Source organism: Gordonia alkaliphila (assembly GCF_023017165.1).
Taxonomy (GTDB): domain Bacteria; phylum Actinomycetota; class Actinomycetes; order Mycobacteriales; family Mycobacteriaceae; genus Gordonia; species Gordonia alkaliphila.
In genome coordinates this window covers 113,615-169,920 of record NZ_JALKBW010000001.1, presented here as the reverse complement: position 1 = coordinate 169,920, position 56,306 = coordinate 113,615, and the positions used below count along the sequence as shown (strand labels likewise).

Genomic DNA, 56,306 nt, shown 5'->3' with positions numbered 1-56,306 from the left:
GCCCGCAGCACGCGATGGCATTCGGCGACGAAGGCGGGCTGGTCCCAGAGGTGTTCGATCACCTGGAAGTTCACCACCAGATCCACCGAGCCGTCGGGCAGCGGCAGATCGATCAGATTCCCTTGGTGCACAGTCACTTCCGGGTAGCGGCGGCGCGTGTGCTCCACGGCCTGCGCGTCGTAGTCGACGCAGGTGACCGACGCGGCTCGACGCGCCAGCTGCGCGGCGCCGTAGCCCTCACCGGAACCGGCCTCGAGGACGTCCTTGCCGGCGCTGCGCGCCTCGATGTAGTCGTAGGCCACCTCGTGCCGACGGAACCAGTAGTTCTCCGCGGGGATGCCGGGCACGGTGCGCTCGCCGGTCAAGGCGAGGTGCTGCTCCACGTCGAGGACGGGCTCGGAGGAGGCCGGGGAATCGCTCATCTGCACGACACTAGGGCATACCGACGGGCTCGCCCCGCCTCGCCCTGCGCGGGCGCGGACGCGCCCGGCGCTCGCGAGTGTGAGTAACCCGACGCAAATTCCTCGCGGGCGGTGTATTGCCCGAGTGAACGAACGGTTAGAGTTAGCGATGACCCATGGCCTTACCGGCCGGTAAGTTGCCGAAACCTACGCAGGAGGTCGACGAAGACCCATGACGAACGTTGTTGTGCTCATCAAGCACGTGCCGGACTACACGGCCGAGTGGACGCTCTCCGCCGACGATTACACCCTCGACCGCGCTGCTGTCGACGGCATCATCGACGAGATCAACGAGCGGGCCGTCGAAGCCGCGCTGCAGATCAAGGAAGCCAACGGCGGTGAGGTCACGGTGCTGTGCGCCGGCCCCGCACAGGCGGCCGACGCGATCCGCAAGGCGCTCTCGATGGGCGCCGACAAGGCAATTCACATTCAGGACGACGCCGTGCACGGCAGCGACGCGGTGCAGACCGCCTACCTGCTCGCCACCGCCCTGGGCACCGTCGAGGGCGTCGAGCTGGTCATCGCCGGCAACGAGTCCTCGGACGGCCGCGCCGGTGCGGTCCCGGCGATGATCGCCGAGTACCTGGACCTGCCGCACCTGACCCACCTGCGCAAGCTGGAGGTCGACGGCGAGGCACTGCGCGGCGAGCGTGAGACCGACGACGGCATCTTCAACGTCGAGGCCTCCCTGCCGGCGATCGTCTCGGTGAACGAGAAGATCAACGACCCGCGCTTCCCGTCGTTCAAGGGCATCATGGCCGCCAAGAAGAAGACCCCCGAGGTCCTCACCGCTGCCGAGCTCGGCATCGAAGACGGCGTCATGGGCGTGGCCAACGCGGGCAGCAGCGTCACCGGTGTGACCCCGAAGCCCCCGCGTGCTGCGGGCGAGCGCATCACCGACGAGGGCGACGGCGGCACCAAGGTCGCCGAGTACCTGGTCGGCCAGAAGATCATCTGATCGCCCCCACCCCGACAAGCAAAGACATTCAGGAGAGAGAACATGGCTGAAGTACTCGTGCTCGTTGAGCAGGATCCCGAGGGTGGGCTGAAGAAGGTCACCAACGAACTTCTCACCGCTGCCCGCGCACTGGGCGAGCCCGCCGCCGTCGTCATCGACGCCCCGGGCAAGGCCGACGGCGTCCTGGGCGCCCTGGCCGAGGCCGGCGCCGAGAAGGTCTACGTCGCCGAGTCCGACGACGTCGCCAACTACCTGGTGAGCCCCAAGGTCGACGTCCTCGCGGCGCTCGCCGAGGAGAACACCCCCGCCGCGGTGCTGATCGCTGCCAACGCCGAGGGCAAGGAGGTGGCCGGACGTCTGGCCGTGCGCCTGGGCTCCGGTCTGCTGGTCGACGTCATCGAGGTCGGCGCGGGCGGCACCGGTGTGCTGTCCGTGCGCGGCGGTGCGTTCACCGTCGACGCCGCCGCCGGTGGCGACACCGCGGTGATCAGCGTCCGTCCGGGCGCCATCGAGGCCGCTCCGGCGGCCGGCGCGGGCACCCGCGTCGACGTGGCCGTGCCCGAGCAGGCCGAGAACGCCGTCAAGGTGACCGGCTTCGCGCCGAACGTGGGCGGCGACCGCCCCGAGCTGACCGAGGCCTCGGTCGTCGTGTCCGGTGGCCGCGGCGTCGGCTCGGCGGAGAAGTTCTCCGTGGTCGAGGAGCTCGCGGACGCGCTCGGCGCTGCCGTGGGCGCTTCGCGTGCGGCTGTCGACTCCGGTTACTACCCGGGCCAGTTCCAGGTGGGTCAGACCGGCAAGACCGTCTCGCCGCAGCTGTACATCGCGCTGGGCATCTCCGGCGCCATCCAGCACCGCGCCGGCATGCAGACCTCGAAGACCATCGTGGCCGTCAACAAGGACGAAGAGGCCCCGATCTTCGAGATCAGCGACTTCGGTGTGGTCGGCGACCTGTTCGACGTCGCCCCGCAGCTGACCGAGGCGATCAACGCTCGTAAGTGATGCGGTGACGCCGACGCTCGCGTGAGTGTCGGCGTCTCCCGCGTCGACAGCCACTGCCCCGCAGCTCCGTGTGAGCTGCGGGGCAGTGGCTTTTTCGCTTCTGCGGCCGGGCCGACGGATCGATGGCAGGCCGGCCGGGCAGGCCTGGCACAACGCTCAGCGGACGCGATTTCCCTTGTGCGCGACCGTGATTGCCGTCGTTCACCGAGTGGCCGGGTGGGCGTCGCCGGACGGCTGCCGAGTCGTCGATCCGGGTTGTTTCACTGCGAGGCATGACGGTTCTTCCGATCCACAGCCCACTGTCCGAATCGGCCGTACGCCGGACGCTGTTCGTCGCCGGCGAGTACGACGTCGTCGTGACCGGACACCCCGCTGACATCCGCGCCGCGCAGCGCCTGCGGTACGCGACCTTCCGCGCCGAGCCCGGCTACTCCGATGCGATTGGCGACGTCGCCACCGCCCTGGACGCCGACCGGTTCGACGACTTCTGTGATCACCTGCTGATCCGGCACCTGCCGACCGGCCAGGTGGCCGGCTGCGCGCGGGTCCTGCCGCCGGCGCGGGCGATCGCCGCCGGCGGGTGGTACTCCGCGGGGGAGTTCGACCTGAGTGAACTCGCCTCGATCGCGCCGGAGACGGTGGAGATGGGGCGCGCGGTGGTGCACCCGGCGCACCGCAGCGGCGCGGTGACCGGACTGCTGTGGACCGCGGTGCTGGGTTACCTCGAGGACGGCGGCTACCGCTATCTGATGGGGTGCGTCTCGGTGCCGGTCGACGCCGAGGCCGGGCGCGGGCGGGACCTGCGCGGCATTCGCGACGTGGTGCGCGATCGCTACAGCGCGCGGTGGCAGGCGTTTCCGTACCGGCACGTGGAGGTCGACGGCGCGCGCCTGGACGACCTGCCCGCAGTGGCCAAGCCGGTGCTCCCGCCGCTGCTGCGGGGCTACCTCCGACTCGGTGCGCGGGTCTGCGGCGAGCCCGCCTTCGACGAGGTCTTCGACGTCGGCGATTTCCTCACGGTGATCGACCGGGAGGAGGGCGACGACCGCTACCTCACGCGTATGCGCGGTGCGCTCGCTCGGCTGTCCGGACCCGCCGCGGCCGCGGACGGGCAGCGCTGACGGTGGCCGCGGCCCCGGTGGCCCAAGCGGCGCAGACGACGGATCCGTGGGTTCCGGTCAGCGGGTGCGGGCCCCAGTGCGTCCCGCCCGAGCGGGATCGGGTGGGCGCGGTGCGGGTGGCGGGCCGCGTGTTGGCACTGGTGCTGGCCGGACTGATACTGCTGCCCGTCGGGCTGCTCACCGCTGCGTTGCCGCGGCGCGTCCGAAGCGGCTACTGGCGCCGCGCCGCGCGCTGGTGCCTGCGGGCAGTGGGGCTGCGACTGACGGTGACTGACCTGCGGCCGCGCGGTGCGCGCACGGTGCGCGGGGCGCTGGTGGTGGCCAACCACATCTCGTTCCTCGACGTCTTCGCGGTCGCCGCGGTGGCGCCCGCCCGTTTCGTGGCCAAACGCGAGGTGCTGGCGATGGGTGCCCTCACCCCGCTGCTGCGCTGCTTCGGCGTGCTGCCGCACCGGCGAGGTCTGCTGCGCGAACTGCGGTCCGATGTGCGTCGCGTGGCCCGCATCCTCGACCGGGGTCGCCCCGTGGTGGTCTTTCCGGAGGGCACCACCCGCTGCGGCATCGCCGCGGGCGCGTTCCGGTCGGCCTTCTTTCAGAGCGCGATCGACGCGGGCGTGCCGGTGCTGCCGATCGCCCTCCGCTATCACCGGGCGGGCACGACCGCTGTGGCGCCCGGATATCTGGGGGAGGACTCGGTGGTCGACACGTTGCGCCGAGTACTGAGCGCCCGCGGCCTCGTCGTCGCGGTGACGGTGCACCCGCTGCAACTGCCGGCCGGGGATCGTCGAGCCCTGGCGACGCGCTGCGGCGACCTGATCCGTCCGGAGCGAGCACCACGGGCGTGGGCAGTGCCGCTGCGCCGGAGTGACCTGGTCGTCGGCATTGGGCCGGGAAGGCCACCCGCGGCTATTCTGGACGGCGATCATGTCCGTGTATCTCGACAACGCCGCCTCCACCGCGCTGGTGCCCCAAGCACTCGCGGCGATGAGCGATGCCTGGAGTCGACCGGGTAACCCGATGTCACTCCACGACGCCGGTCGTCGGGCCCGACGCCTCCTGGAGGAGTCCCGAGAGACGATCGCCCGCTGCATCGGCGCGCGCCCGTCCGAGGTGATCTTCACCGCGGGCGGTACCGAGTCGGACAACCTCGCCGTGAAGGGCATCTATCGAGCCCGTCGTGCGCAGGACGAGCGACGACGCCGCCTGGTGATCTCCGCCGTGGAACACCACGCGGTGCTCGACCCGGCCCAGTGGCTGGCCGACCACGAGGACGCCGAACTGGTGATCCTGCCGGTCGACGCGCACGGCCGGGTGGATCCGGAGGACCTGCGCGCCGAACTCGCCGAGCACGCCGACGAGGTCGCGCTGATCTCGGTGATGTGGGCCAACAACGAGGTGGGCTGCCTGCAGCCGATCGCCGAACTCGCGGCGGCGGCGCGTGAACACGGGGTGCCGATGCATTCGGATGCGGTGGCCGCAGTGGGCCACGTGCCCGTCGATTTCGCCGCGAGCGGGCTGTCCGCGCTGAGCCTGGCCGCCCACAAGTTCGGCGGCCCGCAGGGCGGCGGTGCGCTGGTGCTGGGCCGCGACGTCGCCGCGCAGCCACTGCAGCACGGCGGCGGTCACGAACGCGACCTGCGGTCGGGGACCCAGGACGTGGCCGGCGCGGCAGGCATGGCCGCGGCCCTGCAGCGCGCCGTCGACCACCGCGACGAGGACGCCGCCGCGGTGACCGCGGTGCGCGATCGACTGCTCGCCGTGCTCGACACCCTCGACGGGGTGGCGGTGAACTCCGGACCCGAGGGGCTGCCCGGGGTGGTCCACGCCAGCTTCGACTCCTGCGAGGGCGACTCGCTGCTCATGCTCCTGGACGCCAAGGGCGTCCAGTGTTCCACCGGCTCGGCGTGCACGGCGGGCGTCGCCTCGGCCAGTCACGTGCTGCTCGCGATGGGTCTGGACCGCGCCGCGGCGCGCGGCTCGCTGCGGTTCTCGATCGGACCGGACAACACCGTCGCCGACATCGACCACGTCGCCGCCGTCCTGCCCGAGGCCGTGGGCCGCGCTCGCGCGGCCGGATTGATGGGAGTGCGCTGATGGCGGAACTCGAACCGAACACCGAATCGACCCCTGAGCCCCGTCGAAGGGTGCTCGTCGCGATGAGCGGCGGTGTCGACTCGTCGGTCGCCGCGGCCCGCGCCGTGGAGGCCGGCCACGACGTGGTGGGCGTGCACCTGGCGCTGTCGACCGCGCCGGGCGCGCTGCGTACCGGCTCGCGCGGCTGCTGCTCGCGCGAGGACGCCGACGATGCGCGCCGCGTGGCCGACATGCTCGGCATCCCGTTCTACGTGTGGGACTTCGCCGACCGCTTCAAAGAGGACGTGATCGACGAGTTCGTCGCCGCCTACGCCGCGGGCGAGACCCCGAATCCGTGCCTGAGCTGCAACGAGAAGGTCAAGTTCGCGGCGCTCGCCGAGCGGGCCGTCGCCCTGGGCTTCGACGCGCTGGCCACCGGTCATTACGCGCGCCTGGACGACGGCGAGCTGCGTCGTGCGGTGGACGCCGACAAGGATCAGTCGTACGTGCTCGCGGTGCTCGATCACGGTCAGCTGGGCCGGGCCATGTTCCCGATCGGGGACACCCCGAAGCCGCAGATCCGCGAGGAAGCCGAGCGGCGCGGCCTGCTCGTGGCGAACAAGCCCGACTCGCACGACATCTGCTTCATCCCGACCGGCGACACCAAGGCCTTCCTCGGTGCGCGCATCGGCGTGCGGCCCGGCGCGGTGGTCGACAAGAAGTCCGGCGAGCAACTCGCCGAGCACGACGGCGTGCACGGTTTCACCATCGGCCAGCGCAAGGGTCTCGGCATCGAGGCACCCGCCGTCGACGGCAGCCCGCGCTACGTGACCGCCATCGATCCGGGCACCGGGACGGTCACCGTCGGCACCGCCGAGGATCTGGAAGTGCACTCGATCAGCGCCACCAAGGCGATCTGGTCGTCCGGCGAGGTGCCCGCGGGGCCCGTCGAGTGCGTGGTGCAGGTGCGCGCCCACGGCGGTCTGGCCGACGCGGTCGCCACCCCCGTCGACGGCCCCGACGGCCCCGGCATCGAGATCGCGCTGCGGCAGCCGCTGCGCGGCGTCGCCCGCGGTCAGGCCGCGGTCCTGTACCTGCCGGACGCGGTCCACGGCGACCTGGTGCTCGGCTCGGGTCGTATCTCCGCGGCCGCCTGAACCCGCCCCGGGTCAGAGTTCGAAGGTCTCGCCGGCGGTCGCGGTCTCGAGTTCGCCCAGCAGACGGTCGCGGGCGGTGATCACCCGCGCGAACTCCTGGACGCGCGGGGTCCACGGCCCCGGCCCGCCGAGCAGCGGAATCTCCAGCTCGAAGAGGCGCTTTCCCAGGGTGCCCAGGGTGCTCTGCACGAACACCAGATCGCGGATGCGGTGCCGCACCGACGGCAGGGTCAGTGCGAACAGCAGCGCATACGGGTCCAGGTCCGGCGCGTCCGGGCTCACCGAGATCACCTGCAGGTGGCTCTGCACCAGGCTCCGGACGTTGCGCTCGGTGATCATGGCGGCGGCGCCGATCCGGTAGCGGCCGTCGACCACGATCAGCACGTCGCCGACCCGCAGGTCGATCGGCCCGCGATGCTCCCGGTACACCGCCTCGCTCACCGATTTGGTGGGATCGGTGGACACCTCGAAATTGTTGAGGTCGGAGGTGCGGATGAACGGGATGTCGCCGGTGCCGTAGGCCGCCGACCCCGGTTCGCGTCCCTTGCGCACGCGGATCAGGCCGGCCTCGCGCAGCTGCCCGAGTGTCACCCACTCGGCGCCGGCCAGGAGGGCCTGCTCGTCGGCGCTGCGCGGGGCGGGGCGCTCGAAGTAGCGCGGCACCAGATAGGTGTGGCCGGTCAGGTCCGCCGCCGACCAGGCCGTGGTGCCGTCGGCGCGGTGCGGATACGCCGCGGCGAGATCGGCGAAGTCGTCCGGATACGGCGCGCCGTCGGCGGTCACCGACTTGCCGCGGCGGTCGTGCCCGCAGTGCAGCGCCGCCGCGATCCACGTCGTCGCCTCGCCCCCGGCGTCGTCGGCGGTGGGGGTCTCCTCGTCGTTCTTGGTGAAGAACAGCACGTTGGTCTTGGTGTCGGTGCCCGGTTGGAAGGTGGTGCGCGGGCAGTCGAGGAGGGCGTCGACGGTGCCGCGGCGCCGCAGCCACGTCCACACGAAGCCGGAGCCCAGGTTGCCGAAGACGCCCTCGGGCAAGACGATGCCCATCCGGCCGCCCGGCCGCAGCAGCCGCACGCACAGTTCCACGAACAAGATCTGCGGATCGCGGCTCTTCTCCACCTGCTCGGTCTGCGTCCACGCTCCGGCGGTGTCCCGGGTCCAGACGTGCCCGAAGTCGTACCGCCGCAGCAGGTCCGGGTCGGTGACGCCGATCCGGGCGCCGAACGGCGGATTGGTGGCGACCACGTCGAACTGCTCGGTGCGCCCGTCGGCGTCGATCCACGCGGCCGGGTCCAGGGAGTTGCGGTGGAAGGCGCGGCCGTCGTCGCCGGCCACCATGGCCAGCAGCGCGGTCATCAGGCGGTAGAGGTCGAAGTCCTTGTCCGCGCCCACCACCTCGACGCGGGCCCCGCGGTCGGCGGCGTGGGCCACGGCCTCGGCGAGGAAGCCGCCGGAACCGGCGGACGGATCCACCACGCGCTCGCCGTCGGCCGGATCGAGCATCGTGACGATGGCCCGCACCAGGGTGCGCGGGGTGAAGAACTGGCCCTTCTCACCGCGGATACGCGGCCCGAGGACGGCCTGGAAGGCGTCGCCGACGATGTGCGCGGGCGCATCGTCGAGGGCGATGTCGGACAGGGCGCGCAGCGCGTCGCGGATCACCGCGTCGTCGTTGTGGAAAGCCTCGTCGGGGGCGATGGCACCGGGGAACTCGTGATGGGCCAGGTCGAGCAGCAGCGCCGGGTCGGCGCCGTCGAGCACCGACTGCCACACCTGCGTGCGGCCGGCGCGTTCGGCCGCCAGCTTCACCAGTAGCGCGAGCGTCATGTCCTCGACGATGCGCTCGGCGCGACTGCTCTGCCCGTTGGAGTAGAGGTGGAAGTAGAGGCTGCGGAAGGCCTCGCCGAGGTGCGAGTTCGAGGGCGAGGGCATGGCCTCATCCTAGGGCGGTGCGGTACGGCCGAGGAGATTAGGCTGGCGTGGTGAGCGAGCGTTCCGTACCGGCGGCCCCCCGGATCCCCGTGGCGACGGCGACCGGGATCGGTTCCATGCCGGGCACCGATCCCCGCGAGGCGGCGGCCGTCGTGACCGGCGAGCTGGGTCTGCCGCATCTGCCGGAACTGCCCGGCCGCGGGGTCGGCGGCGACCTCATCGGGCGCACCGCCGGTCTGCTCGTCGACGTTCCGGTGGACTACGTGCACCGCACCTACCGGTTGGCGGCGGCGCCCACCGTCGAGACCCGGCGGGCCCGCGACTACCTGCGCTGGGACGTCGACGCCGTCGAAGAGTGTTGGGAGACGAGCGGCCTCGGCGGCGAGCATGAGGTGCTGAAGATGCAGGCGTGCGGTCCGTACACCTTCGCCGCGCACGTGGAACTGCGCGGCGGCCACAAGGTGATCCGCGACGGCGGCGCCGTGCGCGACATCGCGGCCTCGCTGGCGGCCGGACTGGACGAGCAGGCGCAGGACCTGGAACGACGACTCGGCGTGCGGACCGTGGTGCAGGTGGACGAGCCGTCCATCGGTGCGGTCATCGACGGCACCGTGACCCCGCTGACCCGACTGGATCCGATCGCGCCGATCCCGGTGCCCGACCTGCAGGCCGGCCTGGAGACCTTCGCCGCACAGGTGCGGCGACCGATGCTGCTGCACAGTTGCGCGCAGCCGCGGTGGGACCTGCTCGCCGGTCTGCCGTCGTACGCGGTGTCGATGGATCTGACCCTCCTGACCGAGCGTGACTACGACGGGCTGGGCGCCCTGCTGGACAGCGGGCGGGTGCTGGCGGCGGGGGTAGTGCCGACCACCGATCCGGGACAGTCGCGCACGGAGTTGGTCGACGACCTGGTGGCCCGGCTGCAGGGGCTCGTCGACCGCATCGGCCTACCGCGCACCGTCTTACGTGATCAACTGCTGGTGACTCCGGTCTGCGGGCTCGCCGGCGCGAGCCCGGACTGGGCCGCGCGGGCGCTGGCCGTGGCCGGCGACGTGGCCGAGGGCGCGGCCACGCTGTGACGACGGCGATCGATCTGGCGAAGGTCCAGAGGCGCACCCTCGCGGTGGTGATCGCCAGCCAGGTGCTCGGTGGCGCCGGTCTGTCGGCGGGTGTGGCGGTGGGCGCTCTGCTGGCCCGCGACATGCTCGGCTCGGACGCCCTGTCGGGGCTGCCCGCCGCCGTGTTCACGCTGGGCTCGGCGGCCGCGGCGTTCGGCGTCGGCCGGATCGCGCAGCGTTCGGGTCGCCGGATCAGCCTGGCGATCGGCTTCGGTGCGGGTGCGCTCGGCGCGGTGGGCATCGTGATCGCGGCTGCGATCGGCAACATCCCGCTGCTCTTCGCCGCGCTGCTCGTGTACGGCTCGGGCACCGCGACCAACCTGCAGGCGCGCTACGCGGGCACCGACCTGGCCGCGCCGGACCGGCGCGGACGCGCGATCAGCGTCTCGCTGGCGGCCACCACGCTGGGCGCGGTGGCCGGCCCGAACCTGCTGACCCCCACCGGGGCATTCGCCGAGGCGATCGGCCTGCCGCGACTGAGTGGACCGTTCCTGCTCGCCGCGGTGGCCTACGGTGCCGCGGGCCTGATCTTCTATCTCCTGCTGCGCCCCGACCCGTTCCTGCTGGCCCGGGACGTGGCGGCACGCGCGGCCGACGACGACGCCGTCGAGGTAGAGGCCGGTGGCGCGTCCGCGCCGCGTTCGGCGTTGTACATCGGCGCCGCGGTGATGGTGACGGCGCAGATCGTGATGACCGGCGTGATGACGATGACACCGGTGCACATGGTCGACCTCGAGTACGGCCTCACCGCCGTCGGGGTGATCATCGGCGCGCACGTGGCTGCCATGTTCCTGCCGTCGCTGGTCACCGGTCCGCTCGTCGACCGAGTGGGGCGCGGGCCGATGGCGCTCGGCTCGGTGGTGCTGCTGGTGCTGGCCGGGCTGCTGGCGGCCTGGGCCCCGATGGATTCGTTGGGGCTGCTGGCGGTCGCGTTGATCCTGCTCGGACTCGGCTGGAACCTCGGACTGATCAGCGGCACCGCCCTTGTGGTGGACGCCACGTCGGCGCCGGAACGTCCCACGGTGCAGGGCTCCATCGACGTGCTGATCGCGCTCGCCGGGGCCGGGGCCGGGGCGTTAGCGGGTGTGGTGATGTCGGTGTTCGGGTTCGACGTGGTCGGCTATGTCGGCGCGGTCATCGCCGTTCTGCTGCTCCCGGTGCTGTGGATGTTGCGGCGCGCCGGGGCGTTCGGCAGGGTGGCGGTGTGACTGACCAGGCCGAACCGACGGAATCGACCGAATCGACCCCACCTCCCGCCTCGTCTGCGCCCCAGCGGCGCCGTCGACGCGACCTGGTGCTCCTCGGGGTGCTGGTACTGGTACTGATCGGGTTGATCGTCGCGCTCGTCGTCCGGAACGCCGGCTCCTCGGATCAGGCGTCGTCGACCACCGCATCCGCGGCACCGGCGACGTTCGGGCCGCTCGGCGACCTGTCCCGTCGCCAGGCCGACGATCCGCGCGCGCTGGGCGAGGTGGACGCGCCGGTCACCATGGTGGTCTTCTCCGACTTCCGCTGCCCGTTCTGCGCCGCCTACGCGCGCGACATCGAACCGCAGCTGATCGAGAAGTACGTCGACACCGGAAAACTGCGAATCGAATGGCGGGATCAACCGATCTTCGGCAAGGAGTCCGAGCTCGCCGCCCGCGCCGGATGGGCGGCCGCGGCGCAGGGCAAGTTCTGGGAGTTCACCACCGACGTCTACGCCGACGCGCCGCAGACCGGACACCCCGACCTGCCCATCGACGTCCTCGTCCAGCACGCCGAGGCCGTCGGGGTGCCCGACCTCGACCGCTTCCGGAGCGAGACGCTGAGCGATCGGTACGCTGCCGACATCGCCGCGGACGCCGCACCCACCGAGGAGTTCGGCATCATCGGCGTGCCCGCCTTCGTGATCGACGGCGAACCGATCGTCGGGGTGCGTCCGATCGAGACCTTCGAGGTGGTCATCGACCAGTACCTGGGCGGGCGCTGACACGTGGGTCAGATCGGTCTGGCCGGAGCGTTTCTCGGCGGGCTGCTCGCACTGCTCAGCCCGTGTGCGGCGCTGCTCCTGCCGTCGTTCTTCGCCTTCACCTACGACGGCGCCAAGTCGCTGATCTCGCGCACCGGGCTGTTCTTCCTCGGCCTGGTCGCCGTGCTGGCCCCGATCGGGGCGGGCGCCGCGGCGCTGGGCTCGCTGTTCACCGTCCACCGCGGCACCGTGACCATGATCGGCGCGATCGCGGTGATCGTCTTCGGCGTGCTGCTGATCGTCGGCAGCGGTTTCGGCTTCGGTCGCCTCTCCGGGCTCGCCGACAGCGTGCGCGTGGTGGGCCCGGCGTCGACGGTCGCCCTCGGCGCGGTCTACGCCTTCGCCGGCTTCTGCTCGGGGCCGCTGCTGGGCGCGGTGCTGACCGTGGGTCTGGTCAGCGGTGAGCCGGTGTACGGCGCCGCGGTGATGGTGGCCTACGCCGCCGGGATGACCGTGCCGCTGCTGCTGTTGGCCGCGTTCTGGACGCGCATCGGGCCCCGGGTGCGCGGGGTACTCCGCGGGCGGGAGATCACGGTGGGCCGCTTCACCCTGCACAGCACCTCGTTGATCTCCGGGCTGGCGCTGATCGCGATCGGCATTCTGCTGTGGGTCACCGAGGGCACCGCCTCACTCGGCGCCCCGGTCGGCGCCGACACCCAGCTGCGGTGGCAGGCGCAGGTGGCCGAGTGGGCCGATGCGTTCAGCAATCTCGCGGTGCTCACCCTGCTGGTCGCGGCGGCCGTGGTGGCGCTCGCGATCAGGGTCGTGGTGCGTCGCCGGAGCTGATCGGCAACTGGGCGACGGCGCGTTTCGGAGCGATCTGCCGGAAGCTCGCGTCGAGGAGTTCGGCCACTTCCGTCCAGTCCGACTCGGCGGACAGTTCCAGGCCGAGCCATCCGTAGGCCCCCACGTACGAGGGCACGAAGAAGCGTTCGTCCTGCGCGAGGGCCTGCTGTTCGCTGGGGTCGGGAATGAACAGCAGTGCGGTGGGCAGCGGCGTCTTCGTCGCACCTTTGCGGGAGCCGCCGTACATCGCGAACATCTTGCCGCAGCGGAAGGTCGGCCGCCCGTGCGCGACCTGCTCGGTGGCCTCCGGCAAGGAGAGGGCGATCTCCCGGACCCGCGCGAGGACGGGGTCGGCGTCGTCGAACATGATCGGATGCGGCATGGTACTCAGCCTACGGCGGGAGCGTGTCGGGCGGGGCGACTAGAATTCTGCTGTGACGAACCCGCAGCAGAAGAATGCGCAGCAGGAGTGGGCCGAGCTGGCCGACGAAATCCGTGACCACCAGTTCCGCTATTACGTCAACGACGCGCCGATCATCGCCGACGCCGAGTTCGATGCGCTGCTGCGACGACTGCAGAAGCTCGAGGACGAGCACCCCGAACTCGCGGTCCCCGACTCGCCGACCAAGCTGGTCGGCGGTGGCTTCTCCACCGCGTTCACCCCCGTCGATCACCTCGAGCGGATGATGTCGCTGGACAACGTCTTCGACGCCGACGAACTGCGCACGTGGATCTCGCGCACCGAGGCCGACGCCGGCGCCGACATCGACTTCCTGTGCGAGCTCAAGATCGACGGCGTGGCTCTCTCGCTGGTCTACGAGGACGGCCGACTGGTGCGCGGCGTGACCCGCGGCGACGGCCGGACCGGTGAGGACGTCACCCTCAACGCGCGCACCATCGTCGGCGTCCCGCACGTGCTGACCTCCACCGACGAGTACCCGGTGCCCGCGCTGCTGGAGGTGCGCGGCGAGGTCTATTTCCGGCTGGAGGACTTCCAGAAGCTCAACGCCTCCCTCGTGGAGGCGGGCAAGGCGCCGTTCGCGAATCCGCGGAACTCGGCGGCCGGGTCGCTGCGGCAGAAGAACCCGCAGATCACCGCGCAACGCAACCTGCACATGATCTGCCACGGCGTGGGCCGGATCGACGGCTGGCGACCGACGTCGCTGCACGAGATCTACCTGGCGCTGACCGCGTGGGGCCTGCCGGTGTCCGCGCACACCACCAAGGCGGTCGGCGCGCAGGCCGTGGCGGACACCGTGGCCTACTGGGGCGAGAACCGGCATTCGGTGGAGCATGAGATCGACGGCCTCGTGGTGAAGGTCGACGACACCGCGCTCCAGCGTCGCCTCGGATCCACGTCCCGGGCCCCGCGCTGGGCGATCGCCTACAAGTACCCGCCGGAGGAGGTCACCACCGAACTGCTCGACATCAAGGTCGGCGTCGGACGCACCGGGCGCGTGACGCCGTGGGCGGACATGACGCCGGTGCTGGTGGCCGGGTCGACGGTGGCGCGGGCCACCCTGCACAACGCCTCGGAGGTCAAGCGCAAGGGCGTGCTGATCGGTGACACCATCACCATCCGCAAAGCCGGCGACGTGATCCCCGAGGTCCTCGGCCCGGTGGTGGATCTGCGCGACGGCACCGAACGCGAATTCGTGATGCCCACGCACTGCCCGGAATGCGGCTCCGAGCTGCGGCCGGAGAAGGAGAGCGACGTCGACATCCGCTGCCCCAACGCGCATCGCTGCCCGGCGCAGCTGCGCGAGCGGCTGTTCCACCTGGCCGGTCGCGGGGCCTTCGACATCGATGCGCTCGGCTACGAAGGCGCCAACGCGCTGCTGACCGGCAAGGTGATCGAGGACGAGGGAGACCTGTTCGCGCTCACCGCCGACGACCTGGCGGCGACGTCGTTCTACACCAACAACTCCGGTGGGCTCTCGGCGAACGGTCAGCGGCTCCTGCAGCACCTGCAGACCGCCAAGGACGTCCCGCTGTGGCGGGTGCTGGTGGCGCTGTCGATCCGGCACGTCGGACCCACCGCCGCTCGCGCACTGGCCACCGGCTTCGGTTCGCTGGAGGCCATCGAGGCGGCGAGTGTCGAGGACCTCGCGCAGGTCGACGGCGTCGGGGAGACCCTGGCCACCAGCATTCGGGACTGGTTCGACGTCGACTGGCGCAGGGAGATCGTCGCCAAGTGGCGTGCGGCCGGCGTCTCGATGGCCGACGAGGTGGACGAGTCGATCGCCCGCACGCTGGAGGGCAAGACCATCGTGGTGACCGGTTCGCTGGTGGACTACACGCGCGACGGCGCCAAGGAGGCGATCATCGCGCGCGGCGGCAAGGCCTCCGGCTCGGTGTCGAAGAAGACCGACTACGTGGTGATCGGCGACGCCCCGGGCAGCAAGGCGGCCAAGGCCGAGCAGCTCGGCGTGCCGATCCTCGACGAGGAGGCCTTCACCCGCCTCCTGGAGACCGGCGCCCCGTAAAGCGCACCGCACGGTGCCTGTTGCCGTCTGCTGCAGTCACCAGGCGACTGCACCAGACGGCAACGCGGTCGGAGCGGGGCTCAGTCCGACTGGATCAGGCCGGAGAGGATACCGGTGAGGTGGCCGAGGCGAGCCACCTCGCTGGGGCGGAACGCCGGCCCGCCGACGCGACCGAGCAGCAGGGCCTTGCCGCTGCGGCCTAGCGGGGCGGCCGCCAGGGTGGTCGCGAGTTCCTGCCACGGTGCGGGCACCCAGTCGGCGTCGGCGTCGAGTTCGCGTGCCTCGCTCAGCGGCAGCCAGTCCGCGCGCGTCAACGGCGTCTCCGGTGCGGCCCCGCTGGCGGCCAGCTGCACCGGCTCGTCGCCGGACTGGGCCACCACCGTCGCCCACGACACGTGCAGGCTGCGGGGAGCGAGATCGACGAGGACCTGCAGCCGGTCGCGGCGTGCGGCGGCCACGGCATCGATCAGTTCCAGTTCCTGGTGCAGGTCGAGCTTGCCGACGAACGGCCGCAGCGAATCCACGGTGACGCCCTCGACCGACTCCGCGGCGGTGATCAGCGTGTCCGGCAGCGAACCGTTGGGCAGCTCCACCACGACGTCGTCGACCGCGAAACCGTCGCCGCGTTCGATCACCTCCAGGGAGCGGATGTCCGCGCCCACCGTGCCGAGCGCCATCGCGAGCAGCCCGAGGCTGCCGGGTCGATCGGTCAAGGTCACGCGCAGAAGGTAAGACACGGCTTCCATTATTCGAACCCTTGTTGCGGCGTCGTTACGCCGCGGTTGCGGGCGCCGCGAGTCGGCGCACGGTGACGCGAGTCATAGGCCCACGCTACCGACGCGAGGGCCGCGGCGCAGGAGTGTGCGGGCGGGCCCTAGGCTGGACACATCGCACGAGTACGAAAGGAGCCTCCGATGCCATCGCAGTCTGAGCCCACCATCAGCAGGACCGAGGTCGCGCACCTGGCGCGTCTGTCGCGTCTGGCCCTGACCGACGACGAACTCGACCAGTACGCCGCGCAACTGGACTCGATCCTGGGCCACGTGGCCCAGGTGTCCGAGGTGGCCGCCGACGATGTTCCGCCGACCGCCCACCCGGCGGACCTGCGCCACGTGGTCCGGGAGGACGTCGTGGTTCCCGGGTTGACCGTGGAGGAGGCCCTGTCCGGGGCGCCGGCCGTCGAGCAGGACCGTTTCGCCGTTCCGCAGATCCTCGGGGAGGAATGACCACCGTGAGCACGCGTACCGCCAATGAGGTCACCGGCCTGTCCGCCGCCGACCTGGCCGCCAAGATCGCCGACCGCGAACTGTCGTCGGTGGAGGTGACCCAGGCCCATCTCGACCGCATCGCCGAGATCGACGGGGAGCTGGGCGCGTTCCTGCACGTCGGGGCCGACGCCGCCCTGGCCGCCGCGCGCGCCGCCGACGAGTCGATCGCCGCGGGCGAGGCCACGTCCTCGCTGACCGGTGTGCCGATCGCCCTCAAGGACGTCTTCACCACCGTCGACGCGCCGACCACCTGCGGCTCCAAGGTGCTCGAGAACTGGACGGCGCCGTACGACGCGACGCTGACCACGCGGCTGCGCGCCGCCGGCATCCCGATCCTCGGCAAGACCAACATGGACGAGTTCGCGATGGGCTCGTCCACCGAGAACTCCGCCTACCAGGTGACCCGCAACCCGTGGGACGTCGAGCGCGTCCCCGGCGGCTCCGGCGGCGGCAGCGCCGCGGCCCTGGCGTCGTATCAGGCGCCGCTCGCGATCGGCACCGACACCGGCGGCTCCATCCGCCAGCCCGCCGCGGTCACCGCGACCGTCGGCGTGAAGCCGACCTACGGCACCGTCTCCCGCTACGGCCTGGTGGCCTGCGCGTCGTCGCTCGATCAGGGCGGACCGTGCGGCCGCACCGTGCTCGACACCGCGCTGCTGCACGAGGTGATCGCCGGATTCGATCCGCGCGACTCGACGTCGATCGACGTCGCCGTGCCCGACGTGGTGGGTGCGGCCCGCGCCGGCGCCACCGGCGATCTGACCGGTGTGCGCGTGGGCGTGGTGAAGCAGCTGCAGGGCGAGGGCTACCAGCCCGGCGTCCTCGAATCGTTCGAGAAGGCGTGCGAGGTGCTGCGTGCGCAGGGCGCGACCATCGTCGAGGTGGACTGCCCGCACTTCGAGTACGCGCTCGGCGCCTACTACCTGATCCTGCCGTCGGAGGTCTCCAGCAATCTCGCCCGCTTCGACGCCATGCGCTACGGCCTGCGCGTCGGCGACGACGGCAAGCACAGCGCCGACGAAGTGATGGCGCTGTCCCGCGAGGCCGGTTTCGGCCCCGAGGTGAAGCGTCGCATCATGATCGGCACCTACGCCCTGAGCTCGGGCTACTACGACGCCTACTACGGCCAGGCACAGAAGGTCCGCACCCTCATCGCGCGGGACTTCGCCAAGGCCTACGAGACCGTCGACGTGCTCGTCTCGCCGACCACCCCGCAGACGGCGTTCAAGCTGGGGGAGAAGGTCGACGATCCGCTGTCGATGTACCTGTTCGACCTGTGCACGCTGCCGGTGAACCTCGCGGGCAACGCCGCCATGTCGGTGCCGTCGGGCCTGTCGTCGGCCGACGGCCTGCCGGTGGGCCTGCAGATCATGGCGCCCGCCCTGGCCGACGACCGGCTGTACCGGGTCGGCGCGGCCTACGAGGCGGCGCGCGGACCGATCGTCGGCTGAGCTCGGAGCGTCCGGTAGCCGGGCTCGCCGGATTCTGGTCGAATGGGAGCATTCGCCGGCGGTCGGCGGCGCGGTGACAGGGAGGTCGGACGTTGGCTCGGTACGGGATTCTCACCTCGGGCGGTGACTGCCCGGGATTGAACGCGGTGATCCGCGGGACGGTTCTGCAGGGCAGCACGGTGCACGGCCAGGAGTTCGTCGGCTTCCGCGACGGCTATCGCGGACTGGTCTACGGCGACATCCGGCCGCTGAATCGGCTTGCGGTGCGCGGCATCTCGCGCAACGGCGGCACGATCCTCGGCACCAGCCGGTTCGGGCCGTACTCCGAACCCGACGGCGGTCCGGAGAACATCAAGAAGGTCCTCGAACGCCTCGACATCGACGGCGTCATCGCCATCGGCGGCGACGGCACCATGGCCGCGGCCAACCGCCTCTACGAGGACGGCATCCCGATGGTCGGCGTGCCCAAGACCATCGACAACGACCTGGAAGCCACCGACTACACCTTCGGCTTCAGCACGGCGGTGGAGATCGCGACCGACGCCGCCGACCGGCTGCGCACCACCGGCGACTCGCACCAGCGGTGCATGGTGCTCGAGGTGATGGGTCGGCACGCAGGCTGGATCGCGATCTACGCCGGCGTCGCCGCCGGCGCGCACGTCACGCTGATCCCGGAGGCGCCCGAGACGCTCGAGCAGATCTGCACGTGGGTCGCCCACGCCGCTGAACGCGGCCGCGGCCCGCTGGTCATGGTGGCCGAGGGCTTCACCCTGCCGGAGATGGACGACCCGCACTCGGTCAAGGGTATGGACGAGTTCGACCGCCCCCGACTCGGTGGCATCGGCGAGGTCCTCGCACCCCTCATCCAGGAGCGCACCGGCATCCAGACGCGCGCCACCACCCTCGGCTACATCCAGCGCGGCGGCGTGCCCACCGCGTTCGACCGCGTGCTCGGCACCCGCTTCGGCCAGGCCATCAGCGATGTCATCGCCGACGGCCAGTGGGGGCAGATGGTGGCGCTGCGCGGCACCCAGATCGAGCGGGTGCCGTTCGAAGCGGCCGTCGGGCACATCAAGTCGGTGCCGTTGGACTTCTACGAGGGCGCCCGCGCGCTCTTCGGCTGACATGACCGATCGGCCCGTGCTGCCGCCGGTCCTCGAGCAGGCCCGACGCCTCGTCGCGCTCGGTGTCGCCGAACGCGCCGGGTTCGACGGCGACGACTTCCTGGCCCGCGCCGCCGCACTGGCCGGTCCCGAGGACGACGAGCGGCTGCTCGTCGTCGATCCGACGCTGGCGCCGCCGTCGGCGCTGGCACCGTTGATGCGCCTGCCCGCGCACGACGTCGACGGGGCCAAGGAGGGCTTCGTGGTGGTCGACATGACCGACGTCGACCGCTTCGCTCCACTGCCCGAGGTGTCGGTGCCGACCGGCCCGCTGTACGTGGTGACCGGCCTCGATCGCGGCGACGACTACGCCAACCGCACACCGAACGAGACGCTGCCGGAACTGCTCGCCGCCGGTCGCACCCCGCTGCTGCTGCACGAAGCGATCACCTGGGCGCTGCAGACACCGCAGGTGGTGGCGCCCAACCGCTGCTACATGGCGATCGGCTCCCGGATCCGCAAAGCCGACGGCACGCTCGACGCACGCACCCCGGCGGTGTGGATCTCCGCAGGCACCGGCCGCGATGGCGCAGCCCGCAAGGGAGCGCCGAAAGTGGGCTGGTGCTGGGCCGGAAACCGACACACGTGGCTGGGCATCGCGTCCGCGCAGGGACGTGCGGGCGGGTCCGCGGCGTCGTCGGCGGGCTGACGCACCTCCAGTGGGCTGGCGGGCCACGCCCCGCATCGGGCCCCAGATACGATGGTGACCATGAGTGTGGCTACCGACGACCTGATGGACTTCGACGAGGCTCTGCAGCGATTCGATCCCGTGATGGGCATGGAGGTGCACGTCGAACTCGGCACCGCGTCGAAGATGTTCTGCGGCTGCCCCACCACCTTCGGCGGTGACCCCAACACGCAGGTGTGCCCGGCGTGCCTCGGCCTGCCCGGCTCGCTGCCGGTGGCCAACAGCAAGGCCATCGAGTCGGCCGTCCGCATCGGGCTGGCCCTGAACTGCTCGATCCGCGAGTCGAGCGTGTTCGCGCGGAAGAACTACTTCTACCCGGACCAGCCGAAGAATTACCAGATCAGCCAGTACGACGAGCCCATCGCCTACGAGGGCTACCTCGACGTGGTGCTCGACGACGGCACCACCTGGCGGGTGGAGGTGGAGCGCGCCCACATGGAGGAGGACACCGGGAAGTCGCTGCACGTCGGCGGCAGCACCGGCCGCATCCACGGCGCCAGCCACTCGCTGCTCGACTACAACCGCGCCGGCGTGCCACTGGTGGAGATCGTCTCCAAGCCGATCACCGGGGCCGGCGAGCGCGCACCGGAGGTGGCCCGCGCCTACGTCACCGCGCTGCGCGACCTGCTCCGCGCCCTTGACGTCTCCGACGTCCGGATGGACCAGGGATCCATGCGCTGCGACGTGAACTTGTCGCTCATGGCCAAGGACGCCACCGAATTCGGCACCCGCACCGAGACCAAGAACGTGAACTCGCTCAAGAGCGTCGAAGCGGCCGTCACCTACGAGATCCGTCGCCAGGGTGCGCTGCTGGCGGCTGGCGGCGAGATCATCCAGGAGACCCGGCACTTCCACGAGGCCGACGGCAGCACCTCCGCCGGTCGCCGCAAGGAGACCGCCGAGGACTACCGCTACTTCCCGGAGCCGGACATGCCGCCGGTGATCTCCGAGCCCGCCTGGGTGGACGAGCTGCGGGGCACGCTGCCCGAGCTGCCGTGGGTGCGTCGCGCCCGCATCCAGGCCGACTGGGGCGTCTCCGACGAGGTGATGCGCGACCTGGTGAACGTCGGCGCCGTGGAACTGATCATGGCGACCGCGGAGGCCGGGGCCAGCCCGGACGCCGCCCGCAGCTGGTGGGTGTCGTTCCTGGCACAGCAGGCCAACACCCGCGACACCGAACTCGACGGTCTCGCCATCACCCCGGCGCAGGTCGCCGAGGTGATCGGCCTCGTCGACGAGGGCAAGCTCACCAACAAGCTCGCCCAGCAGGTGGTCGTCGCCGTGCTCGACGGCGAAGGCGAACCGGCGCAGATCGTCGCCGAGCGCGGCCTCGAAGTGGTGCGCGACGACTCGGCGCTGCAGAAGGCCGTCGACGATGCCCTCGCCGCCAACCCGGACATCGCCGACAAGATCCGCAGCGGCAAGGTGCAGGCCGCGGGCAAGATCGTCGGCGACGTGATGAAGGCGACCCGCGGTCAGGCCGACCCGGCCCGCGTCAAGGAACTGGTCCTGGCCGCCTGCCAGTAGGCACCGCACAGCGAACAACCCGGTACCCGCAGAGTCTGCGGGCACCGGGCCGTCGTGGTTCGCCGGTGCGGCGAAGACCGGTCAGGTGTTGTCGTCGGCTGACGAGCCGCTGCTGGTGTAGATCGCGACGCGGTCGTTGGTACTGGTGGGCGGAGCGCCGGACACCGTCTTGTTGATGGTGGCGATCTGCATCGCCGGGCCGAACGACGTCATCCGGCCCACCGCGCCGTACTGCTCCTTGACGTCGCCCTGCTGCGGAGTGCCCACGGCCGGGTTCGCGTTCGACGGTGCCGACAGCGAATCGATGCGGAACGCCTTGGCCATCGACACCGAGATCACGCCGCCCGCGACGGCGCAGCCGGTGATCCCCGGCCGCTCCGGCCACGACCACAGGGTGCGCACGCCGCCGGCCTCCACCTGCTGCAGCCGGTCGCCCTCCGGGCCGCTGTCGGCGACATACAGACTGCCGCTCTCGAGATCCGGGCACAGTGCCACGTTGGATCCGAAACCGGAGGCGATGATCTTGGGCCGCGGCTCACTGAGATTCGGGTCGATGGTGAACACCTTGCCGGCCAGCGATCCCGGGTTGTTAGCCGCTGCCGCATTGCCCGCGTTGCCGGTCGCCACCCGCAGCTCGGTGGGGGACACGAAGCTGATCGAGCCCATGTTGCCGGTCGCGCCCTTGGGGATGCCGGTCAGAATCGGCTTCACCGAATCGCCCGACGCGATCCGCACCACCCGATTGTCCGAACCGGTGCTGATCAGCGCGTAGATCATCTGATCCTGCAGATAGGTGGGCGACAACTCGAAGTCGATCAGGCCGCCGTCACCGCCGCCGTCGACCGGCACCGTCGCCACCGTCCGCTGCGGCCCGAACCGCTGGGAGATGATGATCTTGCCGGTGGTGCGCTCGGCCACGTAGGTGCTCTTGCCCTCCGGATCGGCCGGGCGCACGCCGCTCGTCGTGCCCAGGCAGGTCGCGATCACCGCCGGATTGGGGTCCACGCACGGCCCGCTCGGCGGGGGCTGATCGTCCTCGGTGGGCGGCGGCGGAGGCGGCGGCTGCTGCGGCCCGCCACCGCCGTCGGGCATCGTCGTGAAGCTCCCGGCGTTGGCCGAGCGTTCCTGATCGCTGAAGTCGGCGCAGCCGGTCGCCGACAACACGGTGATCGCCGCCACCGCGGTGACCGCGAGCGCGCGGCGGGCGGGGAGTCCCGGGATCGGCAAGGGCATGACACAACACTATGCGATCGTTACCAAATCGTCGGGTGGCGATCCCCCTGCAGCCGCGCGAGCGCACCTACCCTCGGATGGGTGAGTAGTTCAGACGACGCCCGACCGGCGCGGCGACCGCAGCCCGACCGGGATTCCTTCTACGACAAGCATGCGCGACCGAAGTCGCGGCCGGCGGCCGACCCCGTCGTCGACGACGACGTCCCCGCGACCACCATCATCAACACCGGCGACGACGACCTGCCCACCGTGCAGATCCAGTCCGCTGCCGACGCGACCGTCCCCGACGCGGGTGACGGCGCATCCGACGCAGGCTCGAGCCACGGCACGGTCGTCGCCGGCTCGAGCCATGGCAAGACCGTCGCCGGCAAGACCTTTGCGAAAGACACCGTCGACGAGGACACCGTCGACGAGGACACCGTTGACGAGGACACCGGCACGACCGAGACCGCCGCGGTGCGGTCCACCCGCACCGACGTGCGCAGCGACTCCGACACCGTGGTGACCGAGCCGTTCGTCGACGTCGAGGACGACGCCAACGACGAAACCGTGGCCGCGCAGAAGCGGCGTGCCGCCGAGCACCTCACCGAGGAGCCACTGCCCTACATCGAGCCGCAGCCCACCACGCCCCTCGACTGGGACGACGTGACCGCGGTGCCGGCCGCCGCGTCCGCCTACGCGGACGAGCCGGTGGCACCGGTCGTCGACGAGCACCGTGAGCTCGACCAGGACGCCGACACCGCACCCGTCGGCCGCGGCACCGCCGACCTCGGTCTGCTGATCCTCCGCGTCGTCGTCGGCATCGTGTTCGTGATGCACGGCCTCCAGAAACTCACCACCTGGACGTGGCTCGACGGCTTCGGCATCGACGGCTTCGCGGCCTTCCTCGCCAACACCGCGCCCGGCGCCGACGCGAACCTCGGCTTCGATCCCGACGTCACCCGTACGCTCGCCCTGCTCGGCGGCCTCACCGAGACCATCGGCGGCGCCTTCCTCATCCTCGGCCTGATCACGCCCATCGCCGGCTCCGCCGTGCTCGGCGTGATCCTGGTGGCCACCGCCTACAAGATGACGCTCGCCGGCGGAGTCTGGTTCTTCACCTCGCAGGGCGGCGGCGGCGTCGAGTACGAGTTCGTGCTCGCCGCGGCAGCGGTCGCGCTCATCCTGTGCGGACCGGGTACCTACTCGTTCGACCGCCAGTGGGGCTGGTCGCGTCGACCCGCCTGGGGCTCGGCGGCGTGGCTGATCATCGCGATCGCCGCGGCGGTGGCGGTGTGGGTTGTGTTCAATGGGTCCAACCCGCTCCTCGTCGGGGCCTGATTCTTCACTGGTCTTCGTGTCCGTGAGTGCGGGCGCGATCGATTCTCACGAGTCCTCGCCGAGGCGGCCCGAGGGTGTGGTCGCAGCTCGTAGGTGTCGGCTGCGCAGGGCCAACGGGCTCGTCGTCGGGTCCGGTTCTGTCGTGTCGGTGAGTGCGGGCGCGATCGATTCTCACTAGTCCTCGCCGAAGCGGCCCGAAGGTGTGGTCGCAGCTCGAAGGTATCGGCTGCGGAGGGTTCGTATCGATCGCGCCCGCACTCACTGCGTGGATGTGCTGGGCCCCGACGACGAAGGGCGCTCGGTCGGCGGCCTGCTTCTGGTGCGGCGCGGACGCGGGGTTGCCACTTGGCGTGTCGCGACCCTGGTGCCGAGTCGAGGTGGGGGCTCCGGGAGCGAGGCGGGATTAGGGTCGCGGCTTCGGCCGGACACGGCTGTGGGCACCGTCGAGGAGACGGTGCCCACAGGCGGTTCTACGGAGGATCAGTCGACGACGCGGACGGCGCCCTTGTCGGCGGAGGAGGCCAGCTTGGCGTAGGCGCGCAGCGCCTGGGTCACCGGGCGCTGGCGGTCCTTCGGCTGCCACGGACGCTCGGAGGCCTCCATCTTGGCGCGACGGTCGGCGAGGGTCTGATCGTCGACCAGCACCTTGAGGGCGCGCGTCTCGACGTCGATCAGGATCTGGTCGCCGTCCTCGATCAGGCCGATGGTGCCGCCGCCGGCGGCCTCGGGGGACACGTGGCCGATCACCAGGCCGGACGAGCCGCCGGAGAAGCGGCCGTCGGTCACCAGACCGCACTTGCGGCCCATGCCGGTGCCCTTCATGAAGGCGGTCGGATGCAGCATCTCCTGCATGCCGGGGCCGCCCGCGGGGCCTTCGTAGCGGATCACCAGGACCTCGCCGGCCTGCAGCTCCTTCGACAGGATCGCGTGGACGGCGTCCTCCTGGCTCTCCACCACGCGGGCCGGGCCCTGGAAGTGGAACAGGTCCTCGTCGATGCCGGCGGTCTTCAGGACGGCGCCGTTCTCGGCCAGGTTGCCCTGCAGCACGCACAGGCCGCCCTCCACCGTGTAGGCGTGGGCCAGATCGCGGACGCAGCCGCCCTCGGCGTCGGTGTCCAGCGAGCTCCAGCGATTCTGCGTGGAGAACGGCTCGGTGGTGCGGACACCGCCGGGCGCGGCGTAGAACAGGTCGACGGCGTCGTCGGTGGCCTTGCCGCCGCGGATGTCCCAGTCGTCCAGGGCCGCACCGAGGGTCGGCGCGTAGACGGTGGGCACCGAGTCGTCGATCAGGCCGGCACGACGCAGCTCACCGAGGATGGCGGGGATGCCGCCGGCCCGGTGCACGTCTTCCATGTGGTAGTCCGAGTTGGGCGAGACCTTCGACAGGCACGGCACCTTCCGGCTGATCGCGTCGATGTCGGCCAGGTCGAAGTCCACCTCGCCTTCCTGTGCGGCGGCCAGGATGTGCAGCACCGTGTTGGTGGAACCGCCCATCGCCACGTCCAGCGCCATCGCGTTGGCGAAGGCGGTTTCGGTCGCGACGCTGCGGGGCAGCACGGAGGCGTCGTCGTCCTGGTACCAGCGCTTGGCGGCCTCCACCACGGTGGTGCCGGCGCGCTGGAACAGGCGACGACGGTACTCGTGGGTGGCCAGCGTGGAACCGTTGCCCGGCAACGACAGGCCGAGGGCCTCGGTGAGGCAGTTCATCGAGTTGGCGGTGAACATTCCCGAGCACGAGCCGCAGGTGGGGCACGCGGACAGCTCCACCTCGGTGAGCCCGGCGTCGTCGACCGCGTCGTTGGCCGACGCCGAGATCGCGGTGATCAGGTCGGTGGGCGCCTGCGCCACGCCGTTCACGACGACGGCCTTGCCGGCCTCCATTGGACCGCCGGAGACGAACACGGTGGGGATGTTCAGCCGCATGGCGGCGTTCAGCATGCCCGGGGTGATCTTGTCGCAGTTCGAGATGCACACGAGGGCATCCGCGGTGTGCGCGTTCACCATGTACTCCACCGAGTCGGCGATGATCTCGCGGCTCGGCAGCGAGTAGAGCATGCCGCCGTGGCCCATCGCGATGCCGTCGTCGACGGCGATGGTGTGGAATTCGCGCGGCACGCCGCCGGCCTCGCGGATCGCCTCGGCCACGATGTCGCCGACGTTCTTCAGGTGCACGTGACCGGGCACGAACTGGGTGTACGAGTTCGCGATCGCGACGATCGGCTTACCGAAGTCGTCATCGGTCATTCCGGTGGCACGCCACAGCGAGCGTGCTCCGGCGGCCTCCCGGCCGACAGTGGTGGTGCGAGACCGCAATGCGGGCATGTTTCCTCGTTCTTAGCAGGATTGACGGGGCTGGAACCGACAGATCGGCGCCACCGGCGAGTTTACGCGCCCCGTCCGCGGGTCAGCTGTCCAGCCCGAACAGGTCGCCTCGGCTCGAATGCCCGAGACGGTCCAAATGCCACAGACGGTTCAAATGCCCCAGCCACTCAAATGCCCAGCCCCTCAAATGCCTAGGACGGTCTTGGCGATCATGAAGTAGATGATCAGACCGGTCGCATCGCAGAAGGTGGAGATGAACGGCGTGGAGAACACGGCCGGGTCGACGCGGACGGTCTTGGCCAGCAGCGGCATCAGGCCGCCGACAGTGGCGGCCATGGTGCACACTGCGAGGATGGTCAGGCCGATCACCGCACCGATGTCCATGCCGTAGACGGCCGTGGCCACCCCGAAGCCGACCAGGCCCAGCGCCGCGCCCATGGTGAAGCCGACGCGGATCTCCTTGCCGGCCACCCGGGCGACGTCGCGGGGACCCACCTCGCCGATGGCCAGGGCGCGGGTGACCGTGGTGGCCGCCTGCGAGCCGGTGTTGCCGCCGATACCGGTGAGCAGTGGAATGAACAGGGCCAGCGCCACGCGCTGCTCCAGCGTGCCCTCGAAGAATTCGAGCACGTTGACGGTCAAGATCGCCGAGACGGCCAGGACGAACAGCCACACCACCCGCGAACGGGTGATCGCGAAGACCGACGCCAACAGGTACGACTCGCGCAGCGGCTCGCGGGCACCGGCCCGGGCCTCGTCCTCGTCGCGGGCGGCGTCGACGATCTCGATCGCGTCGTCGAGTGTCAACACGCCGACCAGGCGTTCCTCGGCGTCGACCACCGGCATCGCAGAGATACCCCGGTCCACGCAGCGATCCGCGGTGGCCTCGGCATCGGCGAGAGCGTGTGCGAAGATGGGCGTCTTGCCGATCGGTCCGACCAGTTCGTCCGGGTCGGCCAGCAGCAGGTCGCGCAGGCTGACCACGCTCAGCAGCCGCCGGGAACGATCCACCACCGGCACGATGTAGATCGACGACACCTGGTGGCCGCGGGCCCGCACCCGGTCGAGTACCTCGGCGGCGGTGTCGTCGGCGAAGGCGTGGATGAACTCGGGGCTCATCCGACGGCCGACGGATTTTCTGGGGAAGCCGAGGACCACCGCGGTGAGCTCGCGCTCCTGCGGGGACAGGGTCCGGACCAGTTCCTTGGCGACCGACGCCGGCAGTTCGTCGAGCAGTTCCGCGCGGTCTTCGGGTTCGAGATTGTCGAAGGCCTGCGCCACCTGCGCGGAGCCGAGCTCGTCGATCACCTCCACCTGCGTCTCGGCGTCGAAGTGGTCGAAGACCTCCACCGCGAGATCCTTGGACAGCAGGCGGAAACCGATGGTCCGTAGGTTCGGTGGCATCTGCTCCAGCAGTGCGGCGACGTCCTGGTGCGCCAGTTGCGACATCTGCGCGGAGGCGTCCGACAGCCGTTCGTCGCGCAGGTTCTGCTCGAGGGTGCGGAGAATCCCGGTGGCCGGCATGGGCTCAGACGGTGTCGTCGTCGGAGTCGGCCGCGAGCTGCGCTTCGAGCTCGGCCCGTTCCGCGGCGGCGTACGGGTCCGGGACGCGGCCGCCGGAGACGGCGGAGATGACGGGCAGATCGGCGAAGGTCACCGCGGGCAGACGGACGGTGGTGCCGTCGGGTCGCACCGCGCGCGTGGTCGTCCACTTGGGGAAGCGGAGACCGGCGATCTCGTCCCAGGAGATCGAGTCGGTGCGGAACAGGTGCATGGCGCGCAGGCCGTTCTCGTCGGCCTCGGTGCGCACGCGGGCGATCCACCAGATCTGCACGATCGGCAGGATCGCCGTCCAGCTCCACCATGCGGGGGAGACGCCGATCATCATCACGATCAGCATCACCGTCACCAGGACGGTGAGATAGGCCAGCCGGAGATTTTGAACGTGGCGGTGGTCGGGGCGGGGCGAGGCGGGAGGCGGCAGAGTCGGACACGCAGCCATTGTGGCACCCCGGAGCGGATTTGACGCGGCCGTGCGCGCTGCCTTACCGTGTCGGGGTGATGAACAGGAATCTTCTCGTAGTAATCGGTCGGCGCGTCCACGCCTGATCGGTCACTTCTGAGACCTTTCGAACTTCATCGACGCGCCCCTCGCACAGCTTCGCTGTCGGGGGTTTTTTCTTGTCAGGACTACCAGGATGAGGATCGTGCAGTGAGCACTCCAACAGCCCGCGGGGCGGCACGGCCGCAGTCGCCGTCCACCGAATCTCTGCGCTCGGGCGTCACCGTCGCCCCCGAACGCGTCACCGGCGCTCAGTCCGTCGTGCGCACTCTCGAAGAGCTCGGCGTCGAGATCGTCTTCGGTATTCCCGGTGGTGCAGTACTCCCGGTCTACGATCCGCTCCTCGATTCGCAGAAGGTGCGCCACGTTCTGGTCCGCCACGAGCAGGGTGCAGGCCACGCCGCGACCGGCTACGCGCAGGTCGCGGGTAAGGCCGGCGTCATGATGGCCACCTCCGGTCCGGGCGCCACCAACCTGGTGACGCCGCTGGCCGACGCCCAGATGGACTCGGTCCCGGTGGTCGCCATCACCGGCCAGGTCGGTCGTGCGCTGATCGGCACCGACGCCTTCCAGGAAGCTGACATCTCCGGCATCACCATGCCGATCACGAAGCACAACTTCCTGGTCAGCGTGGCCGCGGACATCCCGCGGATCATCGCCGAAGCCTTCTACATCGCCGAGAGCGGCCGCCCCGGCGCCGTGCTCGTCGACATCCCCAAGGACATCCTGCAGGCGCAGACCACGTTCTCGTGGCCGCCGCAGTTCGACCTGCCCGGCTACCGTCCGGTGACCAAGCCGCACGGCAAGCAGGTGCGCGAAGCGGCCCGCATGATCGCCGAGGCCAAGCAGCCGGTGCTGTACGTCGGCGGCGGCGCGATCAAGGCCGAGGCCGCACCGGAGCTGCTGGAGCTCGCCGAGCTCACCGGCATCCCGGTGGTCACCACCCTGATGGCACGCGGCGCCTTCCCGGACAGCCACGAGCTGCACATGGGCATGCCCGGCATGCACGGTGCGGTCGGCGCCGTCGCCGCGCTGCAGCGCAGCGACCTGCTGATCACCCTCGGCGCCCGCTTCGACGACCGGGTCACCGGCCAGCTCGATTCGTTCGCGCCCAACGCGAAGGTGATCCACGCCGACATCGATCCGGCCGAGATCGGTAAGAACCGCGAGGTCGACGTCCCGATCGTGGGCGATGTGCGCAACGTGATCATCGATCTGATCGAGGAGCTGCGCAACGACGAGGCCACCGGCGGCAAGCGTGCGGACCTGACCCAGTGGTGGGCGTACCTCAACGACATCCGCGCCACCTACCCGCTCAGCTACGACAAGCAGTCCGACGGTTCGCTGTCGCCGGAGTTCGTGATCTCCGAACTCGGCAAGGCCGCCGGCCCGGACGCCGTCTACTGCGCCGGCGTCGGTCAGCATCAGATGTGGGCCGCTCAGTTCGTCAAGTACGAGAAGCCGCGTACCTGGCTCAACTCCGGCGGACTCGGCACCATGGGCTACTCGGTGCCGGCCGCGATGGGCGCCAAGGCGGCCGCACCGGACACCGAGGTGTGGGCCATCGACGGCGACGGCTGCTTCCAGATGACCAATCAGGAACTGGCCACCTGCGCGATCGAGGGCATCCCCATCAAGGTGGCCCTGATCAACAACGGCAACCTGGGCATGGTCCGCCAGTGGCAGACGCTGTTCTACGACGAGCGCTACTCGAGCACCGACCTGTCGACGCACACCCGGATGATCCCGGACTTCGTCAAGCTCTCCGAGGCTCTCGGCTGCGTCTCGATGCGCGTCGAGCGCGAAGAGGACGTCGCGCCGGCCATCGCCAAGGCGCGCGAGATCAACGACCGCCCGGTCGTGATCGACTTCATCGTCGGTAAGGACGCTCAGGTGTGGCCGATGGTCGCCTCGGGCTGCGGCAACGACGAGATCATGGCGGCCCGGGACATCCGGCCGCTGTTCGACGAAGACGAGTCGGCCGGCGACACCCCGGCCGACATCCACGACACCATGGTGCGTCCGCGCGAGCAGGCACCGGAAGGGGACGACTCGCTGTGAGCACCCATACCCTCAGCGTCCTGGTGGAAGACCGGCCGGGCGTGCTGGCGCGCGTCTCGAGCCTGTTCTCCCGTCGCGGCTTCAACATCGAGTCGCTGGCCGTCGGTCCGACCGAGCTCAAGGGCATCTCGCGGATGACCATCATGGTCTCGGTGGAGGACTTCCCGCTGGAGCAGGTCACCAAGCAGCTCAACAAGCTGGTCAACGTCATCAAGATCGTCGAGCAGGAACCGGAGAACTCGGTCTCTCGCGAACTGATGCTCATCAAGGTCCGCACCGATTCGACCAATCGGTCGGAGATCGTCGACGTGGTGAACCTGTTCCGCGCCAAGGTGATCGACGTGTCCCCGGAGTCGCTGACCGTGGAGGCCACCGGCACCGCGGACAAGCTCGAAGCACTGCTCCGCATGCTCGACCCGTACGGTATTCGGGAGATCGCGCAATCCGGCGGCGTCACGCTGGGACGTGGACCCAAGAGCATGTCGGCCAACCGCTGACGCAACAATCAATACTTAACCGAACAACACCAACGCCCCGCCGGCACCGGTCGGGGCACATCGAAGGGAAATCACTGTGGCTGTCGAGATGTTCTACGACGACGATGCCGACCTGTCGCTGATCCAGGGCCGCAAGGTCGCGGTCATCGGCTACGGCAGCCAGGGCCACGCGCATTCGCTGTCGCTGCGCGACTCGGGCGTGGACGTGGCCATCGGCCTGCGCGAAGGCTCCGCCTCGCGCGCCAAGGCCGAGGAGCAGGGCCTCAAGGTCATGACCGCTGCCGAGGCCTCCGCCTGGGCCGACGTCATCATGCTGCTGGCCCCGGACACCAGCCAGGCCCAGATCTTCACCGAGGACATCGAGCCCAACCTGAAGGACGGCGACGCGCTGTTCTTCGGTCACGGCCTGAACATCCACTTCGGTCTGATCAAGCCCCCGGCCAACGTCACCGTCGGCATGGTCGCGCCGAAGGGCCCGGGCCACCTGGTCCGTCGCCAGTTCGTCGACGGCAAGGGCGTCCCGGCGCTCATCGCCGTCCACCAGGACCCGAAGGGCGAGGGCCAGGCCCTGGCGCTGAGCTACGCCAAGGGCATCGGCGGCACCCGCGCCGGCGTCATCAAGACCGACTTCAAGGAAGAGACCGAGACCGACCTCTTCGGTGAGCAGGCCGTGCTCTGCGGTGGCACCGAAGAACTCGTCAAGGTGGGCTTCGAGGTGCTGGTCGAGGCCGGCTACGCGCCGGAGATGGCCTACTTCGAGTGCCTGCACGAGCTGAAGCTGATCGTCGACCTCATGTACGAGGGCGGCATCGCCCGCATGAACTACTCGGTGTCGGACACCGCGGAGTTCGGCGGCTACCTGTCCGGCCCGCGCGTCATCGACGCCGACACCAAGGAGCGCATGAAGGCGATCCTGGCCGACATCCAGGACGGCACCTTCGTCAAGCGCCTCGTCGCCAACGTCGAGGGCGGCAACAAGGAGCTCGAAGGCCTCCGCAAGGAGAACGCCGAGCACCCGATCGAGGTCACCGGCCAGAAGCTGCGCGACCTGATGAGCTGGGTGGATCGCCCGATCACCGAGACCGCCTGAGTCTCGCCCTGATCGCGGTTCCCCGCGACACCTGCCGCAGAGCCCCGCGTCCGCATCGGACGCGGGGCTCTGCGCATCCGTTCTGTGCATATCCTCGGGGCTTCCATGCCGGGCGGCACAGCAGGGGAGGAGACCGGCTACCATTCGGCCGAGGCCACACCGCGGTCGACGGTTGTCGTCGAACCGCGTGCACCGCAGACGAATTCAGGAGTCGCTCATGGGTCAAGTCCGCCACGAAATAGTCATCGACGGGCCGCGGGAGAAGGTGTTCGCGTACATCGACGACTACCGCAACGTGCCCGAGTTCATGTTCGGCGTGGGCCGCTTCAGCCCGCTCACCGAGCAGACGTCCGGGCTGGGATCGACGTTCGAGACGGCCATCAAGGTGGGGCCGAAAGAACTCACAGCCCAGGTGAAATGCGTCGAGTGGACCGCGAACGAGATCATCCGCATGGAGTCGATCGCCGGTTTCGGCGCCGACACGTGCTGGTCGTTCGCCGACGGCGACGAGCCGGGCACCACGCTGCTGCTGGCCGAGTTCGGCTACACCCTGCCCGGCGGACTGGCCGGGAAGGTACTCGGCGGGCTGATGGGCCCGTTCGTCGACCAGGCGGTCAAGCACACCGAGACCAAAGTCAAAGCAGCCATCGAAGGCTGATCGTCGGGGCTTCGGCACCGACCCGTCACCGCACCAGAAGCTGATTGAAGAGAGTTGAAATGAGCCAGATCGTCAAGGGCGTCATCGCCCGCGCCAAGGGTGCACCCGCGGAGACCGTCGACATCGTCGTACCCGATCCGGGGCCGGGGGAGGCCGTGGTGAAGATCCTGACCTGCGGCGTCTGCCACACCGATCTGCACTACCGCGAGGGCGGCATCAACGACGAGTTCCCGTTCCTGCTCGGCCACGAGGCCGCAGGCATCGTCGAAGCCGTCGGCGACGACGTCACCGAGGTGGCCCCGGGCGACTTCGTGGTGCTCAACTGGCGCGCGGTGTGCGGTGAGTGCCGCGCCTGCAAGCGGGGCGAGCAGCAGTACTGCTTCGCTTCCAAGAACGCGACGCAGAAGATGACGATCGCCGACGGCGAGGACGCGGGCACCGAACTGTCGCCGGCGCTGGGCATCGGCGCGTTCGCGGAGAAGACGCTGGTGGCTGCCGGGCAGTGCACCAAGGTGGATCCGGAGGCTCGTCCTGCGGCGGCCGGTCTGCTCGGCTGCGGTGTGATGGCCGGCCTCGGTGCGGCGATCAACACCGGCGGCGCGGGCCGCGGCAAGTCGCTGGCCGTGATCGGCTGCGGCGGCGTGGGCGTGGCGGCGATCGCCGGCGGCGCGCTGGCCGGCTCGATGCCGATCATCGCCGTCGACATCGACGCCAAGAAGCTGGAAGCCGCCGCCAAGCTGGGTGCCACCCACACCATCGACTCGTCGAAGGTCGATCCGGTGGAGGCGATCGCGGAGATCTGCGACAAGTACTACCCGGGCGCCGAGGGCGCCGACGTGGTGGTCGACGCCGTCGGCATCCCGGCCACCTGGAAGCAGGGCTTCTACGCCCGCGACCTGGCCGGCACGCTGGTGCTGGTGGGTGTGCCGAACCCGGGAATGACCGTGCCGGAGATCCCGCTGGGCGACGTCTTCGGGCGCGGCGGGGCGCTCAAGTCCAGCTGGTACGGCGACTGCCTGCCCAGCCGGGACTTCCCGATGCTCGTCGACCTGTACCGCGACGGACGACTCGATCTGGATGCCTTCGTCACCGAGGAGATCGGTATCGGCGACGTGGAGGCGGCGTTCGAGAAGATGCACCACGGCGACGTGCTGCGCTCGGTGGTGGTGATCTGATGACCGCCCGCATCGACCACGGCGTCACCTCGGGCACGTTCAGCCTGGACGGAGAGACCTTCGACGTGGACAACAACGTCTGGGTGATCGGCGACGACGACGAGTGCATCGTGCTCGACGCTCCGCACTCGGTCGAGGAGATCCTCGAGGTGATCGCCGGCCGCAAGGTCACCGCGATCGTGTGCACCCACGCGCACGACGACCACGTGCGGTACGCCCCGGCGCTGGCGGCCATCACCGGTGCGCCGATCTGGCTGCACCCGGACGACGCGCCGCTGTGGGAGCTCACCCACCCCGGCGTGGCCTGGGACGCGGATCTGACCGACGGCCAGCAGATCGAGGTCGGCGGCACCGTCCTCACCGTGATCCACACGCCCGGTCATGCGCCGGGCGGGGTGTGCCTGTACGCCCCCGAGTTGGGCGTCCTGTTCACCGGCGACACCCTGTTCCACGGCGGGCCGGGCGCCACCGGTCGGTCGTTCTCCAGCCGTGAAGTGCTGGAGGACTCCATCCGCCGCCGCCTGTACGACCTGCCCGACGACACCGTGGTGCACACCGGACACGGCGACAGCACCACCATCGGTGCGGAGAAGGCGGCGCTCGGCTAGCGCTGTCCACGAACGCGAAGGGCGGCCCGGGAGAAATCCCGGGCCGCCCTTCTGCTTGTCGTCGTTCCGCTGCGCCGCAGGCGCGTCAGACCACCTTGAATCCGGAGTAGCCGGTCGCGTTCAGGCGACGGAGGATGGTGTTCATGTTGGTGCCGGTCTCCGGGCCGATGCAGGACACGAAGTAGTAGGCGTTGACCATGCCGACCAGGGTGTCGCCGACGACGACGGGGCTGCCCGAGTCGCCTTCGATCACGCACATCTGCGAGAAGTGCGCGGTCCGGTCCGAGAACCAGGTGACGCCGCACGTGTTGCCGGTGGTGCGGCCTTCCTTGCAGACGATGGTGGGGAAGCTGACCGGGCGGGTGCTGATGCGCTTGATGGTCACACCGCCGACGGTGCGGACGGGGCGCACCTTGGCGGCGTCGAGCTCGATGACGGCCACGTCGATGTCGCTGTAGCTGCGGGTGATGGTGCCGATGACGCCGCGGTTCTGCGCACGCTCGGAGAGGATCTGCTGGCCCGGCTTGCCGCAGTGTCCGGCGGTCAGTGCGATCAGCCGACCCTTGTTCGCGCCGGACGTCGGGTGGCCCACGGCGGTGACGGTGCACGCCGAAGCGGAGTTGCCGCCCTTGAGGACCAGGATCCCCGAGCCGCCGCCGAGTGAAGTCTTCGGTGTGGCGGCCGTACTCGTGCCCAGTCCGATCCCGGTGAGGGACAGGATCGCGGCAATGATGGCCGCGAAGACCAAAGAGGTCTTCTTCATGTAATTACTCCACTCGTCATGTTCTCGACGCCGAGGCGTCGCGGACGTGCCCAGTCTATTCAGGGTCCCCCCGATTCCCGCTAGGTGAGAAGGCGCGGCTACGCAAGCCGTGTCCTAAACGAGACACGCTAAAGGAATCTACCCTGTTTCGAGTGTCGGACACCACATCGGCCGACGGCCGACTGTGCCCGCCGCCGTCGACACGCTTAAAATGGTCGCGATAGATGCATGTGTCCGCTCATGCCGCACCGATCGAATCTGGAGATACCCCTAGTGACCGCATCCAGCCGTCCTGTTGTCCTGATCGCCGACAAGCTCGCTCCGTCCACCGTTGAGGCGCTCGGCAACGACGTCGAGGTTCGCTGGGTCGACGGTCCCGATCGTCCGAAGCTGCTCGAGGCCGTCGTCGACGCTGACGCGCTGCTGGTGCGTTCGGCCACCACCGTCGACGCCGAGGTGCTCGACGCGGGCCCGAACCTGAAGATCATCGCGCGGGCCGGCGTCGGCCTGGACAACGTCGACGTCCCGGCCGCGACCGAGCGCGGCGTGATGGTGGTCAACGCGCCCACCTCCAACATCCACTCGGCCGCTGAGCACGCCGTCGCGCTGCTGATGGCCGCCGCCCGTCAGGTGCCCGCCGCCGACGCCACCCTGAAGGACAAGACCTGGAAGCGGTCGTCGTTCAACGGTGTGGAGCTGTTCGACAAGACCGTCGGCGTGGTGGGCCTGGGCCGCATCGGCCAGCTCGTGGCCGCTCGTCTCGGCGCCTTCGAGACCCACCTGATCGCGTACGACCCGTACGTCTCGGCGGCCCGTGCCGCCCAGCTGGGCATCGAGCTGGTGAGCCTGGACGAGCTGCTCGAGCGCGCCGACTTCATCACCATGCACCTGCCCAAGACCGCGGAGACCGCGGGCCTGATCGACGAAGCCGCCCTCGCGCGCACCAAGCCGGGCGTCATCATCGTCAACGCCGCGCGCGGCGGTCTGATCGACGAGGCCGCACTGGCCGCGGCACTCGAGTCCGGCCACGTCCGGGCCGCCGCCTTCGACGTGTTCGCGACCGAGCCGTGCACCGACTCGCCGCTGTTCGACCTCGAGCAGGTCGTGGTGACCCCGCACCTGGGCGCCTCCACCGCCGAAGCGCAGGATCGCGCGGGCACCGACGTGGCCAAGAGCGTGCAGCTTGCGCTGTCCGGGCAGTTCGTGCCCGACGCCGTGAACATCACCGGCGGCCCCGTCGACGACGAGGTGGCTCCCTGGCTGGACCTGTCCCGCAAGCTCGGCCAGCTGGTCGGCATCCTCGGCGAGGCGCAGCCGACCGCGGTCACCGTGGAGATCCGCGGCGAGCTCGCGGCCCGCGACGTGAAGGTCCTGGGCCTGTCGGCCACCCGCGGCCTGTTCTCGGCCATCGTCGACGAGCCGGTCACCTTCGTGAACGCGCCCAGCGTCGCCGCCGAACGCGGTGTGGACTGGGAGGTCACCACCGCCACCGAGAGCCCCAACCACCGCAGCATGATCGACGTGCGCGCGGTCTTCGGCGACGGCAGCCACGTCAACGTGGCGGGCACGCTCACCGAGCCCCGCGAGGTGGAGAAGATCGTCAACATCAACGGTCGCAACTTCGACCTGCGTGCCGAGGGCAAGAACCTCATCATCAGCTACTCCGATCAGCCCGGCACGCTCGGCAAGATCGGCACCCTGCTCGGTAACGCCGGCGTCGACATCTGCGCCGCCGGTCTGGCCCAGGACCTGGAGGGCCCCGGCGCCACCACGATCCTGCGCCTGGACCGCGCCGTCGACGAGGACACCGTCGCCGCCGTCGCCGACGCCGTGTCGGCGACCCTGATCAAGCAGGTGGACTTCTCGTGAAAATCGCTCTGATCCCCGGTGACGGCATCGGCCCCGAGGTCGTCGACCAGGCCCTGCGGGTGCTCACCAAGCTGCACCCCGAGGTGGAGACCACCGAGTTCGATTTCGGCGCCCGTCGCTACCACGCGACCGGTGAGCTGCTGACCGACGAGGACCTGGCGTCGCTGCGCGAGCACGACGCGATCCTGCTCGGCGCGATCGGCGATCCGTCGGTGCCCTCGGGCATCCTGGAACGCGGCTTTCTGCTGAAGCTGCGGTTCCTGATGGATCATCACGTGAACCTGCGTCCGTCGATCCTGTTCGACGGCGTGGCCTCGCCGCTCGCGAACCCGGGCAAGATCGACTTCGTCGTGGTCCGCGAGGGCACCGAAGGCCCGTACACCGGCAACGGCGGCGCCCTGCGCGTCGGCACGCCGCACGAGGTCGCCACCGAGGTCAGCGTGAACACCCGCTTCGGTATCGAGCGCGTGGTCCGGGACGCCTTCGCGCGCGCCCAGGCCCGCGGCAAGAAGCTGACGCTGGTGCACAAGAACAACGTGCTGACCTTCGCCGGCTCCATGTGGGCGCGGACCGTCGACGAGGTGGGCCGCGAGTTCCCCGAGGTCGCGACCGACTACCTGCACATCGACGCGGCGACCATCTTCATGGTCACCGACCCGGCTCGCTTCGACGTGATCGTCACCGACAACCTGTTCGGCGACATCATCACCGACCTGGCGGCCGCGGTCACCGGCGGCATCGGTCTGGCGGCGTCGGGCAACATCGACGCCGCGGGCGTGAGCCCGTCGATGTTCGAGCCGGTGCACGGCAGCGCCCCGGACATCGCCGGCCAGAACCTCGCCGATCCGACCGCCGCGATCCTGTCGGTCGCGCTGCTGCTGCGTCACCTCGGTGACGTCGACGGCGCGGCCCGCGTGGAGGCCGCCGTGGCCTCCGACGTCGCCTCGCGCGGCGAGACCCGCGGCTCGACCACCGAGGTCGGCGACCGGATCCTCGCGCTGGTCTGATCCACCGCACGTACACGACGATGACTGCGCGGCCCGGGGTTCCGGGCCCGCAGTCATCGTCGTTTGCGGTTCAGTCGAGCACCGGCTCCTCGTTCCGCTCCGGGTCGGCCGGAATCAGCGGCAGCGCCAGCACCGGGGCGGCCGCGACGATCGCGAAGGCCGCCGAGTAGCCGACGCGTTCGATCAGCACGCCCAGCACCGGCGTGGTGACCGCGATGGTGACGAACTGGGCGGTGTTCTGCACTCCGAGTGCCGGCCGCTCCAGAACGGGCCCGCGGTCTCGGCGATCGCGGTGAACGCCAGCCCGTTGTCGGCGACGGTGGCGATCGACGCCAGCACCATCAGCACCGGGGCCAGCGCCGAGTCGAACTGGTCGGTCAGCGCCAGCAGCCCCAGGGTGATCGCGGCGGCCACCGCGATCACCCGGACCGGCAACATGCGGGAGCCCACCACGTCGGACACCCGGCCGGCCACGATGCGTCCGACGGCGCCGAGGATCTGGGTCACCGTCACCAGGACGCCCGCGCTCAGCGGACTCCAGCCCTGCGCCAGGATCAGCCAGGCCGGGACGAAGGTCCACAGCAGGCTCTGCCCGATCACCAGCAGCACGCTGAACGCGTGGATGCGCCACAGGTACGCGCCGGAACGGTACGGGTTCTCGGTCGGCAGGGCGGTCAGCTGCGACGGCGGCAGCTCCGGGTCGACGATCCCGAGGTACACCACGATCAGGCCGAGGGCGGCCACCACCGCGGGCACGGCGAGCGCCGCGGCCACCGATACGCGTCCGGCCAGCACGGGCATGGTCAGTGCCAGCACGGCGATGCCGAGCGGCTGCGCCATCTGCCGGATGCCCATCGCGGTGCCGCGCTGGTCGGCGGGGAAGAAGCCGACGACGATGCGGCCGCTGGCGCCGTTGGCCGCGCCCGACCCGATGCCACCGATCAGCAGCGCCGCACCCAGCGCGAGGTGGCCGGCGTCGGTGGCGACGGCTACGACGGCGCCGAGGGTGCCCAGGGTGGTGATCGACAGCGAGACGAGCAGAATGCGGCGCTCGCCGAAGCGATCCAGCGCCCAGCCCCACGCGATGATGGCGGCGGTGATGCCGACGGTGGGGACGGCGGCCAGCAGGGAGGCTGTGCCCAGGGTCATGCCGGTGGCCTGCAACTGCGGAATCACATAGGCGAAGCCACTGGTGGCGGCAGTGGCGGTGAGCGCGGCGATGAGGGCGCAGACCAGGATGGCCCAGCGTCGTCGGCTCGTCAGCGCGGCTGTCGTCGCGTGCACGGAAGCCCCCTTCGTTGGCAGCGTCTCATTAATTGGGATTGCTGTATCAGAGTATAGAACACCTGCCGAGCCGTCGCGGACGCGACTGCCTGCGCTAATCTGGCGCTATGAAACTGGCTCGAGTCGCGACCCCGGACGGAATGGCCTTTGTGGCCGTGGAAGGCGAGCAGGGCGCGGAGGTGGTGCGCGAGATCGCCGAGCATCCCTTCGGCGATCCCACCTTCACCGGCCGCAGCTGGCCGCTGAGCCAGACCCGTCTGCTCGCGCCGATCCTGGCCAGCAAGATCGTCGCGATCGGCAAGAACTACGCCGAGCACGCCCAGGAGATGGGCGGCGAGGCGCCCGTGGACCCGGTGATCTTCCTCAAGCCCAGCACCTCGATCATCGGCCCGGGCGTGCCGATCGTGCGTCCGCCGTCGTCCGAGCGGGTCGACTACGAGGGCGAGCTCGCCGTGGTGATCGGCCGCCCCTGCAAGGACGTGAAGGCCGCGCAGGCGGCGAGCGTGATCCTCGGCTACACCATCGCCAACGATGTGACCGCCCGCGATCAGCAGAAGTACGACGGCCAGTGGACGCGCGGCAAGGGCTACGACACCTTCTGCCCGCTGGGCCCGTGGATCGAGACTGCGCTGGATCCTGCGGATCTGGCGATCTCCACGTCGCTGGACGGCGAGGTCCGCCAGTCCAGCCGGACCTCGCTGATGCTGCACAGCGTCGGCGACATCATCGAGTGGGTCTCGGCCGTGATGACCCTGATGCCCGGTGATGTGATCCTCACCGGAACCCCCGCAGGCGTGGGCCCGATGGTGGCCGGTCAGCAGGTCTCGGTGACGGTGGAGGGCATCGGTACCCTCTCCAACCCGGTCGTCGACAAGTAGGTCCCGCGGCGAGAAGTCTGTGTCAGCGAGGTCCGGCGTCGTCCGCCTGGCGGTGGCGGTCGGCGAGCGCGGAGAGCAGCGCGGCGCCGGCGTCGGCGTCGTCGACCACCACGGCGAAGCTCCGCCCGCTGCTGCGTCGAACGACGATCGCCGATCCGCCGCGCGGCACCACCGCGGTGGTCTTCCCGCGCCAGCGGATGCCGTAGCCGCCGTAGTCGCCGATCGGACGCACGTCCGGATTGACCGCCACCTCGGCGATGTCGTCGAGCGGCACGTGGAAGCGCGGCAGACCCGCGACCGAGGCCACGCGCAGACCGTCGGCGGAGACTCGCACCCGGTAGGCGACGGTGGTGGCCACGGCCACCGCGACCAGGATCGTGACGACGGCCGAGCCGATCACGTAGCTGTCGCTCTGGCCGTCGGCCCAGCTGAAGATCGTCGCCAGCAGCCCCATGACGAAGGCGGCGGCGGCCAGGCCCACGGTGCCGCGCGAGGCGGTGGTGGTGCGCAGCCAGGCTGCCTGCTCGTCGGGGTCGAGAGTGAGCGGGGTCGCCGGCACGGTGCGTTCGGCGTGCGGCGGAATCGGCAGCGACAGGGCCGCGACCACGCCTGCGGCCAGGGCGAGGGCCGCACTCGTCATCGCGAGGCCCACGATGGGGACGGTGCCGCCATCGGTCTGATACCAGGCGGTGGCGGTGAAGATGACGGCGATCAACGTGCTCAGGCCCAGCGACAGGCCGCCGAGGACCCGGTAGGACGCCCCGGCGTCGCCGGCCGCGAGCGAGCGTCGAGCCGGCACCGTGAGCAGGACGACCATGCTGACGCCGAGGAGTGCGGTCATCAGCGGCAGCGACCACGCCGGGAGATACCGGTCGGGCTGTCCGCCGATGTCCCAGTGCACGGCCACCTCGCTGGGCAGCGAGCCGAGCAGGGAGATCTGCACGGCCGTCGCGATCCCGAGGAGAAGGAGCGGGGCGAGGATGGCGACGGTGGTGAACGCGATCAGCGGGCGCCGGCGCGCCATCTGTTCCGCGGTCATCGGTTGAGGGGTCATCGGCTCGGGAGCGGTGTCCTGCCTCGGGCTCGGATCACGGTTCGGGCGGGGCGGGGTGGGCGCGAGCGGCCTCCTTCACGAGGGCGGACAGGGTTTCGGGGTGGATCGACAAGGCGCCGGATTTCGCGATCAGCGCGGCGATGTCGTCGTTGAGGGACTGCAGGTGTGCGCCCGCGTCGGTGACCACCGCGCCGCGGCCGCGGCGCAGTTCCACCAGGCCTTCGTCGCGGAGATCCTGGTAGGCCCGGAGCACGGTGTGCACGTTGACCTCCAGTGCGTCGGCCACCTCGCGGGCAGCGGGCAGGCGGTCGCCGGGCGCCAACCGGCCCGCGCACAGTTGCGCGCGCACCGCGTCGGCGAGCTGAGTGAACAGCGGATCGTCGCTGTCCGGTCGAAGGCGAAACAACACACCAATAGTTCTAGTTCACCTATAACAAGCGTGCAAATCCTCACTCGGGGGATCCGGGCTCCCGCGTCGCCATCGGCGGTGGCGTTCCACTACGCTGACCTGCATGACTGTCCGCGTTCGCTTCTGTCCTTCACCCACCGGAACCCCGCATGTCGGCCTGGCCCGGACCGCGCTGTTCAACTTCGCGCAGGCCCGCCACGACGGCGGCACCTTCGTCTTCCGCATCGAAGACACCGACGCCGCCCGTGACACCCAGGAGAGCTACGAGGCCATCCTGGATGCACTGCGCTGGCTGGGCCTGAACTGGGACGAGGGTCCCGAAGTGGGCGGCCCGTACGGCCCGTACCGTCAGTCCGAGCGCAAGCAGCTCCACCTCGACGTCGTCGATCGCCTGGTGGAGGCCGGATACGCCTACGAGGCCTACTCCACGCCCGAGGAGGTGGAGGAGCGGCACAAGAGCGCGGGCCGCGATCCCAAGCTCGGCTACGACAACTTCGATCGCGATCTGACCGATGAGCAGCGTGCGCAGCACCGCGCCGACGGTCGTAAGCCGGTGATCCGCCTGCGGATGCCCGACGAGGACATCTCCTGGGACGACCTCGTCCGCGGCACCACCGTCATCAAGGCCGGCACGGTGCCCGACTTCGCGTTGACCCGCGGCTCCGGTGACCCGCTGTACACGCTGGTGAACCCGGTCGACGACGCCATGATGAAGATCACCCACGTGCTGCGCGGCGAGGACCTGCTCTCGTCCACGCCGCGCCAGATCGCGCTCTACCGCGCGCTGGAGGCCATCGGCGTGGCCGACGGTGTCCCGGAGTTCGGGCACCTGCCGTTCGTGATGGGCGAGGGCAACAAGAAGCTGTCCAAGCGCGACCCCGAGTCGAGCCTGTTCCACCACCGCGACCGCGGCTTCCTGCCCGAGGGTCTGATCAACTACCTCGCGCTGCTCGGCTGGGGACTGTCCGGCGACAACGACATCTTTACCCTCGACGAGATGATCGCCGCCTTCGACGTCCGCAACGTCAACTCCAACCCGGCCCGCTTCGACCAGCGCAAGGCCGACGCGATCAACGCCGAGCACATCCGGCGCCTCACCCCGGCCGACTTCGCCGGCCGCCTGCGCCACTTCCTCGTCGAGCACGGCCACCTGGACGAGCCGATCGACGACGCCGTGTTCGCGCCGCTGGCCGACCTGGTGCAGACCCGCATCCAGGTGCTGAGCGAGGCGTGGGACCTGATGAAGTTCGCCTACGTCAGCGACGAGGACTTCGGCTTCGACGAGAAGTCGGCCGCCAAGAACCTCAAGGCCGACGCGGTGCCGGTGCTCGACGCGACCATCGTCGCGTGCGAGGCGGTCGGGGAGTGGACCACCCCGGCCCTCGAGGAGGCCCTCAAGGCCGCGCTGATCGACGGCCTGGAGCTCAAGCCGCGCAAGGCGTACGGTCCGGTGCGCGTCGGCGTCACCGGCGCCGCGATCAGCCCGCCACTCTTCGAGTCGATGGAGATCCTCGGCCGCGAGAAGACGCTGCGCCGCCTGGCGCAGGCCCGCGCCGTCGCCGCGGCCGCCGAGTAGCCGCGAGGCGCAGTTCGACCCGATTCGCCCGCTGTGAAGTTCATCACGGCGGGCGAATCGCATCGGTCCCGCGGTATGTCGGCCGGGCACGGTGAGTGCGCCTCGATGCCGTGCGATCGCCTGCCGCCGATTGTCGTTGAGGCCAGATTTACCCCCTCTGACCACACGATTTGTAGTTTAGGGGTGGTGTGTTGGTAATCTTCTTCTCGGTTCGGAACGACGCAGCGAGTTCGCTGCGGAAGTTCCGGGAAAACCCTTGGGGTATGGTGTAATTGGCAACACAGCGGTTTCTGGTACCGCCATTCTAGGTTCGAGTCCTGGTACCCCAGCGAGATGTACAGGGATACCTGTGCGCCTCACAACCGAATAGCCGGCTCACGTCGGCATGTTCTAGGGCCCCGTCGTCTAGCGGCCTAGGACGCCGCCCTCTCAAGGCGGTAGCGCGGGTTCGAATCCCGTCGGGGCTACAAAGGAGGAAGACCCCCGGATCGCATAGCGATCCGGGGGTCTTCCTCATTTGTATATTCAGCACAGCGATTCGAGGAGGAGCGAAGCGACGGAGTCCCGTCGGGGCTACTCGAAGCGAGTGGGCCCTTTCGTATCGGAGCGACCCCGGCTCCCCGCTCCCTGAGCTTCCCGCCCACTCCCCGAGCCTGTCGAAGGGCGCCTCCCCGAGCCCGTCGTAGGGCGCAGCCCTGAACCTGTCGTAGGGCGCCGTCCCGAGCCTGTCGAGGGTTCAGCTGTAGAACTGGGCGGTGCTGCCGGCGAGCGGGAGCTCGGGGAGGTTCAGCTTGCGGTGGTCCCAGGACCGGACCCGCTGCGGCACCACGCGCACCGCGACGCGCTTGTGCATCATCGCCTCGACGGCGGGGCGCAGTTCGTCGGTGTACGGCCCGTTGTAGCGCTCCCAGACGCTGATACCCGTCTGCAGGCAGGTGTCGGCGTCGTCGAAGATCTCCGCGGTGCCCTCGATGGCGACGCCGCGGAGCGTGTCGTAGGTGAGGCCGTCCTCGATCATCACGGTCAGGCGGGCGTCGCGGGCCAGGTTCACGGCCTTCTGCGACTTGGCCTTGGTCTCGAACCACAGCTCGGGCAGGGGGCCGTCGCCCTCGGCCACGCCGAACCACATGGCGACGAGGTGCGGCTGACCGTCGGCGCCGACGGTGGCGAGGGTGGCGGTGCGGTTGCGGTGGATGAAGTCGGTGATCTCGTCGTCGGACATGACGATCTGAGTCCGCTGCTTGGTTCCCATAGGGCGACGCTAGCGCAGCGGCGGGGCCAGTCGTGCGCCGATGCGGGTGGCGGCGTCGACGAGGTCGCCCGCCCAGCGTTCGCCGGGACGACGACCCATCCGGTCGATCGGCCCGGAGACCGACACCGCGGCGATCACCTCGCCGGTGCTGTCGTGCACCGGCGCCGACACGCTGGCGACGCCGTCGGCGCGTTCCCCGGCGCTGTGCGCCCAGCCGCGCTTGCGCACCTCGGTCAGCGCCCGCTCGGTGAAGCCGGCGTCGACCAGGAGGTCGGTGCGGGCCTCGGGCGGGGCGAAGGCAGCGAGCACCCGGGCCGCCGAGCCTGCGCTCATCGGCAGTCGCGAACCGACGGGCACGGTGTCGCGGAGTCCGGTCGGCGGTTCGACGGCCGCGATGCACACGCGCTCGCGTCCTTCGCGGCGGTAGAGCTGCACCGACTCGCCGGTGGTCTGCTGCAGCCCCGGCAGCAGGGGCAGAGCGGCCTGTAGCAGGATGTCCGGCGCGGCCGCGGCGAGGCTGTGCAGGGCCGGACCGGGCACCCAGCGCCCGGTCGTGTCGCGGGCCAGCAGGTGGTGGGTCTCGAGGCCGACGGCCAGGCGATGCGCGGTAGCGCGGGGGAGGCCGGTGGCCTCGGTGAGTTCGGCGAGATTGCACGGCTGCTGGGCGAGCGTCTGCAGGACCAGCACCGATTTGTCTAGGACGCCGATTCCGCTAGTATTTCTCATACGGCGATATTAGCCGTCCATATATTGAGATTGCCAGTCCGCTCGGGCGACAGCCCCGAAGCCGGTGGACCGGGTAAGACGTGAAAGTCGAGCATGCTCATGACGCAGTCAGCAGCAGCCGGCGTGCCCCGCACGCTGGCCGAGAAGGTCTGGGACGCCCACGTGGTGGTGCCTGGAAAGGTCGACGACAACGGTGAGACCGCGCCGGACCTGATCTACATCGACCTGCACCTGGTGCACGAGGTCACCAGTCCGCAGGCCTTCGACGGCCTCCGCGTGGCCGGCCGCGAGCTGCGTCGCCCCGACCTCACCATCGCGACCGAGGACCACAACGTCCCGACCGTCGACATCTACAGCCCGATCGCCGACCAGGTCTCGGCGCTGCAAGTGGAGACGCTGCGCCGCAACTGCGCCGAGTTCGGGGTCCGCCTGTACCCGATGGGCGACGCCGAGCAGGGCATTGTGCACGTCGTCGGCCCGCAGCTGGGGCTCACCCAGCCCGGCATGACCGTGGTGTGCGGCGACAGCCACACCTCCACCCACGGCGCCTTCGGCGCGATCGCCATGGGCATCGGCACCTCCGAGGTGGAGCACGTGATGGCCACCCAGACGCTGTCGCTGCGTCCGTTCAAGACCATGGCCATCAACGTCGACGGTGAGCTGCCCGACGGCGTCACCGCCAAGGACCTGATCCTGGCGATCATCGCCGAGATCGGCACCGGCGGCGGTCAGGGCCACGTCCTGGAGTACCGCGGCTCGGCCATCGAGAAGCTCTCGATGGAAGCCCGGATGACCATCTGCAACATGTCGATCGAGGCCGGCGCCCGCGCGGGCATGATCGCACCGGACCGGGTGACCTACGACTACCTCGAAGGCCGCCCGCACGCGCCGGCCGGCGAGGAGTGGGATCGCGCCGTCGAGTACTGGGACAGCCTGCGCACCGACGAGGGCGCGGTCTACGACCGCGAAGTCCACATCGACGCGTCGACGCTCACCCCGTTCATCACCTGGGGCACCAACCCGGGCCAGGGGCTGCCGCTGGGCGCCAACGTGCCCGACCCCGCCGACATCGTCGACGAGACCGAAGCGCTGGCCGCCGCCCGCGCGCTGGAGTACATGGACCTGACGGCCGGCATGCCGCTGCGCGAGGTGGCCGTCAACACCGTCTTCGTCGGCTCGTGCACCAACGGGCGCATGGAGGATCTGCGCGCGGTGGCCGAGGTCCTCAAGGGCCGCAAGGTGGCCGACGGCGTGCGCATGCTGATCGTGCCCGGCTCGATGCAGGTGCGCGCCCAGGCCGACGAAGAAGGCCTCGGCGAGGTCTTCGACGCCGCCGGCGCCGAATGGCGGATGGCGGGCTGCTCGATGTGCCTCGGCATGAACCCCGATCAGCTGTCGCCGGGCGACCGTTGCGCGTCGACGTCGAACCGCAATTTCGAAGGGCGACAAGGCAAGGGCGGTCGCACGCACCTCGTCTCGCCTGCGGTCGCCGCCGCCACCGCGGTGCGCGGCACGCTGTCCTCACCCGCCGACCTCGTCTGAAGTTCGAGAAGAGAAAGACGCTCATGGAACCCATCGTCAAGCACACCGGTATCGGAGTTGCGTTGCAGCGCAGCAACGTCGACACCGACCAGATCATCCCGGCGGTCTACCTCAAGCGGGTCACCCGCACCGGTTTCGAGGACGGACTGTTCGCCGCTTGGCGCGGCGACCCGGACTTCATCCTCAACAACGAGCCGTGGAGCAAGGGCTCGGTCCTGGTGGCCGGTCCCGACTTCGGTACCGGCTCCTCGCGCGAGCACGCCGTCTGGGCACTCATGGATTTCGGCTTCCGCGTGGTGATCTCCTCGCGTTTCGCCGACATCTTCCGCGGCAACTCCGGCAAGGCGGGACTCGTTGCGGCACAAGTGAATCAGGACGACGTCGAGCTGCTGTGGAAGCGGCTGGAAGCCGAGCCCGGCCTGGAACTGACCGTGGATCTCGAGACCCGCACCGTGACCGCGGGCGATCTCGTGGTGCCGCTGCAGATCGACGACTACACCCGCTGGCGCCTGATGGAGGGGCTCGACGACATCGGTCTCACCCTGCGCGAAGTGGATGCGATCGGCGAGTTCGAGAAGAAGCGGCCGAGCTTTCTGCCCGTGACGCTGCCCTGATCGCGCGGACGCCCGCGCGTCGTCGGCACTGAACGGACGCTTACCAGAAATCCTCACCGCCCGAACCTGATTCGGGTGGTGAGGATTTCTCTTTATGCGCCCCGACGGTGCGGAGAGGCGTTTACCGTGAGGACCAGCCGGTCCGGCTTGTGAATCCAACACGCGGAGGAACGCATGAACAAGGCCCAACTCATCGAAGAGCTGACCAAGCGCCTCGATGCCGACCGCAAGACCGCCACGGAGGCGGTGGAGACCCTGATCGACACCATCGTCCGTGCGGTGAACAAGGGCGAAAGCGTCACCATCACCGGGTTCGGTGTCTTCGAAAAGCGCCGTCGCGCACCGCGAGTCGCGCGCAACCCACGTACCGGCGAGACGGTGAAGGTGCGGGCCACCAACATTCCGGCCTTCCGCCCGGGTGCCCAGTTCAAGGAGATCATCGCCGGCCGCCGTCGACTGAAGGCGGGCGAACCGGCCGTCAAACGGACCACCGCTGCGGCCGACGGCAAGGCGCCCGCGAAGAATACCGCCGCCAAGAAAGCCACTGCCACGAAGACCGCCGCGAAGAAGACCGCCGCGAAGAAGGCCAGTGCCACGAAGACCGCTGCGACCAAGACCGCTGCGAAGAAGACTACGGCGGCGAAGAAGGCGACGTCCGCCACCAAGACGCCCCCGGCGAAGAAGACGACCACCGCGAAGAAGGCGGCTCCGGCCAAGAAGACCGCGGCCACGAAGACCACGGCGGCGAAGAAGCCCATGGCCACGAAGACCACGGCCGCGAAGAAGACCACAGCGGCGAAGAAGAGCACCGCTGCCAAGAAGAGCACCGCCGCGAAGACCACAGCGGCCAAGAAGACCACAGCGGCCAAGCAGACCACAGCGGCCAAGAAGACCACAGCGGCCAAGAAGACCACAGCGGCCAAGAAGGCCACAGCGGCCAAGAAGACCGCGACGAAGGCGACGCCGGCGAAGTAGGGCGCCACCCGGTTCGCGGGCGGGGGCGCACGACCGGCGGCCCGGTCAGTGTCCGTTCGTGTCGCCCAACGGGCTCGGCAGGTAGTCGGCCTGGACCAGGTCGGCGCCGTTCAGGGTCAGCATCCAGGTGGCGGCTTTACGGGTGCGCGTCGACGGCAGGGTGATCGTGGCGTCGGCGGCCCATCGCTTCAGCAGCGGACGGATCGCCTTGCCCTGGCTGCAGATCACCCGCACCCCGGAGACCGGTGCGGCGAGTTCACGGAGCCGCGCATAGGACGCGGCGAAGTCGGTGGCGCAGGCTTCTTCGGTCAGCGCGGGTTCGACGACGATGTCGGTGCGCAGTTCCTGCGACAGCGGAATCAGTGTCTGAACGCAGCGCAGGCGATCGGCGGCGTGCAGGTGCGCGGCGCCGAAGAGCCCGAGCAACGGTGCCAGGGCGCGGGCCTGCTGTTCGCCGTTGTCGTCGAGCGGTCGGAGGTGATCGTCCTTGGAGTGCGATCGGTGGCCGGCCGTGGCGTGCCGGACGACGACCAGCTGGTGCAGTCGGCCGGCGGGGTGCTCGGCGAAGGACTCCAGGATCGTGCGGTCGGCCGGGTACGACACCGTGCGCGCGGCACCGGCGATCGACAGCCACTGGACGTCGTCGGTCTCGTGGTTGGCGACGAAGCGGCCGCTCGACGCCGCGATCGACCAGTAGGCGACCTTCTTATCGACGCCGGACTTCAACGGGTACTCGACGATGCCGAGGTACCGGCCGACGCGACCGTCGTAGCCGGTCTCCTCCGCGATCTCACGGGCTGCCGTGGTGATCAGCAGTTCACCGTTGTGCGCCTTGCCTTTCGGCAGGGACCAGTCGTCGTACCGCGGGCGATGGACTACGGCCACTTCGATGTCGCCGCGCGGCGTGCTGCGCCACAGGACGCCGCCGGCCGCCCACACGGTCCGCGGCGTCGAACTCATGCGCCGACCCCGGACTCGGAGTAGGCGCGCTTGCGCAGACCCATCCGCCGCTGGTGGTCGAGGACCTCCTCGCCGGCTTCGGGGGACGCGGTCCAGGCGCCGTCGGGCTGCAGTTCCCAGCAGCGCGTGCGCGGGTCGAACGCCGAGTCGAAGATGGCTTGCAGGTCGGCGGTCAGACGTCGATCCCGCACCTGCACCATCACCTCGACGCGGCGGTCCAGGTTGCGGTGCATCATGTCGGCGCTGCCGATCCAGTATTCGGCGGCCGCGCCGAAGACCAGGATGCGCGAATGCTCCAGGAACTGGCCGAGGATCGAGCGGACGGTGATGTTCTCGCTCAGCCCGGGGACGCCGGGGCGCAGCGCGCAGATGCCGCGGACGAAGATGTCCACCGGCACCCCCGCCTGGGAGGCGCGGTACAGCGCGTCGATGACCTGCTCGTCGACCAAAGCGTTGGCTTTGAGCTGAATGCGGGCCGACGTGTTTCCATTGCGTAGCGCCGCCACCTCGCCCTGGATCCGCTCGATGATCCCGGTGCGGATACCGTGCGGGGCCACCAGCAGGTTCCGGTACTCCTTCTTGCGGGAGTAGCCGGTCAGCGTGTTGAACAGGTCGGTGAGGTCGGCGCCGATCTCCGGGGCCGCGGTGAACAGGCCCACGTCCTCGTAGAGGCGCGCGGTCTTCGGGTTGTAGTTGCCGGTGCCGATATGGCAGTAGCGGCGCAGGGTGGAGCCCTCGCGGCGCACCACCAGGCACGTCTTGCAGTGGGTCTTGAGGCCGACGAGGCCGTACACCACGTGGACGCCGGACTGCTCCAGCTTGCGCGCCCACCGGATGTTGGCCTGCTCGTCGAAACGCGCCTTCAGCTCGACGAGGGCCACCACCTGCTTGCCGGCCGCGGCCGCGTCGATCAGCGCGTCGACGATCGGCGAGTCGCCGGAGGTGCGGTACAGCGTCTGCTTGATCGCGAGGACCTGCGGATCGGCCGCCGCCTGCTCGATGAAGCGTTGCACGCTGGTGGAGAAGCTGTCGTAGGGGTGGTGTACCAGCACGTCGCCCTCCTGCAGCGTCGCGAAGATGCTCTTGGGCGTCTCGCGTTCGCCGAAGGCCGGGTGCGTCTTCGGGACGAACGGCCGCTCCTTGAGGGCCGGGCGGTCCACGCCGTACACCTCGAACAGGGCGCTCAGGTCGAGCAGACCGGGCACGCCGATCACGTCGGCCGGATTCACGTCGAGTTCGCGGAGCAGCAGTTCGAGCATGTGCTCGCTCATGTCGTCGCCCACCTCGAGGCGCACCGGCGAACCGAAGCGTCGACGCGCCAGCTCTCGCTCCAGCGCCTGCAGCAGGTCCTCGTCGCGGTCCTCGTCGACCTCGAAATCCGCGTTGCGGGTGACGCGGAAGACGTGATGCTCCACCACGTGCATGCCCGGGAACAGGAATTCGAGGTTGGCGGCGATCAGCTTCTCCAGCGGCAGGAAGATCGCCGGGCGGTGCCCGTCGGGGCCTTCCAGTCCCTCATCGGGGATCAGATGGTCGACGCGGATGAAGCGGTTGATGTTGTTGGGGACCTTGACGCGGGCGAAGTGTTCGCCGCCCTCGTTCCCGTCGCGCACGGTCACGGCGAGGTTCAACGACAGCCCGCTGATGTAGGGGAACGGGTGCGCCGGATCCACGGCGAGCGGCGTGAGGACCGGGAACAGCTCGTTCTGGAAGTACTCGGTGAGGCGCAGCTGCTGCAGGCCGGACAAGTCGTCCCAGTCCGCGATGTGCACGTCGGCCGCGGCGAGGGCGGGCAGCACCGAGTCGAGGAAGACGCGGGCGTGGCGGTCGGCGATCTTCTGGGTGCGGGAGGCGATGCGCTGCAACTGCTCGCGCGGCGACCGGCCGTCGGCCGATCGGACCGACAGTCCGGTCTCGTCGCGCCGCTTGAGGCCCGCGACACGGACCATGAAGAACTCGTCCAGATTGGAGGCGAAGATGGCGAGGAACTTGGCCCGCTCCAGGAGGGGGAGCGACGTGTCTTCGGCGAGCGCGAGGACGCGCGAGTTGAAATCGAGCCAGCTCAGCTCACGGTTGAAGTAGCGCCCCGGGGGGAGATCCGCGGACTCGCCGGGATCGACGGTCTCAGCGGGCAGCGCGGCCGGAAGCGCCGCATTCGCGGCATCCGTGGTCTCATCCGTGGCAGTCACGGGACTATTGTTCCCTATTCGCCGGGTTTGTGCGCGGCGTCCGACTGCGCCACGAGCATCGCCGCATCCGTGCGTCGGCCGACGCCCAGCACGATGGCCGCACGCAGATCATCCGGGGTGTCGACGTCGCATCGCAGGTCGGGCCAACGGGTGCCGGACGGATCCAGCTCGACGGCGCCCGCGGCGCGGTGCGCGGCCGCGGAATCGGACCCGAAGGCCGGGGTGAACGCGGCGCCCGCGGCGACGGTGAGCAACGCGGTGCCGGTGCCGTGGCGGTCGGCGACGAAGGCGGCCGGAAGCCGCCCGGCGGCCGCCACGGCCACGGCGAACGACTCGGCGCGCAGGGCGGGCAGGTCGGCCTGCAGATAGACGACGGTGCCGCCCGCGCCGACGGCGCCGCGGGCGAGGGCCGCGTTGAGGCCGCCCCCGGGATCGTCGACCGCGCGGGCACCGAGGCTGCGAGTCAGTTCGCGCACCTGCGGATCGGGACTCACCACGACGACGTCGTGGCGGCCCGCGGACCGGACGGCGTCGACGGTGTCGGCGAACATCGCGGCGACGAGACGCTCGCGGTCGGCGGCGGGGTGGTACTCGTCGCCCAACCGGCTCTTGGCATGACGCAGCGCCTTGAGTGCGAGCACCACCGTGACCCCGTCGGACATGGAGTCCATGGTGCACGGTCCGCCGTCGCCGCGCCCGCCGGGGCGCACTTGCCCGCGCACCGGGGCGTTTACCGCGATCGGAGATTCCGGACGTGGCGAACTACTAGGGTGGGTGGTCAATCGGTGGTCCAGGCGAGGAGTGATGCAGTGCGAGCGGTGGTCATGGGGTCGGGGTCGTGGGGCACGGCTGTCGCGAAGATTCTGGTCGACGCAGGTAACGAGGTGACGATGTGGGCGCGGCGTCCGGAACTCGCCGAGCAGATCAACACCCGGCACGAGAACGGCGACTACCTGCCGGGGATCGCGTTGCCGTCGGGCCTCACCGCGGTGTCGTCGGTCGAGGAGGCGTTGGCCGGGCGTGAACTGGTGGTGTGCGCGGTGCCGTCGCAGTCGCTGCGGGAGAACCTGACGCAGTGGCGCGAGTTCCTGCCCGCCGACGCCGTCCTGCTGTCGTTGGCCAAGGGTGTCGAGATCAGCACCGGCGACCGCATGAGCCAGGTGATCAAGGAAGTCACCGGTTTCGACGACAGCCAGATCGCCGTGCTGTCCGGTCCCAACCTGGCCCGCGAGATCGCCGAGGAGCAGCCCGCCGCGACCGTGATCGCCTGCAGCGACGAGGCCGTCGCGCAGCGCATCCAGCAGGCGTTCGCGGCGTCGTACTTCCGTCCGTACACCAACACCGACGTGGTCGGAACCGAGATCGGCGGCGCCGCGAAGAACGTGATCGCGCTGGCCTGCGGCATGGCGGCCGGTATGGGATTCGGCGAGAACACGCTCGCCACGCTCATCACCCGCGGGCTCGCCGAGACCATCCGGTTGGGGACCGCGCTCGGCGCGGACATCACCACCCTGGCCGGTCTGGCCGGCATCGGCGACCTCGTCGCCACCTGCTCGTCGCCGCTCTCGCGCAACCGGACCTTCGGCGCACGACTCGGGGAGGGCGCCTCCCTGGAAGAAGCGCAGGCGGCCACCAACGGTCAGGTCGCCGAAGGCGTGAAGTCGTGCCGCTCGGTGCGGAACCTGGCGCGCGAGCACGGCGTCGAGATGCCGCTCACCGAGGCCGTGTACCAGGTGTGTCATGAGGGCCTGGACGTGCAGGACATGGTCGGCATGCTGCTCGGGCGCACCACCAAACCCGAGGTCTACGGCGCCATCGACTGAGTCGGCGTCGGGGCCCGTGCTCGCGGGGATCGACGGCGGGGATCAGGCTTCGCTGAACGACTGCCAGCCCCGCAGGTCGCCGACCGGCCGTCCGTCGACGGTGGCGCCGCCGCCGCGCCGGCCCACCGTCCCGATCACCGTCCAGCCCGCGGGCGTCGTGCCGGGGGCGAAGGCGGCGAGCAGTTCGTGATCCTCGCCGCCGGCGAGCGCCCAGCGGATCGGGTCCACCCCGAGTTCGGCGGCCAGCGCGTCGAGCCCGTTCGGTCGGGGCAACGCCGCCGAGTCCACGTCGACGCCTAACCCGGACGCATCGGCCATCGTGACGATCTCCTCCACGAGGCCGTCGGAGATGTCGGTCATGGCGTCCGCGCCGGCGCGGGCGGCGATCGGCCCCTGGGTGAGGTCCGGCTGTGGCAGCCGGTACCGCTCGACGAGAGTTGAGAAGCGTTGCGCGAGTACGGGATCGGCGCCGTGTTCGACGGCGGACAGGACGGCCAGCCCGGCCGCCGCGCCGCCCAGCCGTCCGCTCACCGCGAGCTCGTCCCCGCTGCGGGCGCCGGACAGCGTCACCGGTGCGACGCCGTCGAGCGTGCCGAGCGAGGTGACCGTCAAGACGACGACCGGTGCGGACACCAGGTCGCCGCCGAGGACCCGCCCGCCGAACCGATGGGTCTGGGCCACCATGCCCTCGTTGAGCGCGAGCACCCGATCGACCGGGGTCTGCGGCGGACATCCGATCGACACCACGAGCCCGCTCAGCGCGCCGCCCATGGCGGCGATGTCGGCCGCGCTCTGGACCACCGCCCGCGCACCGATCTGCTCGGGCGTCGACCAATCGAAGCGAAAGTGCCGACCGGCCACCGCGGTGTCGGTGCTGACCACCACCGGGCCCGCACCTGCCAGTACCGCGGCGTCGTCGCCGGATCCGATCACCACGTCGCCGCCGGTATCGTCGCGTTCCGCCGCTGCCGCGGTGAACAGGGCGATCATCGCCCGCTCACCCACCTCGCCCACCGTCTGCACGGCGCCGACCTTACGCCTCGATAGGCTCGTGGCATGACGGAAGAGGACGCCACGCCCGCCAATGACCAGCGCGACGACGCCGAATCGCCCGCAGACGAGCCCACGCGGCTGAGCCCGGCCCTGATCGCGACGCTGGTCGCGATTCCGGCGATGGTGCTGGCCGGCTTCATCGTCTTCGCGGTGTTCAAGAACAGCGAGCAGGTGATGACGCCGGTCGATTCCTATGCCACCGTCGAACAGGATGCGGCGGCCTGCGGACCGCTGATTGCGAAGTTGCCGGAATCGTTCGGCGACTTCGGCGGCCGCGAGATCGACGGCGACACCGTGCGGTGGACGTCGTCGGTCGACGGCGAGGGCGATCCGCTGGTGTTCAAGTGCGGGGTCGCGCGGCCGGAAGCGCTGGCGCCGAGTAGTGGCCTGCAGGTGATCAATCCGACGCAGTGGTTCATCACCGACACCGATGAGGAGCGGGGCCAGGCCTACGTGCTGGTGGATCGTCGTCCCTACGTCGCGGTGTGGGTGCCGAAGGCGGCGGGCAACGGTCCGCTCACCGACATCTCCGGGCTGATGGCCCAATTGCCCGCCGCCCCCTTGGATTTCGGCAGCAACTGAGTGTTGCCGCGGCGACCGGCGCGGAAGGTCGATGGTTAGATCGACGCATGGCTGTATATGCACTCGGTGAGCGCGAACCTCGACTCGGCAAGGACGCCTACGTCCATCCGGACGCGACCGTGATCGGTGACGTGACGCTCGGCGACGGCGTCTCGGTGTGGCCGGGCGCGGTGCTGCGCGGCGACTACGGCTCGATCACGATCGGGGCCCGCACCAACATCCAGGACGGGACCGTCATTCACTGCACGTTCAAGGACCCGACGGTGATCGGCGCCGGCTGCGTGGTGGGCCACAACGCACACATCGAGGGCGCGGTGATCGGCGACGACTGCCTGATCGCCTCCGGATCGGTGGTCCTCAACGGTTCGACGATCGGGTCGGGGAGCGTGGTCGGGGCCGGCGCGGTGGTGCCCTACAACACCGAGATCCCGCCCCGCGCGATGGCGGTCGGCGTGCCGGCCAAGGTGCGCGAGGGCGTCGAGGTGGCCGAAGGGCACGTCGTCGGCAACGTGGAACTGTACTTCCAGAACGCCCAGTACTACGCCCGGGAACTGCGGAGGCTCGACTGATGGCGCCGCTGAGCGAACTGATCGATCCCGGCTGGGCGCAGGCGCTGGCGCCGGTGGAGGAACTCATCGCCGAGATGGGGCAGTTCCTGCGCGCCGAGAACGCGGCCGGTCGCGGCTACTTCCCGGCCGGCAAGAACGTGCTCCGCGCCTTCCTGCAGCCGTTCGACGACGTCCGCGTCCTCATCGTCGGGCAGGACCCGTACCCGTCGGCCGGACATGCCGTGGGGTTGAGCTTCTCGGTGGAGCCCGAGCTGACGCCGATCCCGCGGTCGCTGGCCAACATCTACAAGGAGTACTGCGACGACCTCGGCTACCCGATGCCGGCCAACGGCGATCTGACGCCGTGGACGCGCGAAGGCGTGCTGCTGCTGAACCGGGTGCTGACGGTGCAGCCCGGTGAGGCCGGGTCGCACCGCGGCAAGGGGTGGGAGACGGTCACCGAGTGCGCGATCCGTGCCCTGGCGGCGCGGGACGAGCCGCTCGCTGCGATCCTCTGGGGCAACGACGCCCGGCAGGCCGAGCAGTGGCTGCCGGACGTTCCGGTGATCACCTCGCCGCATCCGTCGCCGCTGTCGGCATCGCGGGGCTTCTTCGGGTCACGGCCGTTCAGCCGGGTGAACGAGGAGCTCCTCGACCTCGGTGCGGACCCCGTCGACTGGCGCCTGCCCTAGGACTGACGGGCGCTCGGGAAGTCCGGGGCCCGCTTGGCGAGGAAGGCGTTGACGCCTTCCACACCCTCACCGGTGATCGCGAGATCGGCGATGGAATCGGCCTCGGCCACGACGTGCTCGGCCAGCGTGTTGGACGACGCGGTCATCAGCAGCGACCGGATCGCCGCATAGGCGCCGGTCGGTCCGTTCGCGAGATCGGCGGCGATCGCGCGGGCCCGCGGGTAGACCTGGCCTGACTCGACCAGTTCGCTGAGCAGCGTGAGGTCCAGGGCCGTCTGTGCGTCGAGG

52 protein-coding genes, 2 tRNA genes and 1 pseudogene (2 of these 55 running past the window's edge) are annotated in these 56,306 nt (G+C 70.1%); 36 read left to right on the top strand and 19 right to left on the bottom strand.

The features are described 5' to 3' along the window. Positions 1–422, bottom strand: partial view of a class I SAM-dependent methyltransferase gene (locus MUG78_RS00820; protein ID WP_246991321.1) — the 5' portion only. 379 nt of this gene lie to the left of the window's left edge; 422 of the gene's 801 nt are visible here — the first part of the coding sequence; the start codon lies at positions 420–422; the stop codon falls past the left edge of the window. A gap of 211 nt (positions 423–633) precedes the next feature. Between MUG78_RS00820 and MUG78_RS00815 the strand changes: the two genes are divergently transcribed. The 6 genes from MUG78_RS00815 to mnmA all read left to right on the top strand — a co-directional run bounded on the left by MUG78_RS00815 (position 634) and on the right by mnmA (position 6,769). Beyond that, on the top strand, positions 634–1,419 hold the full coding sequence (locus MUG78_RS00815) for an electron transfer flavoprotein subunit beta/FixA family protein (RefSeq protein WP_246991319.1): 786 nt from the start codon (positions 634–636) through the stop codon (positions 1,417–1,419). A 42-nt stretch (positions 1,420–1,461) separates the two neighbouring features. Further along, positions 1,462–2,418: an electron transfer flavoprotein subunit alpha/FixB family protein gene (locus tag MUG78_RS00810; RefSeq protein ID WP_246991318.1), complete on the top strand. Its 957-nt coding sequence runs from the start codon at positions 1,462–1,464 to the stop codon at positions 2,416–2,418. Between the two features lie 272 nt (positions 2,419–2,690). Further along, positions 2,691–3,539 carry a GNAT family N-acetyltransferase gene (locus MUG78_RS00805; RefSeq protein ID WP_246991317.1) on the top strand — a complete coding sequence of 283 codons (849 nt, stop codon included), beginning with the start codon at positions 2,691–2,693 and terminating at the stop codon, positions 3,537–3,539. A 2-nt stretch (positions 3,540–3,541) separates the two neighbouring features. After that, positions 3,542–4,552 (top strand): lysophospholipid acyltransferase family protein, encoded by a 1,011-nt coding sequence (locus MUG78_RS00800; RefSeq protein WP_246991316.1) that lies wholly within the window; start codon positions 3,542–3,544, stop codon positions 4,550–4,552. Next, positions 4,464–5,633, top strand: coding sequence for a cysteine desulfurase family protein (locus MUG78_RS00795; protein WP_246991315.1), 1,170 nt, complete (start codon positions 4,464–4,466; stop codon positions 5,631–5,633). Before MUG78_RS00800 ends, MUG78_RS00795 begins: the two co-directional genes overlap by 89 nt. Next, the gene (gene mnmA / locus MUG78_RS00790) at positions 5,633–6,769 is read left to right on the top strand and encodes a tRNA 2-thiouridine(34) synthase MnmA (protein ID WP_281499758.1); all 1,137 of its coding nucleotides are present in this window, start codon (positions 5,633–5,635) and stop codon (positions 6,767–6,769) included. Before MUG78_RS00795 ends, mnmA begins: the two co-directional genes overlap by 1 nt. 12 nt (positions 6,770–6,781) lie before the next feature. Here the strand turns inward: mnmA and MUG78_RS00785 are convergent, their stop codons facing one another. Further along, entirely contained in the window at positions 6,782–8,698 is a 1,917-nt protein-coding gene (locus MUG78_RS00785; protein WP_246991313.1) for an N-6 DNA methylase, read from the bottom strand. Positions 8,699–8,748: 50 nt separating this feature from the next. On the opposite strand from MUG78_RS00785, the gene MUG78_RS00780 reads away from it, so the two are divergent. The 4 genes from MUG78_RS00780 to MUG78_RS00765 are packed head-to-tail and all read left to right on the top strand — an operon-like array spanning position 8,749 to position 12,613. Next, positions 8,749–9,777, top strand: coding sequence for a uroporphyrinogen decarboxylase/cobalamine-independent methonine synthase family protein (locus MUG78_RS00780; RefSeq protein WP_308221315.1), 1,029 nt, complete (start codon positions 8,749–8,751; stop codon positions 9,775–9,777). Continuing rightward, a complete protein-coding gene (locus tag MUG78_RS00775; protein WP_246991311.1) occupies positions 9,774–11,024 on the top strand; it encodes an MFS transporter in 1,251 nt (416 codons plus the stop codon). Before MUG78_RS00780 ends, MUG78_RS00775 begins: the two co-directional genes overlap by 4 nt. Then, the gene (locus tag MUG78_RS00770; protein WP_246991310.1) at positions 11,021–11,788 is read left to right on the top strand and encodes a DsbA family protein; all 768 of its coding nucleotides are present in this window, start codon (positions 11,021–11,023) and stop codon (positions 11,786–11,788) included. The genes MUG78_RS00775 and MUG78_RS00770 overlap by 4 nt, the downstream gene beginning before the upstream one ends. 3 nt (positions 11,789–11,791) lie before the next feature. Beyond that, positions 11,792–12,613 carry a cytochrome c biogenesis CcdA family protein gene (locus MUG78_RS00765; protein ID WP_246991308.1) on the top strand — a complete coding sequence of 274 codons (822 nt, stop codon included), beginning with the start codon at positions 11,792–11,794 and terminating at the stop codon, positions 12,611–12,613. Here MUG78_RS00765 and MUG78_RS00760 read toward each other — a convergent pair. After that, the gene (locus tag MUG78_RS00760; RefSeq protein WP_246991306.1) at positions 12,585–12,995 is read right to left on the bottom strand and encodes an MmcQ/YjbR family DNA-binding protein; all 411 of its coding nucleotides are present in this window, start codon (positions 12,993–12,995) and stop codon (positions 12,585–12,587) included. The two genes, MUG78_RS00765 and MUG78_RS00760, sit on opposite strands and share 29 nt — an antisense overlap. Before the next feature lie 52 nt (positions 12,996–13,047). Between MUG78_RS00760 and ligA the strand changes: the two genes are divergently transcribed. After that, positions 13,048–15,099 (top strand): NAD-dependent DNA ligase LigA, encoded by a 2,052-nt coding sequence (ligA, locus tag MUG78_RS00755; protein WP_246991304.1) that lies wholly within the window; start codon positions 13,048–13,050, stop codon positions 15,097–15,099. A gap of 80 nt (positions 15,100–15,179) precedes the next feature. Here ligA and MUG78_RS00750 read toward each other — a convergent pair whose 3' ends face one another. Then, complete coding sequence (locus MUG78_RS00750) at positions 15,180–15,845, bottom strand: ACT domain-containing protein (RefSeq protein WP_246991302.1); 666 nt, start codon at positions 15,843–15,845, stop codon at positions 15,180–15,182. 168 nt (positions 15,846–16,013) lie between these two features. Between MUG78_RS00750 and gatC the strand changes: the two genes are divergently transcribed. From gatC to gatB, 5 genes are all read left to right on the top strand, one after another. After that, positions 16,014–16,325, top strand: a complete 312-nt coding sequence (gene gatC / locus MUG78_RS00745) for an Asp-tRNA(Asn)/Glu-tRNA(Gln) amidotransferase subunit GatC (protein ID WP_246991300.1) — start codon at positions 16,014–16,016, stop codon at positions 16,323–16,325. Next, complete coding sequence (gene gatA, locus MUG78_RS00740) at positions 16,322–17,818, top strand: Asp-tRNA(Asn)/Glu-tRNA(Gln) amidotransferase subunit GatA (RefSeq protein WP_246991298.1); 1,497 nt, start codon at positions 16,322–16,324, stop codon at positions 17,816–17,818. The genes gatC and gatA overlap by 4 nt, the downstream gene beginning before the upstream one ends. A gap of 92 nt (positions 17,819–17,910) precedes the next feature. Beyond that, positions 17,911–18,942 (top strand): ATP-dependent 6-phosphofructokinase, encoded by a 1,032-nt coding sequence (locus tag MUG78_RS00735; protein ID WP_246991296.1) that lies wholly within the window; start codon positions 17,911–17,913, stop codon positions 18,940–18,942. Between the two features lies 1 nt (position 18,943). Next, positions 18,944–19,630, top strand: coding sequence for a DUF5701 family protein (locus tag MUG78_RS00730; protein ID WP_246991294.1), 687 nt, complete (start codon positions 18,944–18,946; stop codon positions 19,628–19,630). Between the two features lie 60 nt (positions 19,631–19,690). Beyond that, complete coding sequence (gene gatB / locus MUG78_RS00725) at positions 19,691–21,196, top strand: Asp-tRNA(Asn)/Glu-tRNA(Gln) amidotransferase subunit GatB (RefSeq protein ID WP_246991292.1); 1,506 nt, start codon at positions 19,691–19,693, stop codon at positions 21,194–21,196. Between the two features lie 81 nt (positions 21,197–21,277). On the opposite strand, the gene MUG78_RS00720 is transcribed toward gatB, so the two are convergent. Further along, a complete protein-coding gene (locus tag MUG78_RS00720) occupies positions 21,278–22,429 on the bottom strand; it encodes a PQQ-dependent sugar dehydrogenase (protein ID WP_246991290.1) in 1,152 nt (383 codons plus the stop codon). A gap of 81 nt (positions 22,430–22,510) precedes the next feature. On the opposite strand from MUG78_RS00720, the gene MUG78_RS18215 reads away from it, so the two are divergent. Then, positions 22,511–23,749 (top strand): DoxX family protein, encoded by a 1,239-nt coding sequence (locus MUG78_RS18215; protein WP_246991288.1) that lies wholly within the window; start codon positions 22,511–22,513, stop codon positions 23,747–23,749. Between the two features lie 480 nt (positions 23,750–24,229). Here MUG78_RS18215 and ilvD read toward each other — a convergent pair whose 3' ends face one another. The 3 genes from ilvD to MUG78_RS00700 all read right to left on the bottom strand — a co-directional run bounded on the left by ilvD (position 24,230) and on the right by MUG78_RS00700 (position 28,073). Next, positions 24,230–26,071: a dihydroxy-acid dehydratase gene (gene ilvD, locus MUG78_RS00710; RefSeq protein ID WP_246991286.1), complete on the bottom strand. Its 1,842-nt coding sequence runs from the start codon at positions 26,069–26,071 to the stop codon at positions 24,230–24,232. 183 nt (positions 26,072–26,254) lie between these two features. Further along, a complete protein-coding gene (gene mgtE, locus MUG78_RS00705; protein ID WP_246991284.1) occupies positions 26,255–27,595 on the bottom strand; it encodes a magnesium transporter in 1,341 nt (446 codons plus the stop codon). Positions 27,596–27,599: 4 nt separating this feature from the next. Next, positions 27,600–28,073, bottom strand: coding sequence for a PH domain-containing protein (locus MUG78_RS00700; RefSeq protein ID WP_246991282.1), 474 nt, complete (start codon positions 28,071–28,073; stop codon positions 27,600–27,602). Between the two features lie 210 nt (positions 28,074–28,283). On the opposite strand from MUG78_RS00700, the gene MUG78_RS00695 reads away from it, so the two are divergent. The 6 genes from MUG78_RS00695 to MUG78_RS00670 all read left to right on the top strand — a co-directional run bounded on the left by MUG78_RS00695 (position 28,284) and on the right by MUG78_RS00670 (position 34,222). After that, positions 28,284–30,194 carry an acetolactate synthase large subunit gene (locus tag MUG78_RS00695; RefSeq protein WP_308221314.1) on the top strand — a complete coding sequence of 637 codons (1,911 nt, stop codon included), beginning with the start codon at positions 28,284–28,286 and terminating at the stop codon, positions 30,192–30,194. After that, a complete protein-coding gene (ilvN, locus tag MUG78_RS00690; protein ID WP_246991280.1) occupies positions 30,191–30,691 on the top strand; it encodes an acetolactate synthase small subunit in 501 nt (166 codons plus the stop codon). The genes MUG78_RS00695 and ilvN overlap by 4 nt, the downstream gene beginning before the upstream one ends. Positions 30,692–30,779: 88 nt before the next feature. After that, positions 30,780–31,781 carry a ketol-acid reductoisomerase gene (ilvC, locus tag MUG78_RS00685; protein WP_246996718.1) on the top strand — a complete coding sequence of 334 codons (1,002 nt, stop codon included), beginning with the start codon at positions 30,780–30,782 and terminating at the stop codon, positions 31,779–31,781. Between the two features lie 217 nt (positions 31,782–31,998). Beyond that, positions 31,999–32,439, top strand: coding sequence for an SRPBCC family protein (locus tag MUG78_RS00680; RefSeq protein WP_246991278.1), 441 nt, complete (start codon positions 31,999–32,001; stop codon positions 32,437–32,439). Between the two features lie 59 nt (positions 32,440–32,498). Further along, on the top strand, positions 32,499–33,614 hold the full coding sequence (locus MUG78_RS00675; protein WP_246991276.1) for an S-(hydroxymethyl)mycothiol dehydrogenase: 1,116 nt from the start codon (positions 32,499–32,501) through the stop codon (positions 33,612–33,614). Next, positions 33,614–34,222 carry an MBL fold metallo-hydrolase gene (locus MUG78_RS00670; RefSeq protein WP_246991274.1) on the top strand — a complete coding sequence of 203 codons (609 nt, stop codon included), beginning with the start codon at positions 33,614–33,616 and terminating at the stop codon, positions 34,220–34,222. Before MUG78_RS00675 ends, MUG78_RS00670 begins: the two co-directional genes overlap by 1 nt. Positions 34,223–34,307: 85 nt before the next feature. On the opposite strand, the gene MUG78_RS00665 is transcribed toward MUG78_RS00670, so the two are convergent. Beyond that, on the bottom strand, positions 34,308–34,985 hold the full coding sequence (locus tag MUG78_RS00665; RefSeq protein WP_246991272.1) for a chymotrypsin family serine protease: 678 nt from the start codon (positions 34,983–34,985) through the stop codon (positions 34,308–34,310). Positions 34,986–35,258: 273 nt separating this feature from the next. On the opposite strand from MUG78_RS00665, the gene serA reads away from it, so the two are divergent. Both serA and MUG78_RS00655 read left to right on the top strand, forming a co-directional pair. Continuing rightward, positions 35,259–36,854 carry a phosphoglycerate dehydrogenase gene (gene serA / locus MUG78_RS00660; protein WP_246991270.1) on the top strand — a complete coding sequence of 532 codons (1,596 nt, stop codon included), beginning with the start codon at positions 35,259–35,261 and terminating at the stop codon, positions 36,852–36,854. Next, positions 36,851–37,861, top strand: coding sequence for a 3-isopropylmalate dehydrogenase (locus MUG78_RS00655; RefSeq protein ID WP_246991268.1), 1,011 nt, complete (start codon positions 36,851–36,853; stop codon positions 37,859–37,861). Before serA ends, MUG78_RS00655 begins: the two co-directional genes overlap by 4 nt. A gap of 70 nt (positions 37,862–37,931) precedes the next feature. On the opposite strand, the pseudogene MUG78_RS00650 reads toward MUG78_RS00655, so the two are convergent. Next, positions 37,932–39,145, bottom strand: a pseudogene (locus MUG78_RS00650) (MFS transporter). A 107-nt stretch (positions 39,146–39,252) separates the two neighbouring features. On the opposite strand from MUG78_RS00650, the gene MUG78_RS00645 reads away from it, so the two are divergent. After that, positions 39,253–40,023, top strand: a complete 771-nt coding sequence (locus MUG78_RS00645) for a fumarylacetoacetate hydrolase family protein (RefSeq protein ID WP_246991267.1) — start codon at positions 39,253–39,255, stop codon at positions 40,021–40,023. Positions 40,024–40,045: 22 nt separating this feature from the next. On the opposite strand, the gene MUG78_RS00640 is transcribed toward MUG78_RS00645, so the two are convergent. Then, positions 40,046–41,062 carry a DUF1648 domain-containing protein gene (locus MUG78_RS00640; protein ID WP_246991264.1) on the bottom strand — a complete coding sequence of 339 codons (1,017 nt, stop codon included), beginning with the start codon at positions 41,060–41,062 and terminating at the stop codon, positions 40,046–40,048. Between the two features lie 49 nt (positions 41,063–41,111). After that, the gene (locus tag MUG78_RS00635; RefSeq protein WP_246991262.1) at positions 41,112–41,486 is read right to left on the bottom strand and encodes a GntR family transcriptional regulator; all 375 of its coding nucleotides are present in this window, start codon (positions 41,484–41,486) and stop codon (positions 41,112–41,114) included. A gap of 103 nt (positions 41,487–41,589) precedes the next feature. On the opposite strand from MUG78_RS00635, the gene gltX reads away from it, so the two are divergent. The 3 genes from gltX (at position 41,590) to MUG78_RS00620 (ending at position 43,529) form a co-directional block, all read left to right on the top strand. Further along, entirely contained in the window at positions 41,590–43,062 is a 1,473-nt protein-coding gene (gene gltX, locus MUG78_RS00630; protein ID WP_246991260.1) for a glutamate--tRNA ligase, read from the top strand. Positions 43,063–43,319: 257 nt separating this feature from the next. After that, positions 43,320–43,391, top strand: a tRNA-Gln gene (locus MUG78_RS00625). A gap of 65 nt (positions 43,392–43,456) precedes the next feature. Further along, positions 43,457–43,529 (top strand) — tRNA-Glu (locus MUG78_RS00620). A gap of 269 nt (positions 43,530–43,798) precedes the next feature. Here MUG78_RS00620 and MUG78_RS00615 read toward each other — a convergent pair. After that, positions 43,799–44,314: a pyridoxamine 5'-phosphate oxidase family protein gene (locus MUG78_RS00615; protein ID WP_246991258.1), complete on the bottom strand. Its 516-nt coding sequence runs from the start codon at positions 44,312–44,314 to the stop codon at positions 43,799–43,801. Positions 44,315–44,323: 9 nt separating this feature from the next. After that, positions 44,324–45,040 (bottom strand): IclR family transcriptional regulator, encoded by a 717-nt coding sequence (locus MUG78_RS00610; protein ID WP_246991256.1) that lies wholly within the window; start codon positions 45,038–45,040, stop codon positions 44,324–44,326. 99 nt (positions 45,041–45,139) lie between these two features. On the opposite strand from MUG78_RS00610, the gene leuC reads away from it, so the two are divergent. From leuC to MUG78_RS00595, 3 genes are all read left to right on the top strand, one after another. After that, the gene (leuC, locus tag MUG78_RS00605; RefSeq protein WP_246991254.1) at positions 45,140–46,582 is read left to right on the top strand and encodes a 3-isopropylmalate dehydratase large subunit; all 1,443 of its coding nucleotides are present in this window, start codon (positions 45,140–45,142) and stop codon (positions 46,580–46,582) included. Positions 46,583–46,605: 23 nt separating this feature from the next. Then, the gene (leuD, locus tag MUG78_RS00600; protein ID WP_246991252.1) at positions 46,606–47,196 is read left to right on the top strand and encodes a 3-isopropylmalate dehydratase small subunit; all 591 of its coding nucleotides are present in this window, start codon (positions 46,606–46,608) and stop codon (positions 47,194–47,196) included. Between the two features lie 174 nt (positions 47,197–47,370). Beyond that, a complete protein-coding gene (locus MUG78_RS00595; RefSeq protein ID WP_246991250.1) occupies positions 47,371–48,171 on the top strand; it encodes an HU family DNA-binding protein in 801 nt (266 codons plus the stop codon). 45 nt (positions 48,172–48,216) lie between these two features. On the opposite strand, the gene MUG78_RS00590 is transcribed toward MUG78_RS00595, so the two are convergent. From MUG78_RS00590 to cofC, 3 genes are read right to left on the bottom strand one after another with little or no spacing between them, the layout of a single operon-like run. Then, the gene (locus MUG78_RS00590) at positions 48,217–49,131 is read right to left on the bottom strand and encodes an NUDIX hydrolase (RefSeq protein WP_246991248.1); all 915 of its coding nucleotides are present in this window, start codon (positions 49,129–49,131) and stop codon (positions 48,217–48,219) included. Beyond that, positions 49,128–51,320 (bottom strand): RNA degradosome polyphosphate kinase, encoded by a 2,193-nt coding sequence (locus MUG78_RS00585; RefSeq protein ID WP_246991246.1) that lies wholly within the window; start codon positions 51,318–51,320, stop codon positions 49,128–49,130. The genes MUG78_RS00590 and MUG78_RS00585 overlap by 4 nt, the downstream gene beginning before the upstream one ends. 14 nt (positions 51,321–51,334) lie before the next feature. Beyond that, complete coding sequence (cofC, locus tag MUG78_RS00580) at positions 51,335–51,982, bottom strand: 2-phospho-L-lactate guanylyltransferase (protein WP_246991244.1); 648 nt, start codon at positions 51,980–51,982, stop codon at positions 51,335–51,337. Between the two features lie 147 nt (positions 51,983–52,129). Between cofC and MUG78_RS00575 the strand changes: the two genes are divergently transcribed. Next, complete coding sequence (locus tag MUG78_RS00575) at positions 52,130–53,143, top strand: NAD(P)H-dependent glycerol-3-phosphate dehydrogenase (protein WP_246991242.1); 1,014 nt, start codon at positions 52,130–52,132, stop codon at positions 53,141–53,143. 42 nt (positions 53,144–53,185) lie between these two features. Here MUG78_RS00575 and MUG78_RS00570 read toward each other — a convergent pair whose 3' ends face one another. Beyond that, entirely contained in the window at positions 53,186–54,166 is a 981-nt protein-coding gene (locus MUG78_RS00570) for a thiamine-phosphate kinase (protein WP_372493069.1), read from the bottom strand. Between the two features lie 33 nt (positions 54,167–54,199). On the opposite strand from MUG78_RS00570, the gene MUG78_RS00565 reads away from it, so the two are divergent. From MUG78_RS00565 to MUG78_RS00555, 3 genes are read left to right on the top strand one after another with little or no spacing between them, the layout of a single operon-like run. Further along, on the top strand, positions 54,200–54,778 hold the full coding sequence (locus MUG78_RS00565; protein WP_246991240.1) for a DUF3515 domain-containing protein: 579 nt from the start codon (positions 54,200–54,202) through the stop codon (positions 54,776–54,778). A 47-nt stretch (positions 54,779–54,825) separates the two neighbouring features. Continuing rightward, entirely contained in the window at positions 54,826–55,347 is a 522-nt protein-coding gene (locus MUG78_RS00560) for a gamma carbonic anhydrase family protein (RefSeq protein WP_246991238.1), read from the top strand. Further along, the gene (locus tag MUG78_RS00555; RefSeq protein WP_246991236.1) at positions 55,347–56,018 is read left to right on the top strand and encodes a uracil-DNA glycosylase; all 672 of its coding nucleotides are present in this window, start codon (positions 55,347–55,349) and stop codon (positions 56,016–56,018) included. The genes MUG78_RS00560 and MUG78_RS00555 overlap by 1 nt, the downstream gene beginning before the upstream one ends. Here MUG78_RS00555 and MUG78_RS00550 read toward each other — a convergent pair. Further along, positions 56,015–56,306, bottom strand: the end of a protein-coding gene (locus MUG78_RS00550) for an enoyl-CoA hydratase/isomerase family protein (RefSeq protein WP_246991234.1). Its footprint extends 503 nt past the window's final position; 292 of the gene's 795 nt are visible here — the last part of the coding sequence; the start codon falls outside the window, past its right edge; the stop codon is at positions 56,015–56,017. The genes MUG78_RS00555 and MUG78_RS00550 overlap by 4 nt on opposite strands.

Bases quoted from the DNA above. Each gene is read 5' to 3' on its own strand.
- MUG78_RS00805 (WP_246991317.1), top strand. From the start codon at position 2,691: ATGACGGTTCTTCCGATCCACAGCCCACTGTCCGAATCGGCCGTACGC.
- MUG78_RS00665 (WP_246991272.1), bottom strand. From the start codon at position 34,985: ATGAAGAAGACCTCTTTGGTCTTCGCGGCCATCATTGCCGCGATCCTG.
- MUG78_RS00815 (WP_246991319.1), top strand. From the start codon at position 634: ATGACGAACGTTGTTGTGCTCATCAAGCACGTGCCGGACTACACGGCC.
- gatC (WP_246991300.1), top strand. From the start codon at position 16,014: ATGCCATCGCAGTCTGAGCCCACCATCAGCAGGACCGAGGTCGCGCAC.
- MUG78_RS00700 (WP_246991282.1), bottom strand. From the start codon at position 28,073: ATGGCTGCGTGTCCGACTCTGCCGCCTCCCGCCTCGCCCCGCCCCGAC.
- mgtE (WP_246991284.1), bottom strand. From the start codon at position 27,595: ATGCCGGCCACCGGGATTCTCCGCACCCTCGAGCAGAACCTGCGCGAC.
- MUG78_RS00670 (WP_246991274.1), top strand. From the start codon at position 33,614: ATGACCGCCCGCATCGACCACGGCGTCACCTCGGGCACGTTCAGCCTG.
- ilvC (WP_246996718.1), top strand. From the start codon at position 30,780: ATGTTCTACGACGACGATGCCGACCTGTCGCTGATCCAGGGCCGCAAG.
- MUG78_RS00560 (WP_246991238.1), top strand. From the start codon at position 54,826: ATGGCTGTATATGCACTCGGTGAGCGCGAACCTCGACTCGGCAAGGAC.
- MUG78_RS00810 (WP_246991318.1), top strand. From the start codon at position 1,462: ATGGCTGAAGTACTCGTGCTCGTTGAGCAGGATCCCGAGGGTGGGCTG.
- gltX (WP_246991260.1), top strand. From the start codon at position 41,590: ATGACTGTCCGCGTTCGCTTCTGTCCTTCACCCACCGGAACCCCGCAT.
- MUG78_RS00565 (WP_246991240.1), top strand. From the start codon at position 54,200: ATGACGGAAGAGGACGCCACGCCCGCCAATGACCAGCGCGACGACGCC.
- mnmA (WP_281499758.1), top strand. From the start codon at position 5,633: ATGGCGGAACTCGAACCGAACACCGAATCGACCCCTGAGCCCCGTCGA.
- MUG78_RS00640 (WP_246991264.1), bottom strand. From the start codon at position 41,062: ATGACCGCGGAACAGATGGCGCGCCGGCGCCCGCTGATCGCGTTCACC.
- MUG78_RS00595 (WP_246991250.1), top strand. From the start codon at position 47,371: ATGAACAAGGCCCAACTCATCGAAGAGCTGACCAAGCGCCTCGATGCC.
- leuC (WP_246991254.1), top strand. From the start codon at position 45,140: ATGACGCAGTCAGCAGCAGCCGGCGTGCCCCGCACGCTGGCCGAGAAG.
- MUG78_RS00610 (WP_246991256.1), bottom strand. From the start codon at position 45,040: ATGAGAAATACTAGCGGAATCGGCGTCCTAGACAAATCGGTGCTGGTC.
- MUG78_RS00785 (WP_246991313.1), bottom strand. From the start codon at position 8,698: ATGCCCTCGCCCTCGAACTCGCACCTCGGCGAGGCCTTCCGCAGCCTC.
- gatA (WP_246991298.1), top strand. From the start codon at position 16,322: ATGACCACCGTGAGCACGCGTACCGCCAATGAGGTCACCGGCCTGTCC.
- MUG78_RS00615 (WP_246991258.1), bottom strand. From the start codon at position 44,314: ATGGGAACCAAGCAGCGGACTCAGATCGTCATGTCCGACGACGAGATC.
- leuD (WP_246991252.1), top strand. From the start codon at position 46,606: ATGGAACCCATCGTCAAGCACACCGGTATCGGAGTTGCGTTGCAGCGC.
- MUG78_RS00590 (WP_246991248.1), bottom strand. From the start codon at position 49,131: ATGAGTTCGACGCCGCGGACCGTGTGGGCGGCCGGCGGCGTCCTGTGG.
- MUG78_RS00645 (WP_246991267.1), top strand. From the start codon at position 39,253: ATGAAACTGGCTCGAGTCGCGACCCCGGACGGAATGGCCTTTGTGGCC.
- MUG78_RS00675 (WP_246991276.1), top strand. From the start codon at position 32,499: ATGAGCCAGATCGTCAAGGGCGTCATCGCCCGCGCCAAGGGTGCACCC.
- ilvD (WP_246991286.1), bottom strand. From the start codon at position 26,071: ATGCCCGCATTGCGGTCTCGCACCACCACTGTCGGCCGGGAGGCCGCC.
- MUG78_RS00680 (WP_246991278.1), top strand. From the start codon at position 31,999: ATGGGTCAAGTCCGCCACGAAATAGTCATCGACGGGCCGCGGGAGAAG.
- MUG78_RS00750 (WP_246991302.1), bottom strand. From the start codon at position 15,845: ATGGAAGCCGTGTCTTACCTTCTGCGCGTGACCTTGACCGATCGACCC.
- gatB (WP_246991292.1), top strand. From the start codon at position 19,691: ATGAGTGTGGCTACCGACGACCTGATGGACTTCGACGAGGCTCTGCAG.
- MUG78_RS00760 (WP_246991306.1), bottom strand. From the start codon at position 12,995: ATGCCGCATCCGATCATGTTCGACGACGCCGACCCCGTCCTCGCGCGG.
- MUG78_RS00555 (WP_246991236.1), top strand. From the start codon at position 55,347: ATGGCGCCGCTGAGCGAACTGATCGATCCCGGCTGGGCGCAGGCGCTG.
- cofC (WP_246991244.1), bottom strand. From the start codon at position 51,982: ATGTCCGACGGGGTCACGGTGGTGCTCGCACTCAAGGCGCTGCGTCAT.
- MUG78_RS00730 (WP_246991294.1), top strand. From the start codon at position 18,944: ATGACCGATCGGCCCGTGCTGCCGCCGGTCCTCGAGCAGGCCCGACGC.
- MUG78_RS00720 (WP_246991290.1), bottom strand. From the start codon at position 22,429: ATGCCCTTGCCGATCCCGGGACTCCCCGCCCGCCGCGCGCTCGCGGTC.
- MUG78_RS00795 (WP_246991315.1), top strand. From the start codon at position 4,464: ATGTCCGTGTATCTCGACAACGCCGCCTCCACCGCGCTGGTGCCCCAA.